Origin of the sequence: Nocardioides sp., from assembly GCF_044226765.1 — a bacterium.
Lineage (GTDB): Bacteria > Actinomycetota > Actinomycetes > Propionibacteriales > Nocardioidaceae > Nocardioides.
The window spans coordinates 169,173-225,202 of record NZ_JBGAGJ010000002.1; the positions used below are offsets into that span (position 1 = coordinate 169,173).

Here is a 56,030-nt window from a genome sequence, read left to right on the forward strand (position 1 = left end):
CTGCTCGCGACCGCCGTCCGCACCGCGTCGGCCCGGCTCGGCGAGCTCGGGCTGGTGACCTCGGGCCTGGTGCCCGGAGCGCCGGTGGCGGTCGTCACCGAGGCCTCCCGCGGCGCCGACCTCGTCGTCGTCGGTCGCTGCCCCGAGTCGCGGCGCACCCACCCCTACGTCCGCTCGGTCACCGGCGGCATCGGCGCACGCGTGGACACGCCCGTCGTCTCGGTCCCCGAGGGCTGGCAGGCCCCCGCGGGCGGCCAGGCCACCGTCGTCGCGGGCGTCGACGAGCCCGAGAAGCGGACCGACGTGCTCGAGGCCGCGTTCGCCGCGGCCCGCGACCGCCAGGCCCGGCTGCTGGTGCTGTGCACCTCGTGGCACCCGCCGCAGACCCACGTGACCGACCCCTCCTGGGCCCAGCGGGTCGAGGAGGACCTCCAGCGTGTGCTCGAGCAGGTCGGTGCGGCGTACCAGGACGTCGCCGTGGAGGTGCACGTCCGCAACGCCCAGGCGGGGGAGGCCCTGATCGACGCCTCGCACCGAGCCGACCTCGTCGTCGTCGGGCGGCACAACAGCCTGCTGCCCTCGGGGTCCCACCTGGGCCCGATCGCCCGTGCCGTGCTGCGCGAGGCGGACTGCCCGGTGCTGCTGGCCACCCCGCGGTCCCTCCACCGCGTACGGGTCACCGCGGCTCGGAGGCTCTCCTCCGCGCCCTGAGCCGATCGGGCACGATGTCCCGCGTGAGACGTCGGGTGGTGGTGCTGGACGGCGGCCTGTCGACCGCGCTCGAGGAGCAGGGTGCGGACCTGTCCGGGTCGCTGTGGACCGCCCGCCTGCTGGCCGACGAGCCGGAGCGGGTGGTGGCCGCCCACCGCGCCTTCTACCGCGCCGGTGCTCAGGTCGCCACGACCGCGAGCTACCAGGCCAGCGTGGAGGGCTTCACGGCGGCCGGCATCGACCCCGCCGACGCCGCCCGACTCGTGGCGCGCAGCGTCTCGCTGGCCCGGCAGGCCCGTGACGAGGTGTCGGGCGAGGTGTCGGGCGAGGTGGTGGGCGAGGTGGCCGACGAGCGGCCCGGCCTGCGGGTGGCGGCCTCGGTGGGGCCGTACGGCGCCTTCCTGGCCGACGGGTCGGAGTACCGCGGCCGCTACGGGGTGCCGGCCCGCAGGTTGCGCGACTTCCACCGCCGCCGCCTGGAGCTGCTCGCCGCGGCCGGCCCCGACCTGCTGGCGGTCGAGACGATCCCGGACCTCGACGAGGCGGCGGTCCTGGTGCCGCTGCTGGAGGAGGTCGGCCTGCCGGCGTGGTTCAGCTACTCGGTGCGGGGGAGCGCCACGTGCGCGGGCCAGCCGGTCGCCGAGGCCTACGCGGTGCTCGGCGGCTGCCGGGTGCTGGTCGCGGCGGGCGTCAACTGCTCGGCGCAGGAGGACGTGCTCGGTGCGGTCCGGTCGGCGGTCGCCGCGACCGGGCTGCCGGCCGTGGCCTACCCGAACCGGGGCGGTCACTGGGACGCGTCCGCGAAGCGGTGGGAGTACGCCGACGCCGTGGACCTCGCGCTCGTGGACGAGTGGGTCTCGGCGGGCGCCGAGCTCGTCGGCGGGTGCTGCGGCACGGGCCCCGCCGACATCGCGGCGCTGGCCCGGCGGGTGGCCGGCCCCCGCTAACGGCGCGTGGCGGTCGCTGCGGGTCCCCTCACTCCACCCGCACCTCGACGACGCCGGGGACCGTGCGGGCGACGACGTGGGCCAGGGAGTGCTCCGCCGGGCCGCTCGGCCCGGAGACGGACACGACGCCGTCGTCGACCTCGACCAGCCAGTCGGTGTGCCCGAGGGAGGCGAGGACCTCGTCGATGTCGGCGGCGATGACCTCGTCCGCGCGGGCGAGGGCCTGCACGACGTCGCTGCGGCTGAGCACCCCGACCAGCCGACCACGGACGTCGACGACCGGGAGGCTCTTGGCCGACAGGGCGGTCATCGTCTCCACGGCGGTCGCCACGTCGTCGTCGATGCGCACCGAGGCCGCCGACCGGGTGTAGACCTCGTCCACGGTGTGCGGCGCGTAGAGGGGCTCGACCTCGACCGGGCGCTCCTGCGCCCGGGGGTCGCGCGCGACGAGGTCGCGGATCAGGTCGGCCTCGCTGACGATCCCGCACAGGTGGTGGTGCTCGTCGACGACCGGCATCGAGGTGATGCCCAGGCGCGCCAGCTGCGAGAGGGCCTCCTTCACGGTGGCCTCCGCGGTGACGGTCACCGGGTCGGGCGTCATCAGGTCACGGACGAGCATCACGAACCTCCAGCGGTCGGGCGGTCGGGCGGTCGGACAGGGCAGGGGTCGACGCGTCGGTCGTGCCGGAGCCCCACAGCCGCCGACCGGTCAGCCGCTCCGCGTCGACCCGCACGAACACGCTGTCGGTGCCGGCCGGCCACACGGTCATCTCGACGAGCATGTCGGGCGCGTCGAGGACGTCGACGAGCTCAGCGGTGCCGCGGACGACGACGCTCCACCCGTCCCGGGTGACGGGGTCGACCTGGTCGACCTCGACGACGACCGGGCGCCCCGCGGTGCCTCGGGCCAGCGCGGTCCCCGGATCGGTCCGGAACCACAGACCGCCGTCGGCGACCGTGTAGTTGACGGGCACGAGCTGGATCTCGTCACCGGCCTGCCACGCGACGCGCGCGATGTCGGCCCCCTCGAGGAGCGCCCAGCAGTCGTACGCCACCAGGGTGGCGACCTTGTCGGTGCTCATGTCCACACCGTGTCCTGCGGCCCCGGAGCCGCACAGAGAGTCAGGTCCTCCCCGGCCGTGACCAAGGTCCCGGGTCCCGCGGGCGGGCGGCCCTGACGGGGGTGACACCCCGGTCCGAGCATGGAGGTGGAGGAAGGAGCTCACCATGACAACACGTCCCCACGAGTCCGACCTCGTCGTCCTCGGCGTCGACGGATCCGCGGCCAACCTGGGTGCCCTGCGCTTCGCGGTGGCCGAGGCCCGGCGCCTCGGCACCGGGCTGAAGCTGGTCCATGTCGTCCCCGACTACCTCAGCATCGCCCCGATGGTCCCGCTCACCGCGGCCGAGTTCACCGAGACCGGCACCGAGATCCTGCGGTCCGCCGAGGCCATCGCCCGGGAGCTCGCCCCCGACCTGGAGGTCGACGGCTGGCTGCACCACGGCAACCGCCCGGCCGAGCTGCTCCGCGCCGCACAGGGTGCCCGCGTGCTCGTGGTCGGCCGGGACGGCCGGCCGCTGCCGCAGCGCCTCCTGCACGGCGACACCGCCGCCGGCGTGGCCGCCCGCGCGCAGCTTCCCGTCGTCGAGGTCCCCGCGGAGTGGCAGCCGCGTCCTGACGACGCCGAACCGGTCGTCGTGGTCGGTGTGAAGGCGTCGGCGCACGCGTCGGAGCTGCTCGACGACGCGTTCGCCGTCGCGGCCGAGCGGCAGGCCGCGCTGGTCGTGCTGCACGCCTGGAAGCTGCCGACCGCCTACGACGACATCGTCGAGTCCCGGGTGGCGGTCGACCAGTGGCGCCAGGAGGCCACCGTCGAGATGGAGGGCCTGCTGCGTCCGCACCGGGAGGCACACCCCGACGTCAAGGTCGAGGTGCGGATCGTCCACGACCGTCCCGGCCACGCGCTCGCCGAGGCCTCCCACGAGGCGGACCTCGTCGTGGTGGTGCGCCGCGCCCACGGCGTACCGCCCTCGATCCACCTCGGCAGCACCGCGCGCACCGTCCTGCGCACGGCGGCGTGCCCGGTGCGGGTGGTCGCGCCCGTGACGGCCCCGCGCGAGAAGCATCCGGCGACGCCGACCGAGGGGGAGTGACGACATGACCGACACCGAGTACGGCGTCCTCGTCGCGGTCGGTCCGGACGGGGCACACGACGGCGCTCTCGACCTCGCCGCCTGCGAGGCGGTCCGCCGGCGCACCGGCGTCCTGCTCCTGCACGTGGTGCACTCGATCCGCTCCGCGCCGTCGGCCGTGCAGCAGGTCGACTCCCTGGACCGGACCCTGACCCGGGTCGGGACCGACGTGCTGCGAGACGCCGCCGAGCGGCTGCGGACCCGGCTGGACGGCCGGGCGCCGATGACCACGGAGCTCGCCACCGGCCCGGTGGCCGGCACCATCGCCGTCCGGGCCGCGGACTGCGAGCTGCTGATCATGGAGCGGCGCGACACCGGCTGGGCCGAGCGGCTGCTGACCATGTCGGTGACGACGAGGGTGGCCACGCACACCGCGACGCCGGTCATCGTCGTGCCGGAGGGCTGGCGGCACAAGTACGACGAGGCGGCGCTCCCGGTCACCGTCGGCGTGGACCGTCCGCTCGACGCGCAGGACCAGGTCGAGACGGCGCTGGTCTACGCCCGCGACGCCGGCCGGCGGCTGGTCGTCCTGCACGCCGCGTGGCTCGCGGAGCAGTACCAGGACCTGGGCTTCAGCAACAGCACCCGCGACCACTGGCGTCACGAGGCGCAGCGCGAGCTCGAGCTCGCCCTCTCCAAGGTCCCGGATCTCTACACGGTGGACGTGACGGTGGACGTGCCGTGGCGCCGGCCGGCCGACGCGCTCGTCGGTGCGACCAAGACGTCGTACCTGCTGGTGCTCAACCGTCGCGACGAGCACCCGCTCGGCGCCCATCTCGGACCGATGACCCGAGCCGTCCTCCGCCACGCGGAGGGCCCGGTCATGATCGTCGGCCGCACCTGAGGAGGATGAAGTGACCGAAGACCAGCTGACCGAGTGGCCCGACGCCGACCGACCGGTCGTCGAGCTGTCCGACGAGGAGTGCTGGGCGCGGCTCGGCGAGGAGCGCGTCGGTCGGCTCGGCTACCAGCTGGTCGACGAGATCCACGTGATCCCGATCAACTACGCCGTGGTCGAGGGCAGCCTGGTCTTCCGCACGGCCGCCGGCGGGAAGCTGCTGGCCGCCGAGCTGCACTCCGAGGTCGCGCTCGAGATCGACCGCTTCAACGAGACCGACGCCTGGTCGGTGCTCGTGCGCGGCCGGCTGCGCCACCTCGAGGAGGACGAGGCCGAGCGGCTGGCCGACGTCGGCGACTGGACCTGGGTCCCGACGCTCAAGTACGACCTCATCGAGGTCGTGCCGACGGCGGTGACGGGGCGCCACTTCTTCCTCCGGGGGGACCGTCCAGCCTGACGGCCCCGTCGGCGCCCCGGGTGACCAGCTCCGGCACCGGCCGGAGCTGGTCGTCGCGCAACCAGCCCTGGTGCGCCTCGACCTCGTGGTGGCCGCCGCCGGACGCCCAGACCACCCACGCCAGCCACTGGGCGCCGTCGACCGCCGGCACGCCCCACCAGAAGAGCAGCAGCCCCGGGTGGACGTCGAGCGAGTCGGGGCCCAGCCGGACCAGCACGTGCCGCGGGCCCGGGGGGCGGGCGGCGGGCCGCCGGGGGTGAGGTGCTCCGCGCGGGTCCAGCCCTCGCGCACCCGGAGGGTGCCGCTGGGTCGTTCGACCGTCGCCGACACCGTCCACGACTCGCGCCGCGACCCCCGCGGCCCCGGGACCTCACGTGTGGTGAGCTCCAGCCCCGGCTGTGCCCACCGTGGGTCGGACGTCACGTTGACCCACACGTGCCGCGGCGTGCCGGGGGTCCACCTCACCCCACCAGGTTAGAACACCTGTTCGATTGGTGTCCCTCCGACCGGAAGGCCGTCACTCCTCGACGGGGTGCAGCGGCGGCATCGTCCAGCGCCCGTCCCGGATCTCCGGTCGTGGCCGGTAGAAGCGCAGCAGGTAGTTCCAGCCCTCGGGGGTCGGCAGCCGGTTGGGCAGGTCCGGCGGGCCGCCGAACCGCACGGTCACCGCGCCGTCGTCGTCGCGCTGTGCGGTGATGTTGTTGACGCTCACCCGGTCGCCGGCGTCGGTCGGGAAGTAGCCGTCGGCGTCGTAGAGGGAGATCGACCAGAACCCGTCGACGGGGACGTCGGCCGGGACGGTGAGCTCGTAGGCGCCCGGGGGCAGGCCGGGCGAGACGTTGAGGTAGTAGGCCTCGTCCTCGGGGAGACCGCCCCAGCCGGCCGCGGTCGCGACCAGGTGGCGGACCGGGTCCACGTCCTCACGCCGGCCGAAGGAGCGGCTGAAGCCGGAGAGTCCGGACGCGAGGGTCAGCAGGGCGGTGCGGGTGCGCTGGTGGCTCTCCAGGTCGTGGTCCGGTGCGACGAACGGTGTCGCCGACCCCGCCTCGAGACCGACCGCGTCCTGCAGCCGGGTGACCGCGGCGACGTCGTCGGGGTCGTCGGGGTCGACCAGGATCCGCAGGGCGACGCACACGTACGGCGTCTGGTGCTCGGCCACCGTCAGCCGGTGCTCCCCGGGCTCGTGGAGCACCGCGTTGATGTAGTGGTCCTGGTTGACCACCATCGCGGACAGGTAGCGGCCACCGCTGTCGGGCAGGGTCAGGGTGGCGCCGCCGGTCAGGTCGACCACCGCGGTGCTGTAGAGGGTGTCCCGGTTCTGCCGGATGACCGGCTGGTCGTCCAGCGGGGTCGGCTGCCGGTTGTGCGTCCACCGGTTGACGCCTCCGGCCCGGGCGACCAGCGCCGCCAGCATGGTGTCGGTCTCGGCGCGGACGAAGTTCTCCACGTTCACCTGCGTGCTCATGGCGTCAGCCTGCCGTGTCCCGTGCCGCCGCGCCCACCCCACCCTCCAGATTCGCTCAAGGGGGCCGCGCGACCCTCGGTTCGGGCCCGCCACCGGGCTAGAGTCGACCTCGACCCCGGTGGTGACCCGAGACGCCACCGGGGTCACCCATGTCCGGACCTGCTCGCGAGGGTGCCCGTCGAGGCGCCGGCTCTGCCAGAATCCCGGCGTGGACGACCAGGGCGTGGACGAGCTGCGGGTGGGCGTGTCGGGGCACCGGCTGCTGGCCGACCCCGCGGCCGTCGCCGCGGCCGTCGACCTGGTGCTGGACCGACTGTGCTCCGGCGGACCGACGCCGGTCGCGGTGTCCAGCCTGGCCGAGGGCGCCGACCGGATCGTGGCGTCTCGGGTGCTGGCGCGCGGCGGCCGGCTCGAGGCGGTCCTGCCGCTGCCTGCGGACGACTACGCGACCGACTTCCGCGACCCGGGGTCCCGCGCCGAGTTCGCCGCCCTGCTCGCGGCCGCGGACCCGGTGACCGTGGTGCCGGGCGACGCCACCGACCCGTCGCGCGAGGCGTCGTACGCCCGCGCGGGCTCTGCCGTGCTGGACCGGTGCGACGTCCTGCTCGCGCTCTGGGACGGAGCACCGGCACGGGGGCGGGGCGGCACCGCCGAGGTGGTCGCCGCGGCGCGGGCCGCCGGCCGGCGGGTCGAGGTCGTCACGGTGGAGCGGGCCTCGTGATCGCGTTCCTGCGCACCCAGCGCGGCCGGTGGTTCGTCCTCGCCGGGCTCTGGGTCGTGGTGATCGTCCTGGGGATCGGCGGGTTCCTCCAGCAGGCTCGGGAGTCCGGTGAGCCGCGGTCCACCCTCGACACCGTCTACCTCACCCTGCAGCTCGCGACCCTCGACTACAGCGGCAGCTCCGGCGACATGAACTGGCGGCTCCAGGTCGGCCGCTTCGTCGTGCCGCTGATGGCCTTCAGCACGGTGCTCATCACCGCCTCGGTCGTCTTCGCCGGTGAGCTCAACCGGCTGCGGATCGGCCGGTCGTCGGGCCACACCGTCGTCGCCGGCCTCGATGACGTCGGCAAGCGGCTGGCGATCGCGTTCGCGGACGCGGGGGAGCGGGTGGTGGTCGTCGACCCCGACCAGTCCCTGGTCTCCGCGGCGACCAGCGCCGACGGCCGGCTGCACGGCCTGGTCGGCGACCCGACGGACCCAGGCACGCTGGCCCGCGTGCGGGTCGACCGGGCGCGCCGTCTGGTGGTGGCCGGGCCCGAGGACGCCCGCAACGTGCGGGTCGCCTCCGCCGCGGCGTCCGTGGCGGCGGCCCCGACCCGCGGCCGTCCGGCGCTGCGCTGCGCCGCGCAGCTCACCGACTCCGAGCTGGCCGCCCTCATGCGGGCCACCGACCTCGACGCCGCGGGAGGGATGCGGCTGAGCTACTTCAGCCTCCACGAGCGCGCGGCCCGGTCGCTGCTCTCGGAGCACCCGCCCTTCACCGGCGTCGACGACCACGTCATGGTCATCGGGCTCGGCCGCCTCGGACGGAGCCTCGTCGTCGCTCTCGGGCAGCAGTGGGCGCACCTGCACCGTCACCGGCGGGCCGCGCTCACCCTGGTCGACGCGCACGCCGACGGCCGCTGGGCGGAGCTGACCCGGCGGCACCCGGCCGTCGCCGACGTGTTCGACACGGAGGTGGTCGACGTCGACCTCGCCCACCCCTCGGCGGCCGGGGTCGAGACGCTCGCCGGCCTGCTCGCCGAGCGCCCGCCGACCTGGGTGGCCATCGTCGTCGACGACGAGCCGCTGGCCCTGGCCAACGCGGTCTTCCTGCAGCAGTGGCTCCCGCCGGGACAGGCGCGGGTCGTCGTCCGGATGGGCTCGGCCGCAGGCCTGGGCACGCTGCTGGAGTCAGTCGGGGGCGGGACGGCCCGGGCGTTCCCGGGGGTCTCGGTCTTCCCCTTCCTCGACCGCACCTGCACCGTCGAATCCGTGGACGGTGGCATCCGCGAGCAGCTCGCCGAGGCGGTGCACGAGGACTACCTGGCCGGGCTGCCGGACGGCGGCTCCGGCACCGGCCTGCAGCGGCCCTGGGCCGACCTGGGCGACGACGAGCGCGACCTGAGCCGGCGGCGGGTCGACGGCATCGTCGGCGACCTGGCCGCCCTCGGCTGCGAGCTCGCCCCGTTGCGCCGCTGGGGCGTGCCGGCGGTCACCCTGTCCGACGCCGAGGTCGCGCAGCTGGCCGAGCGCGAGCACCGGCGGTGGTACGACGACCGCACCGCGGCCGGCTGGACGTACGCCGAGACCCGCGACGACGCCGCGCGGACGAACCCGCTGCTCGTGGCGTGGTCCGACCTCCCGCAGGCGGCGCGGGAGGCCAACCTCGACGCCGCCGGGGCGCTGCAGCCGATGCTGGCCCGCGCCGGCTACGAGGTCGTGCGGACGGTCGCGGCGAGCAGCTAGCCGAGCCGGGCGCGGAGAGCGGCGATCATCTGGTCGAGCTGCTGGACCATCGGGGCGAGGCCCCACTGGGCCGCCATCGCCCGCGCCTCGCCGAGGGCGTCGAGGCCCTCCTGGACCCGACCGAGGTTGCCGAGCACCTCCCCGCGGTTGGCGGTGGCGACCAGCACGCCCTGCGCGTTGTTGCTCGCCCGGGCCAGCGCGAGCTGCTCGTCGAGCCGGGCGAGCGCCCCGGCGAGGTCGCCTCGCTGCTGGAGCACGATGGCCTGGTTGCCGACGCAGGCGGCCAGCCCGACCTGGTCACCGGTGCGCCGGCAGATCTCCTCCTGGGCGGCCAGCAGCCGGGCTGCCTCGTCCCGGTCGCCCCGCGCCAGCACGAGCATCGCCCGCTCGCCGAGGGCCCGCTGCAGGCCGGCGTCGTCCTCGACGCGCGCGCACGCCTCGGCCAGCGCGGTCCACACGGGCTCCGTCTCCGCCTGCCGACCGGTCTGGTACATCAGCTCGACCGCCTTGGTCAGCACCTGGACCCGCTGCTGGTCGGCGCCCGAGACGGCGCACTGGGCGCCGCAGTCCACGAGGTCCGCGATCGCCGCCGCGTGGTCCCCGAGGACGGAGTGGACCTGCCAGCGGTTGTTGAGCAGGGGGACCAGCGCCATGGCCAGCCCCCGGGCGCGGAGCACGGGCTCCGCCTCGGCGTACTTCTGCAGGGCCGCCTGGAGGTCGTTGCCCGCGATGTCGACCGCGGCGAGGTTGACCAGCGCGGTGGCGGCCGCGGCCTCGTCGCCGGCTCGCCGGGCGACCGCCAGCTCCTCGGTGTGGGCGTCCCGGGAGCCGGCCAGGTCGCCGAGCTCACGCAGCGCCATGCCGAGCGACCCGAGCGCGAACCCGAGCGGTGCCCGCACCGCGCCGGAGCGCGCGGTGAGGACGGCCTCGGACGCCAGCCGGCGCGCGTCCTCCCACCGGCCCTCGTCGATCGCGGCGCGCGCTCGCACATCCAGCACGCGGGCCAGGAGCTCCTCGTCGGAGAGCCGTCGCGCGATCGCCTCGGCGGCCTCCGCGCGCTGGGCAGACTCGGGGAACCGACCGAGCTGGCGCAGGGTGCTGGACTCGCTCACCAGCGCCTCGACCTGACCGGTGAGGTCGCCCCGCTCCTCGGCCGTCGCGCGCCACGCCTCGAGGTCGGCCAGCGCCGCGAGCGGGTCGCCGAGGTCGGCGTGCACGCTGGCCTTGCCGGCCCGGGCCAGACCGGTCCCGACCGCGTCGCCGACCGAGCGGCACAGCTCCTCCTGCTCCTCGAGCAGCGCGAGCGCGCCGGCACTGTCGCCGGCCGACCGCCGGGCGCCGGCCAGGTTGCCCAGCGCGGCGGCGAGATCGCTGGCGTCCCCCGACGCCCGGGCCAGCGCCAGCGCCTCCTCGCCCAGCGGCAGCGCACCGGCCAGGTCGCCGAGAGCGATGCGGACCCGGGCGAGGTTGCCGACGGCGTACTGCAGGACCCGCTCGTCGCCCGCGGCCCGGCTCAGGGTCACCGCCTCCTCGAGGGCCGCCGCCGCGTCCTGCAGCTCGCCCTGGCCCTGGAGGGCCGCGCCCAGGTTGAGCAGCGCGCCCCGCAGCCGCGGAGCGGGACCGGCCCGGTAGACCTCGACCAGGTGGCGGTGGATGCCGAGGGCCTCGGTCGGGTGGCCCGCGTCGGTCACCAGCCGGGCCACCGCCCAGGCCTGGTCGGGGTGGGAGGCGGGGTCGTCGAGCACGGCGCGATAGCCGTCGGCGGCGGAGAAGCCGCGCTCCTCCGCGCGGGCCCAGAGCTGCCGCAGGTCCGCCGGCGCCTGCGGGTAGGCGACCTCGAGGTAGCCCAGGTCGGAGATCGTCGCGACCAGCCCCTCCACGTCGTCGGCGCCGAGCTGCTGCCAGGCCAGCTCCTCGACCACCCGGGGGCCGAGCGGCTGGCGGGAGAAGTACGCCGCCAGCGCGGCGTGGGCGGCACGGCGCTCCTCCGGGGTCGCGAGGTAGCGGTCCTCCACGGCCTTGCGGTGCGCGTCGGTCGCGAAGTCGAGCAGGCCCGAGCGGGTCACCAGCCCGGCCTCGGCGGCGAGCACCAGCGGCGACCAGACCGCGTGCGACAGCGGCTCGGCCCCGCCGAGGAGGTCGAGCAGCTCCGGCTCGGTGAGGCCCCGCCGGGCGGCCCAGATGGCTCGGAACGCGTCTCCGACCAGGCCGGGCCGGTCGGTCTCGAAGTCCCGCTCGTAGCGGGCGAGGACCTGCTCGAGCAGGTCGTCCAGCGTCGCGGCGCCCAGGTACCCGGCGATCACGTCGCCGAGGGTGAAGTGGTCGCCGTGCTGGCGGAGCTCGTCGAGGACCGTGCGCAGGTAGAGCGCGTCGCCGGTGTGCGGCGACGCGGCGAGGGTGTCGACGTGCACCGGGTCCAGCGCCTTCGACCAGCGCCCGAGGAAGGTGGCGACGTACGCCGCCCGCTCGGCCGCGTCCAGCGGCGGCACCTCGACCACCGGCCAGCCGTGCCGCAGGGCCGCGTCCACCGGACGGGGACCGGCGGTGGTGACGACGACCCGCACGGCGGGCGGCAGCTCCGGCGGCAGCCAGGTGAGGTCGGGTGCGCCGTCGACGTCGGTCAGGAGGTCGGCGCCGTCGACCAGGACCACGGTGGGTCGGTCGGCGCGCGCCAGGGCGGCGAAGAGCGCGGCGCGCAGGGGTGCGGCGCCCGTGGGCAGGGGCGGCCCGTCGTGGTCCTGCCGGCCGCGCAGGGCGGTGACGAGCCGGGCGGCCAGGTCCTTCCAGTCCGCCGAGTCGGTGGTGGCGCCGACGTGGTGCTCGACGACGAGGTGGTCGGGGTGCTCGGTGCGCCAGCGCTCCAGCCAGGTCGCGACGAGGGGAGTCAGGTCGGCACCCGCGCCACCGGACACGACCAGGGGCGGCTCGGAGCCGGACGCGAACGCGTCGAGCCGCGTGAGGAGCGCCGGCCGCTCGATGCTGCCGGCCGCCCGGGCCAGGCCGAACGCCCGGTGGGCAGCCGCCTCCCGGTCCACGGCGTCCGGCACCTCGTCCGCCGGGAACAGGCGCTCCACCAGCGCGGTGAGCTCGGCCAGCACCTGGCGGCCGAGGTCGGCCGGGTCGGCGTACGACGCGCACGGGTGCCCCGAGTCCTGGACGCGCCGCCGGAGCTCGGCCAGCCGCTGCCGGCGTACGGCGGCAGCGGCCTCGGCGTCCGCGGACCCGAGCGCGGCCACCTCGTCCGCGGAGGGATGCTCGCCGAGGATCAGCTGCTCGTCCGGCGGCCGGGTGTCGACCCAGGCGGGGTCCCGCAGGTGGAAGAACGCGTGGCCCTGCGACTCGGGGTCGTTGAGCACCCCGTGCAGGAACTCCAGCTCGGTGACCGACGTGCCGGGCAGCGTGCCGAGCCAGGGGAGCTGGTCGGTCAGGTGCTCCGGCAGCTCCTCGGGCACCCAGCCGTAGCGCTGGCCGAGCAGGCCCAGGAAGTAGGGCCGGCTCCGGTCGATCTCGGCCAGGCAGATCGGCAGGACCGCGCCCTCGGCCTTCTGCTCGTCGGTGACGCCCCAGCGCAGGTCGACCTCCGACCACGCCACTCCGCGTTCCTCGCACAGCCGGCGGACCTGGGGGAAGACCCGCTTGACGAGCTCCTCCCGCTCGGCCTGCATGTCGCGGAACGTGGACGAGACGAACACCCGGATCGCGCGGTCGGGACCGGCACCGGTCGGTGCGACTCCAGCCATCCGCGCATCATGGCAGCACCTGGCGGTGCGGAACGTGATAGTTGTCTGATCCACCACCCGGCCGGACCGACCGGCCGGTGCTCACTCGTCGGGAGACCCATGCCTGCCGGACCCGGACCATCGCCTCGACGCGGCCTCTCCGAGCGCGCCCGCCGACAGCTCGGCCGGGTCGCCCGCCGCGTCGGCGTGCAGCGCATCCCACCCGCAGAGCCGGCGCCGGTCGTGCGGACCGGCATGGTCGAGCGGTTCAAGTCGCCCTGGGTCGAGGGCTGGGTGGCGGTCGCCCAGGGTGCACCCGCGGTGCCGGTCACGCTGCGGGTCAACAGGACCGACGTGCTCACGACCCTGGTGGCGGACCCGGCCGACCGCCGCGTGCCGGGTGCCGAGGCCCGACGGTTCCGGTTCGTCGTCAACGACCTGTGGGACTACGTGGGCACCCGCGACCGGATCACGGTCGTCGCCGACGGACGGCCGTTGCCGATCTCCGGGCACGGCATGGTCTACCGACCCACCCAGGACGGTCCCCACGGGCTGGCCGACCTGTCCGAGAAGCTCGCCGCCGGCTGGGTGTTCTCCCGCACCGGCTGGCTCCAGCTCTCCAAGAGCCTCGACACCGACTGGCAGCGGCGCACCATGACGCAGGCGGGCCGGGTGCGTGAGTTCGTGTCCACGCGGTTCGGCTACGACGCCTTCCTGATCTACGGGACCCTGCTCGGCGCGGTCCGCGAGGGCGGGGTGATCGGCCACGACTCGGACATCGACCTGTCCTACGTGTCCACGCACACCGAGGGCCCCCAGGTCGCCCGCGAGCTCCGCGAGATCGCCTTCGCGCTGATCGAGGGTGGGTTCCGGGTGCGGGCCTACGCCACGCACCTGCGGATCCACAACGAGATCGAGGGTGACCCCGACGCCCACGTCGACCTGTTCCCGACGTTCTTCGACGACCAGGACGTCCTGCGGTTCCCGTACGGCGTGGCCGGCGTCGTCGACGTGACCCGCGCCGACTGGACGGGGCTGCACGAGATCGACTTCGCCGGCAGCAGGGCGCTGCTGCCGGACTGCGCGGAGCTGGTGGCCGAGGCGCTGTACGGGACGGGGTGGCGAGAGCCGCAGCCGGGGTTCAGCTGGCAGCGGGACCGCCGCACCCGGGCCGCCGACGCGCACCTGCCGCAGGCGTGGACCCAGGAGGTCTACTGGGCCGACTTCTACGAGCACACCGAGTACACCAGCGGCTCCACCTTCTTCGACCACGTCGACGCCCGCGCGGACCTGCCGCGGACCGTCGTCGACCTCGGCTGCGGCGAGGGGCGCGACTCCTTCGCGCACGCCACCGCCGGCCGCCGCGTCTTCGGGATCGACCGCTCCATCGTGGGCGTGGCGCACGCCGAGGCGAAGGCGGCGAAGCTCGGGCTCGAGGGCCAGGTCACCTTCCACGAGTGCGACGTCTCCGACGCCGCCGCGCTGACCGAGACGCTCGGCACGGTGCGTGCCGAGGCCGGCGCGGACCCCGTCCTGCTCTACCTGCGCTTCTTCCTGCACTCGATCGACGAGCAGACCCAGGACACGCTGCTCGCGGTCATCGACGAGTGGGCGCGGCCCGGTGACGTGCTCGCGGCCGAGTTCCGCAGCGAGCAGGACCGCCAGATGGAGAAGGTGCACCGCGGCCACTACCGCCGCTACCAGGACGGCCCCGCGTTCGGCGCGATGCTGGCCCACCGGTTCGGCTTCGAGGTCCTCGAGGAGCAGGAGGGCACCGGGCTGTCGCCGTACCAGGGGGAGGACCCGCACCTCTACCGGGTCGTGGCCCGCCGCCGCTGACCACGCGGGCCCCGCCGTTTCACCCTGACGGGTGAGGGGAAGAACACCACGGTGATGGGGGATCCGAGGGGGGACTTCGCCCGCGTCGTCGAGGAGCTCGAGACGCTGGTCGACGAGGGCGCCGACGACGCCGCGGTCGAGGCGAAGATGCGCGAGGCGTCCGCGGCGCTCCAGCGGTTCGTCGCCGACGACCAGGCTGCCTTGCAGGTCCCCGAGCCGCGGCAGGGCGACTGAGATCGCGCGTCAGCAGCGGCAGGCGGCCGTCTCTGCGCGGACCTGCCGCGCTGCGGGTGGCCGCGGGACGTCATGCGACGTGGCAGTTCCGGCGGCCGGACCGGATGACGTCCCGCGCAACGTCATCAGCAGTGGTCGTGCTGACGACCGAGGCGTATGACGCTCGGTGGGCCCTCTGCGCAGCAGGGTGCAGAAAGGCCCCGACCTGCGTCGCCGCGGGCCGGGGCCTGGTGCTGCTGGTGGGCGATACTGGGTTTGAATTGTTGAGAGACGGGTCTTTGCGGCTCTCGCTGATGACGCCTGATCTAGCGTAAACTCGCAGTTCAAAGGCGGTTTTCGGGGTCTGACAGACGTGGTCAGACGGGGTCGTGTTTGGACGTCGATATTCCCCGAGATCCCCCTCTTGTTCCCCGAAAGGCGATACTGGGAGGACACAAGATGTCTCGGGCGAAGGTGCGCACCCGGCGAGGTTTCGGGCGCATCGAGAGGCGTGACAACGGCCGCTACCGGGCGGCCTACACGGGTCCCGACGGGCGCCTCTATCGAGCACCGGTGACCTTCGACGCGAAGGACGACGCCGTCGCCTGGCTGTCTGCCCGGCGGGCCGAGATCCAGATGGAGGTCTGGGCACCTGAGGTCGCGGCGCGGGGCGCCCGGAAGCGTGACGTGCCGACATTCCGTGCCTACGCCGATCTCTGGCTCGAGACCCGCAAGACCAAAGGCCGCGAGCTGCGACCGACGACTCGTCGGCAGTACCGCATGCTCCTCGACAAGTTCATCCTGCCGACCTTCGGCGACGAACCCATCGACCGGATCTCGAACGAAGCGGTCAACGCCTAGTACGACGGCCTCGCGCCGGGCCGCGAGACCATCCGAGCCCAGTCCTACAGCCTGCTGCGCACCATCTTCGCCAGCGCGGCCTCGGAGCGGCCGCACCCGTGGATCCCGTACAACCCGGCGCACATCCGCGGCGCCGGGAGCACGAAGCGCGCCCACCAGGTGCAGCCGGCGAGTCTGGACGAGCTCAGGGTCATCGTCGAGGAGTTGCCGGACCGCTACAAGCTGATGGCGCTACTGGCGGCCTGGTGCGCGATGCGGTTCGGCGAGCTGGCCGAGCTGCGCCGCGGTGACATCGACCTGCGGACCAGCCGCGTGAAGATCCGCAGGGGAGTGGTGCGCGTCGACGGCAAGTTCATCGTCGGGCCGCCGAAGAGCGACGCGGGGAGCCGCGACGTGGCGATCCCGCCGCACCTGGTGCCGCTGGTCAAGGACCACCTGAAGACATTCACCGCACCCGGCCGGGACGCGTTGCTCTTCCCGGCGTCTGCGGACGAGAACCTGCACATGGCTCCCTCGACGCTCTACAAGGTCTACTACCCGGCCCGGAAGGCCGCCGGCCGCGAGGACCTCCGCTGGCACGACCTCCGCCACACCGGCGCCGTCCTCGCCGCCCAGACAGGCGCAACGCTGGCCGAGCTGATGGGTCGGCTCGGGCACTCGACCCCGGGCGCGGCGATGCGCTACCAGCACGCGGCCGCCGACCGGGATGCCGAGATCGCCCGGCGGCTCTCCGCGTTGGTGTCGGAGGCTCCAGACAGGATTGAGGACAAATGAGCCCCGACCCACGCGATCGCAGGAAGCGCACGAAGCCGCAGCCGAAGCCTCCTGCTGTGCGCACTGGTCCTTCGCCGGACGATCCGCATGAGGTGGTGTTCTTCAAGCGACACTCCTCGGACGACGCCGCCGAAACGGAGCCTGGACGCTTGGCTCTCAACTCCTATCCGGCCAAAGTGCGGGCAACGATGCGGGCGGCGCTGGTCGCTGTGGCGTCCGCGCCTCCGAAGCGCTTCGCTGGTGGTGGCTACTGGGAAGCGATGAAGGGCGACATGACAGGGTGGTTCGAGCTTCGGGTCGACGGGCCTGGTCGCCACCACTACAGGCTGTTCTGTCTACTCGACTACGAGGCGGAGGGCGTTGACAAGCCACTGCTGGTCGTTATCGATGGCCGGGACAAGCCGTTCAGGACGACTTTGTCGGAGGCGGACTATGCCGCCGTCCGTCGGCTGGGTGACGAGTACCGAGGTCGAAACCCACGTTCACTGACCTGACGTCAGGCCAGAACCTTCGCCTTGGAGGTTCGCATCTTGTCCAGATGCCGGGCGAGCTTCTTCGGATCTGCCGCGCGGCCCTCAAGCAGGGGCTGAGTGATCTGCCCGCGCTCTGCCTTCGGGATCGGTTCGACGGTGATCCGCAGGCCGAGGGCTGCTGCGACCTCCGCCAAGGTGCCGAGTGTCGGGTTGGAGTTGTCGGACGACAGAAGTCGTCGGATCGTGGCCGGCTCCTTCTGGATCGCCCGAGCCAGCTCGGCCTTCGAGAGTCCCGCAGCCTCGCGGGCGTCGTCGATGGCGTTCACGACCTGGTCGATCGTGGCGATGCGCATGGACTCGACGACGTACTCGCGCAGGAACTCGGGATCCTCGAGGTCACGGGCCAGGTCGTCCCAGAACGCAGTCTGCTTCGTCATCAGTCTTCAACTCCTCGCCGAGAGCGTAGCATAAATGTTACGCGTCTGGGAGCGCCGCGATGGCGAGTTGAGGCAGTGGCCTTGTTTCCGGGTTGCCGGATGGGCTGCGTGGGACGAGTCGGCTCTGGTCGGGCGAGCGCCGGCCAACACCGCCCGACGCCGCCCGACGCCGCCCGTCATATCCGCAGGTCTGGTCGGGCTCTGTCGCCAGAGGCCCTGACTAGACAAGATCCTGGCGCCCCGGCACCGACGCGCGTAGATTTCACAAGTAGATTTGACTTTGTACCCGACGGGGGTTCGCATGCCGACTATCAGGTATCGCTGCAAGTGCCAGGACTGCAAGCACGAGTGGACGAGCCATCGAGACACTGGCACGCCGAACTACTGCCCTCAGTGCCGTTCGAAGATGATCTCGATGTCGCCACTCGTCGGCAGCAAGTAGTCCAGAAAGGGGACGTGCGGTGTTCGGTGAACTCTTTGAGGACGTCAAGGCGATGGATCAGGTTTCTAGGTCGCTCGCACTTGCGGATCCTCAGACCATCGGGGAGGTCGCCGCGATGGAGCGCGGACGCAGGGAGCATCCGGACGGCGTCGTCGAGGAGTACCAGAGGCTAGAGTTCCGGCCCAAGGGCTAGCGGCGACGTTTCGGACTTCGCCGCATCGCGCGATGCTCCGTCGGTTGAGACGGTGATTCTGGAGCGTGGGCGAGTGCGGGGGACGTGTGCGTGCTGACGACTCACGACGCGATTATTCCGGGGGTTTAGATGAGCGCAGCGCTCTCCTTGGTGACATTCGAGGAGCTGGTTGAGAAGATCACCGAGTTCCATGACAGGGCACGCGCAGGCGAGTCGCGCGACGGGTGGAAGAAGCTCCTTGACGTAGCCATCGGCCTCGCGGGCGGCACCAGCGTGGAGGATGATCCGTCGGCTAGCGGCGCTTGGTACCTGACACGGATTCGAGTCAAGGGTTATCAGGGTATTGGCGACGGCCCGTTCCTAGAGATCGAGCTTGATCCGGCACCGGGAATCACCGTCATCCACGGTGCGAACGGTTCAGGTAAGTCCAGCATCGCGGACGCGATCGAGACTGCGCTGCAAGGCCGGATACGGGAGCCAGCCCTGGACGGCCGCGGCGGCAATGAACCTATATGGGAGCGCGAGCACTGTGGCCGAGATGCGCAAGAAGCGATCGTCGAACTGACCCTGCGGTCGGGGACTGAAACCCTCGAAATCCAGTGCCGCCTTGATCAGTCGGGACAGACAACCCGGTGGACGGCCCGGCGGATCGCTGGCGGCAGGGAACTGGACGTTGACCTTTCAGAAACTGGGTGGATGTCCGCTGTAAGCGGATACCGGCCCGTCTTCTCCTATGCCGTGGTGGAGCGCGAGGTGCAGTTGGCCCGCAATCTGCAGCAGTTTCTCGAGAGGCTGCTTGCTTTCGGGTCTTGTTTAGACGCGTTGAGCCAGGAGATCGAGCAGAGGAGCAAGTCGGCCGTCGAAGCGCGCGAGCGATGGGACTCGGCATTACGCTCTGCGAAGGTCCACGTCGAGCAGGTCGATGGAGGTCGGGCACGGGAGGGTCGAACTCAACTCCCGGCGGTGGACTGGCCGGCGGTCTCCGAGGACCCCGACGACTGGCTGCGTCGGTCGGACTTAACAGAAACGGGCGTCACGCTTCCAGAAGTAAGCACATCGGCTCTCGATGAACTCCGCGAGTTCGCCGCCGCGGCCGACCGCGAACTGGCCCAGTTGCGTGAGTCGGAGACCTCTCTTCACGCCCAGCTTGCCGGGCCATTGAAGGATCTCCACGCTGAGGCTGCCGTACTCGACGACGCCGGCGAAGTCTGTCCGGTCTGCGCTACCGCAGACGTCGCGTGGCTTGAGCGCCTCACCGATTCAGTGAATGACCTCGTGGAGATCCAGGCGATTCAAGACCGTTGCAGGGGTGCGATCGGCAATCTCCGTACCTCGGCGAACAATCTATTGGGAAATGTTGCCGGCGTGCTCGCCGCGCGACATGACGAGAAGGACTTGCCTGATTGGTGGCAAACGACAATTGTCCGCTTCCTCGACGAGGCAGAACAGGCGGGCGGGCGGATCACCGCGGACCTGCGATCCTCCGTCAGCGCGGCGTCAACATGGATCGTGTCTTCGGATTGTGAGCAGGCCGTCCGGGCCGCTGCTGCCGAGAGCGACCACCTTCGTCAGTGGCGCCATGCACGACGAGATGCCATCAATGACTTCATCTCTGAGTGGCGATCGACCGCCGCTGAAGCTTCTCAGGCGTCGACGTGGTCTTCTGCGAACTCTCAGCTCGTGAAGCTGCGAAATCGCCTGCGAACGGAGCGCGCGAACGTGCTGGGTGCGCAGACCAATTTGAAGGTTCAGTCCCTGCTTGCCGACGTGGGCATCACCCTGAAATCGATCAGGGTTCAGGGTCGGCAAGCATCTCTGAGGGTGGTCGACCAGCAGGACAGGGATCTCGAACTATCGATGCTGAGCGCCGGACAACGCAATGCTCTCCTTCTCGCTCCGATGCTCGCAGTGTCCGACGGTGGGCCATTCAGATTCCTTGTGCTCGACGACCCGGTCCACGCCTTCGACCAAGTTCGGGTCGATCGCCTAGCTGCGACCATTTCGGAAGTGGCGCAATCTCGCCGCGTTGTCGTACTGACTCACGATGAACGCCTCAAAGAACATCTCATTGCGCGGGATCCTCATTGCGATGTGCGGGGCGTTGCGAGGGATGCGAGTACTGGTGCAGTGACCTCGGTTGTACAGGGTGAGATGTGGGAGGTGCTGCTCGAGGACGCGTTGGGTGTGCTTGACACCGTCGAGACGCAGCCCAAGGGCGTGACCAGACTGCCGCACGACATCGTCCGAGGACTTTGCCGCCAAGCGTTCGACAACGCGCTGCGTTCATTAGTCCTCCGCTCGGCAGTGCGCCAGTCTCGAGACCCTGATCAAGACCTGCGCGAGCTGGATAACGAGGACCGCACACGGGCTCGCATCGAGCGTGCTCGTCAGCTTGTTGCGCCGATCCCGTCTGCCAGCACCGCGCTGGACGATGCTGAGCAGCTCATAGCGAGCTTCCTAGCTGGCTGGAACCGCGCGTCCCATGGGAATCCACCAGTCGGCGCCCACGACATCCATTCGCTACGAGCCGAGATTCGAGCGGCCCGTCAGGCGTGCGAGAGGATTACAGCGATCTGACATGACGCTGGCACTTGGCTCGCAGCTGCGAATAGAGATCATGGAGCTCCGGATCCGCCTCGAGCTCTTGGGGGCACGTGCATTCGACGAGGTCTGTCGGCCGAGCGTGCGCGGTAGGCAGTCGCGTGCGAAGCATCGATTGCTTTTTCTCCTTGACGCTGTGTCCGACGACGAGAGCGTAGAGGCGTACAAGCTCCTTCGACTGGGCGCGTACGTGATGGATCAGAGCTCGAACATCCTCCACGGACGTAGCGGGCTTGTCGATCTTCCGCGTGTGATCGTCGAGGAGTGGCGAAGCATCGTCGAACGGCTTGAGGTGTTCGCCCCGGTCTCGCAGCCTGAGGAAGAGGCGTCCGGAGCACTTCGGTCGACGGATGACATCGACCGCTGACTTCGGCGATCGCGTCTGCGTTTCCAGCTCACAGCATCTCGACCAAGGTTGACGTCCGCGTATGCGGTGTGCCCGTAATGCCGATCGTCGGTTGCCGCCGGGCGGTACGGTCTCGGTGTGGGCCTGGCACTCGAGAACCTGGATGACACGACGCGACGGTGCATGCTCGATGAGTTCGAACGAGATGTGGCGGACGAGTGCTTGTACTACAGCAAATGGTTCACCGAACGGGGTAAGCGGGAGTATCCCGAGCTTTGCCGCAGCGCGATCACGACTGGGTCAGACGATTCGCTGGCCGCGGGGCTGGGGGCGCCCGGGCTTTTCGTAGACCGATACGAGAAGAAGACCCCGCGTGGCGGCATCACTGTCGCCGCCGTGCCTCACACCGCACCGAATACGTTTGCTGAAGGCGAGTTCAACCGGTACTACCTCCGAGGCCTCTGTGCCCGACTCATTGCCGAAGGCAGCGGACAGATCGAGATCTATCGGGCACGAAGCTCAGCGCAAGCAAGGACTGCGTCCGAGGCAATGATTGGCGCGATCCTTGACCCTGCAGCACTCTTGGCGGATCTGCGGGCCAACATGGGCGTAGACACGGCTCTGGGCCTTCCACCTGGTCCAAACTCCGGGCTGAGCGGACGAATCGCCTCAGGCCCACGGCCGTGAAACTCGCCCGACCGCTGATCGTCGGTGCGGAGCTGGAAACAGCGCCGAAGAGGGCCAACGCGTCCGCCATGGCGTGACGACACGGCGAGTCTTCAAACGTGGGCGCACGCATCTGGTCGCGTCGCAGTCCCATCTCTCAGCTGGCCGGACGGACGCCACGAGCCAACGACGATGACTCTAGCTTTGCTCTCGATGGCGAAGCGTGCGCCTGATTTCGTCAACCGTGAGTCCCCGGCTGGCCATCTGGCGGATGGCGCGTTCTCGGGCACGACCGCCGACCGACCTGCTGTGCTTGTTCTGTCTTTCCGCTCGCGCGTCGGCGAGCCAGCCCATGCCGGCGGTGAGCACTAGGGGCTGCCATTCGTTGCGTAGCTCCGCGGGGAGCCGTGGGGCGAGGTCGGGCCAGGCGTCGACGAGGAGGGCGCCGTCGAGATGGTTGAAGAGCTGCTCCCCGTCGCCGTGGGTGAGCAGCCACGCGTAAGCATCGATGCGGCCATCGCGGTTCAGCAGGTCGGACGTGCGCAGGCTTCGATCGGCGTCGCGCACGTCGATCGGGGCGAAGCAGGCGGGTGGGTCGACGCGCCAGAGTTGGTCGGGCACGAGGTAGGTCCCGCCGCGTCCGCCGTGGACCTCGCGGAAGGTCACCCGCGGCTGGAGGCCGAGGTCGAATCCGAGGGAGTGGAGGATGCGCTCGGCCACGGCGAGCGTCGGTGACTTCGTGCCTCGCTCATACGCCGAGAGCGTGGGCTGGGACGTCCCGGACCGGCGCGCGACGGCCTCCTGGGTCAGCCCGCGGGCGACACGGGCGGCCTCCAGCAGCGAGCGGCGGTCCACGACCAGAAGATATCCAAAAGGATCTGGCACGCCCATAAGGCGACGATGGCCCGCACACCTGTCCTCCAAAGGCACCAGCTGACCTGAAGGAGTGCGAGATGAGCGTGGCTGACTACTTCGGACTCGACGACCCGGAGTCCCTACTGATGAACGACGCGCGGGCCGGGTGGCTCCGGTGGTGCGCCGAGGACCCCGACCTCGCGGTCGTCGACGACCTGACCGACCTCCGGGCCTGGACCTGGCGAGCGGAGAGCGAGGCGAAGGGGCGCGTCTTCGGTCGCCTGGCCGAGGTCGCGCAGACCGAGGACGCAGCGCGAGCTGCGCTGGTCTGGCTGCTCCTGCCCGGCGCGATCAACCTGGCCGACGGATTGCGCGACCTGACCGCGGACATCGACGGGCTGGTCGCCGGCCAGCTCTGGATTGAGGTTGCCCGCAGCCACCTGCACTCGCCGTACGGGCTGGCGAAGGCCGTCCTCAACAGCACCCGACGTGCGGTGCTGGCCGAGCTGGGAGTCGGCAGCCATGGAAGGCAACGTGATCGGGCGTGGAGCCAGACAGTCCTGCTGGACCGGTTCGAGGATCAGGCGGTGCAGCTCGAGCCCGAGCGCGTCGACCCGTACGACGAGCTGGTCGAGGTGCTCGACGCCGCGCTGCGCGACAACGCCGTCGGGTGCATCGACATCTGGCTCCTGCACGAGCTGGCGGTCGCGGCACAGGACGCGGACGCGCCGATGCGCAGAGGCCGGTGCGGGCTCACGTCGCCGGCTTTGGTCGACCAGATCGCCCGCCGGCGTCCGGAGGCCGCGCGCACGCTGCGGCGTTGGCTCGGCAGCGCGGTCGACCAGCTCGCGGCGTACGTCGACTGCTGGCAGGACGACGCCCGGCTCGGCCAGTGGCGCGCCGACCATCCGCACCGGCTGCCCACCGAGAAGGAGCTGCTCGAGACCGAGCGGGTCTACGACGAGTTGCTCACAAGTCGTGGCCAGGGCCCTGGCTGGGAGCCGATCGGGACGGACGGGGTTCCGCTGGTGCTGCGCGCCTCGGCGTGAGCTGGGTGCGGATCCGGTACGCCAACGCGGCTGTCGGGTGGTCGTCGGGCAGCGGCTTGCGGGAGGCGGCGCGGGCAAGCAGCCGCTCGGCGTCGTGCCCGGTCCGCTGCAGGCGGTCGAGCTCGCGCGCCAGCTGCAGGGTCTGGTCGTCGCTGCGGCCGACGTACCCGACGATCTTCGCCTCCCAGGCGCGGACGATGTCGGTGTAGCGCTGGTCGATCCGGGTGGTGAGGGTGCGGTGGTACGCCGCAGCCGCGTCTGCGTCCGGTGGCGGGCCGGCGAGTCGGCGGTCGTCGTCCGGGACGCCCTGAGCCGCCCGCCACAGAGCGACCTCGCCGTAGAGCGGGCCGTCGAGGACGTCGGCATACCGCTCGGCCCACGTCGGCAGCGTGTCCCGCGGCTGGGGGCGGACACCGTCGACCAGGGTGCGCACCCGCTGGGCACGGGCCTCGAGGTACGGGCCCCAGGTCTCGTGACGCGTGAGGTCGGCCGGGATGCCGGGTAGCCAGGGGAGTGGGCCGGCGCCCGCGGCATCCAGCTCGACCTCCCAGCCCGAGCCGAGCACGCGCCGGGCGCCAAGGGCGACCGCGTCGGCGTACCGGACGACCGCCTCGTGCAGCTGTGCCTCCACACGTGCGGCCGAGGCGGCCCTGGTGGTGGCGGAGACGGCGGCGCCGTCGCGGGCGAGGATGCCTTCGAGCATCTCGGTGGCAGTGAGCTGGTCGCCCAGGCCGGGCAGGGCGAGCTGGTGCGGGTCGGTGGGGGCGGCGAGCACGACGTGGGCGTGGTTCTCGCTGCGGCCGCGGGTGAGCATCGTGTAGAGCAGCTGCCGGGACTCCTCGCCAGTGACGATGCCGTGCATCGCGTCCGCGGTGAGGCCCTGGGCGGTGTGCACGGTGCTGGAGTAGCCGAGGTCGACGTGCGCGGCGACGTACTCCGCGGGCAGGATCGTCGTCAGCCCGGAGCCGGTGTGCCGCACCGTCAGGGCGCCGGCGCGAAGGCTGGTGACGTTCCAGCGGTCTCCGTTCTTGACCCAGTCGGTGCCGCTGACGCCGAGGCGGCGGTCGTTGTGGCGGGTGATGATCGTGTCGCCGACCGACGCGTGGTTGCCGTCGCGTAGCGGCACCTCGGTGTGTGGGTTCGCCCCGTTGAGGCGTACGGCGCGGGCGCGTGCGTTGAGCTCGGCGACGAGCTCGCGGGTGGGGGCGAGCATCAGGCAGTCGCGGCCGTCGGCGGTCTCGCGGATCCAGGAGTCGAAGACGGCCGCGACGCAGGTCTCGGTGTCGCCGACGTGGACGCGGTCATGGTCGAGGTAGTACCCGAGCGCGGCGGGGTCGCCCTCGCGCAGGTCGAGGGAGGCGGCTGCCTCGGCGGGATCGGCGAACCGGACGACCTCGTCGAGCCGGTCGGCGCCGTGCCGGTGGGCGATGTCGCGGAGGACGCCGCCGGCGCGGATCGCGGCGAGCTGCTGGTCGTCGCCGATCAGCCGGACGGTGGCGCCGCGACCCAGGCAGAAGCCGACGACCCGGTCGAGGGTGAGGGTGTCGGCCATGCCGGCCTCGTCGATGACGATCAGGCTCTGCGGCCCGATGTCGGCGGCCCAGCTCTCGAACCGGCCGGTGCTGATCTGGTGGTCGAGCTTGGCCAGGGTCTCGCTGAAGATCTCGGCGGCGTCGGTGAGCACGGCGGCCGCAGCGGCCGAGGGGGTGAGCCCGATCGCGTCGTACCCGCGGTCGGTCCACACCTGCGTCAGCACTTTCATCGCGGTGGTCTTGCCCGACCCCGCGGGCGCGAGCGCGAGCCGGACCTGGCGGTCGCTGCTAGCCATCGCCAGCACCAGGTCACGCTGGCCGCTGTTGAGCCGGTCACCGGCGACCGCGGCGGCGCGGATGGTGATCTCGACCTCCTCGGGGTCGAACGAGAACGCGCCGTTCATCCCCGCTGCCGCGACCAGTCGCTCCTCGGCGTCGAGGACGTGGGCGCTGGTGAAGGGGTCCCGGCCGGTGTGGCGGTAGACGCTGGTGCCGTCCGAGCGCCGCAGCGCATCGGGCTCGGCGATCGGGTCGCGGTCGGGGGTCAGGTTGACGAACAGCTGCTCGGTGGCGTCGACGACCCACTGCACGACCTCGCTAACGCGATCGGCAGGTACGGCGACGTCGCGCACCTGGCGCTGCGCCTCGGCGTACACGTGCCAGGACTGCCAGGTCGCCTGATGCGACTCGAGCTCACTCAGCACGCGTTGCGCCGTCGCGTTCACCCAGTCCGCCGACACCTGCTGCGGCTCGGGAGCGCTCGGGTGCAGCGCGGTGCGAATCATCGCGTCGAGCCTCGCCGAGCCGAGGAGGTCCCTGGCCTGCCGCAGCCACGCGTCGCGCTGCTCGGTCTCCGATCGGGGCTCGTGCTTGGCCTGGCGAGTCTCCAGGTTCGCCTGTTGCGCCAGCGCGACGGCCTCGACCGGCGTCGGTGGCCGCCCCTGCGCGCGGGTGAAGTCGCGTGCCAGCTCGCGCTGGCGCTTGGTGATGTCGGATCGACGTGTCGACCAGAGCCGACACAGGCTCGGGTCGACCCCGACGATCTCGCGCACCGGCCGCTTGCCGCCCGGCAGGGCCGGTCGAGCGTCGAAGCGGACGCCGAGGAGCGCGTGCAGGTGGTGCTCCAGCGCGGTGTTGTAGGTCTCCGAGGCGGCTACGACGTGCTGGTGGAGCACCCGGCCGTAGATCGAGAGCCACTTGCCCTCGCGGGTCTGCACCTTGTTGGCGACGGCGACGTGGGTGTGCAGGTCGGGGTCGCCGGCGCGGGAGTCGCGGTGGGTGAAGGCGGTCGCGATCAGCCCGCGGGTCTCGACCTGCCGAGCGCCGTTCGCGCCCTCGCGGGTGAAGATGACCTCGCGCTCGAGGTAGGCGAGGGCGTCGGCGACCGCAGCGCCGTGAGCCTGCTCGATCAGCTTGGCGACCTCGGGCGGGGCGACCGCCCAGAGCGTCGAGACCGACTTCACCGGGCTGAACGTCAGGTCGTACCCGGCGACCGCGGTCTGCCGTGGCCGTGAGTAGCGAGCCAGCGCAGCCGACAGCTCCCGCTCCGAGGCCGGCTCGCGATCGTGCTCCCGGACGAACCACTCCCGTGCGACCTCCGACCTGATCCGGGCGACGAGGTCGTCAGGCGGACGACCGGCCGCGGAGGTTGACCTTCTCGAAACCCGCCGCTGCACCTCGGCGTTGAACCCGTCGACGCCCTCGGTCCCGTAGACCTTGTACGCCGACCCGAGCGGCTCACCCGTCAGCGGATGCGAACCGGAGCCGAACAGGTGCTTCATCTGCTCGGCTGTGACTCCGTCCCCGGCCTCGAGTCCGTTGACCCCTTCGAACCCCGAGCCGACCCAGCGACCTGGCGCCTCGCCCCCCGCTGCGTAGTAGTCGGCCAGGGGAGTGGCGCCCTTCTCCGTCGAGTCGAGCGCCGCGACCTGGTCGGTCAGGTACTCGTAGCCCGACCCGGCCGACAGCTTGTGCAGCGTCATCACATGCCCCAGGGCCACCAGCACGCCGTGAGTGGCCAGGACGGACGGACCAATGAAAGAGGTGTGTGGGAGAAGGGGAGAGGGAGGGAGAAGAAGGAGGGGCGAGAGAAGGGAAGGGACAGGAATGGAAGGAGGGGGCAGGCGACGGATGCGGGGAACGGGGGAGGAGACTCGGCGAAGCGGGTCAGTTCCTGTTGCTGTCGTCCCTGAGCTTTCGGCCGACGTGACCCACGACAAGCTTCCGGCTCTCGTCGTCCTTGTACCAGTAGATCCGGAGGATCGTCGGCGGTGCCCCGACTCCGCGCCGCAGATGGGGGCCGAGCATGGCCTTCTGGCCTTTGTACGTGATGGCGTAGTCGGACTCGTAGGTTGAAAGGGCCGTTTGGGAGACACCGGGTCGGTACGTCACCGGACGCGAATCGAACTCCGCCCTGAAGTCCCCTGTCATCGAATCGGTTGCCCAACGATGCGCAACCTCCTGAAGGACGCGGAGGTCAGCGAGAACTTGCTCGGGACTGCTGTAGAGGCTCTCGCTTGCACTCTCATAGGCCGACTGCGTGAAGAACAGGTCAGGGCAGCTGGGCGCCGCGATCTCGACTGCCTCGCGAACTGTGGTCGGGATCCGGTCCTCAGCTGCTGCGACGACTACCTCGTCCGAGTGATCCTGAGCGAGCGCTGCCCACGCCTTACGCTGGGCAACGTTTGCCTCCCGCTCCTCTTCGAGCTCCCGTTCAAGCTCGATCATGCGGTCGTCGGCGATGCGCTTTGCCTCCGCGAGCTCGTCAAACTCCTTACTGAATGCCTCGAACTCGTCGGCGGTGAGGCCGCCGCGAGCCTCCTTCGCAGCGGATTGCTGTGCCTCTCGGCGTGCGCGTGCCTCGGCGGCTACGCGGACGGCGGCCTCGCGACGGAGGGCGGTCTCCAACTTAGGAGGTCCGAAGGCGGATCCAGCTGCTTTCCCAAGGCGCACAGACAGGTTGTCGACGAATGCTTCGATTCCGCCGCGTTGGCCGGGATACATGAACAATGGGTGACGGTAGGGATGCGCGTCGCGGTTGAAGCCCGGCCAGTACAACCTGATGGCACCGCCAAACACGCTCCTGGTCGGGGTGATCAGGTCCGACACGTCGTAGGTCGTCGGAGGCTCGACAGCGACGACGTGTGCGATCCCGGAGAGGCGACGTGCGAGGATCTGCGGAACGATGGGTGGGTTCCCTCCGCTCGGTCGCGTAACCGCGACAACCGGCAGATGGCGCGTCGACGACTCCAAGAAGTCCACGTAGCGTGCGGCTTCTACGGGTGACACCGTCCAGACTTGCTCGACTGGATGACCGTCGACCTCCATCCGGTAGTGGTCCGCGAGGCTGTTGAGAAATCGGGGCGCCCCGACGCTCACGCTCGGGTCGATCACGACACCCTCATCCCGAGGCTCGAGACCGATTCGGAGTCGAATCCAAGCGCCGTCATCGTCCCGCCCAATCCAGATGGTCGTCTGCCAAGACCATGGGCCCGACGGGTCTTGCTGTGTCACCGCAAGTCGTGAGAGTCGACCATGGTCTCCAGCGATCGTCGCCCATCGTGCCGTTGTGGCGCCGAGCAGATCCGAGCCGTCACTCCAGTCGCTGATGCCAATGCCTACGCGTTCCTTTGCCCACGTGGCGATGATCTTCTTCACGCCTTCTTCAGGGGGCATCGGCGACGGCACCAGAGGGTGGAGTGGCACGTGCGTTGCGTAGACGTACTGCATGGCGCTCTGTCTATGCCTACTCGGCCGTGTGCTCGGTCCAGGCTTGCCCGTCCCAATACCGAAGTCGGGCGACGCCGTGGGGATCTGCATACCAATCGGCGGGAGGCAAGGGCGGAGGTGCCGCGGGTGATGCGTCCTCCGCTTGGGCGGACGCGCCGCCGTCGTCGGCGGCTTCTGGCGAAGGTCTACCGGTGGTTTGCGGCAGGGAATCGAACCATGCCTGGTCTAGCTCGTGAGCGCGCTTTGTGTAGAGCACGACCTCTGCCTTCAGTTGGTTACCTTTGACGATCGCTCGCACAGCGCACGCGTGGCCTCGTTCGCGGAGGAATCGGATGGCCGGCTCTAGATCGCCCGACATCTTGGGCGTGAGCCGACCCACCGTCTGGTCATCGATCTTGACCTCGACAAATGGCTTGGGCGTTCTTCCGGATTCGTCGACGGCTTCGTGCAGCGTCGCGTGCACCCAGCACTCGCCGTGGGGGGTCAAGTATCTCGACGTTGCTTCGCGGTAGTTCTCTTCGCCCGTGACTTGGATCGCTGATCCCATTGGGAGAAGCTGGTGAGGAACGTCCGGCGCCTGGTTGACGGGTCGAAGAAGATGAGGCTCCGGGAGATCGATCCGCACCGAGCCGAAGAACTTCTTTCCGCGAGAGTCCCAGTCCTCGCGATTCATGCCCCACACGCGGGCCATGGTCGCGGCATTCAAGCCCTCCGCTTGGATCGCGTCGAGGGCCGGAGCGTAGCGCTTCGCGTCTTCACGGGCAAGGAAGCCGATCACTCCGCTCGACGCTCGAATCTCGACCGCGTTCGAGTCGTGCTTGTTCGAGGGGTCGTGAACGACAGTCACCGGCACCAGCGCCTCTGCCCCGTCAGGAGGGAGGGGGTTTGGCAGGAGCGCCTGAAGCTCCCGGGTGTAGTGGGACTCTCCGACGACGTCGACACCGGCCCAACCTCGTTGACCCCAAACCTCCAAGGTCGACCCTGCGCTCGTACGCCGCGCGTTGAAGAGACCCATCCCGAAATTCCCCGCATGTTGTTCCTGCACTCAGGGATGTCACGCTAGTCGGTTCTCCGGTTTGAGTCGGGGGGTTCGCCTAGATTGCCTTGCATGGCTGATATCGACTCCATGGAGCAAGGCGGCGTCGGACGGGTTCTCGGGACGCAGCCGGCCTCCCCGCTCACGTTCTGGACGGCGCTGCTGCCTGATAAATGGCTCCAGCTCGACGACGTCGTCGTTACTCGGCGCGAGGTACCTGGGCGTGGCGAGGTGACGACATCGGGGGTCGTAACGCAAGTGCAGGCCCGACACGAAGGTGCGAGCTTCGAGTCCGATGTGCACCTAATTGCTGAAGGCGCCCTACCGGGCGAGGTTGTGGAGTCCGCTGAAGTGACTGTGACCCGGGTCGAGCCGGAAGTCTTCGTACCGCCGACGCCGGGCGCGTCCGTTCGGCGCGCCGATGGCAAGGAGCGTGACGTCGCTCTCTACTTCGACTCCATGGAACGACGCCTCCCGATAGGCATCGGCCGGGACGGCCTCCCCCTCTACGCGAACTTCGACTTCGTAGACGGCACTAAGGGCGCGCACGTCTCGATCTCCGGCATCTCCGGTGTTGCCACAAAGACCAGCTACGCGCTCTTCCTGCTGCACTCGGTCTTCACATCCAAGGTCCTCGGCGCTAAGGCCGTCAACACCAAGGCGCTGGTCTATTGCGTCAAGGGTGAGGACCTCCTCTATCTCGACTATCCGAACACCATGCTCACGTCGGAAGCGGCCGCAAAGTACGCCGACTTGGGGCTTCCTGCGGAGCCATTCAGATCCGTCCACGTCTTCGCTCCTCCGCGGCCAGGTGACCCAGCCGGAACTCCCAACGTCAGCGGACGTGCGGGAGGAGCAGTGTCAGCGATGTTCTGGACACTGCAGGAGTTCTGTCGTGATGAGTTGCTGCCGTTCTGCTTTGCCGACGCCGAAGACGACCGGGCGCAGTACACCCTCCTAATCGGGCAGGTGGCGGCACGCCTGAGGCGTGACGCTGCCTCGGTGGGTGACTCGGGTGCGGTGAGCATCGACGGCACCATCGTGCGCGACTGGGCCGCATTGGTGGATCTGCTCGACACTGAGCTCACAGACGACGTTGCACGGGTCAATTGGGTGCCCGCGTCGACGGCACTCGGCTCGGTCAACGCATTCCTCCGACGTCTGCACTCTTCGGTGCGCCCATTGGGTCCACTAATCCGGGGAGATCTGGACCTCCGCGGTCGCACTCAGGTGACAACGTCAGAGGCCCAGGTGACTGTTGTGGACCTGCACGCATTGCCTGACCGGGCCCAGAGGTTCGTCGTCGGAACTACGCTCCGGCGCGAGTTGTCGTCGAAAGAGGCGAGTGGGTCAGCTGATCCACTGACCTTCATCGTGCTGGACGAGCTGAACAAGTACGCGCCGAGAGAGGGCTCACACCCGATCAAGGAGATCCTGCTTGACGTGGCCGAGCGTGGACGCTCGCTCGGGGTGATCCTCATCGGCGCGCAGCAGACCGCCTCCGAGGTCGAGCGTCGGATCGTGTCCAACTGCGCACTACGAGTAGCAGGGCGTCTCGACTCCGCTGAGGCGGGTCGCCCAGAGTATGGCTTCTTGCCCACGGCCTTCCGTCAGCGTGCCGTCCTTGCGAAGCCAGGCTCGATGTTCGTGTCTCAGCCCGACATTCCGGTTCCGTTGAGCGTGGAGTTCCCGTTTCCTGCTTGGGCTACTCGCGTGGCCGAGGCGGGCGAGCCTCCATCCGTCGGGAGGGCCGTATCCGCCGATCCGTTCGCCCGGGTTGCCGCTCCAAGTCCCGACGACGAGCCAGCTCCGTTCTGAGCATGCGAGGGGACTCCGATGCGTATCCTCCACACCGCTGACTGGCACGTGGGCAAGGTCCTCAAGGGCCGCCCGCGCCTTGAAGAGCACGATGCAGTGCTACGCGACCTCATCCGTGTCGCTCGTGAGGAGGACGTCGACCTCGTCGTCGTGGCCGGTGACGTCTTCGACACATCGACCCCGACCCCAGACGCGCAGACCCTCGTGATCCGCACTCTTCTCGGCATGCGGGAGGACGGCCGGCACGTCATCGTTGAAGCCGGCAACCATGACAATCCCCGTCAGCTCGACGTCTTCCGGCCGATCCTCGGCGAGCTCGGCATCACCGTTGTCGGTCAGCCGCGCCGACCGTCGGACGGCGGCCGACTGGAGCTTACGACTCGTTCGGGCGAACGGGCGCGCGTGGCGGTGCTCCCGTTCATTTCGCAACGCAACGCGATCAGCGCGAGCCAGACGATGACGCAGACCGAGGCGGACAACAACCGTGTCTACGCCGACAACCTGAAGGCGATGATCGACGCCCTCACGGAAGGCTTCGACGCAGCCGGTGCCGTCAACCTGTTGATGACGCACGCCACCCTCGTTGGAGGCGCCCGTGGTGGCGGAGAGCGCGAGTCGCAGACCGTGTTCGAGTACGCCCTCCCGGCGACCCTCTTTCCCAGCCACCTTCACTACGCCGCTCTTGGCCACCTACACCGTCGCCAGACAATCCCCGGGCCGGCCCCGCTGCACTACTCCGGTTCGCCGCTGCAGATCGACTTCGGCGAAGGCGACAACCTCTCCCTCGTCGTGATCGTCGACGTCACCGCGGATACACCGGCCCGAACGCGGGACGTCGCGGTCACCGGAGGACGCCGGCTCCGGACCGTATGGGGCACGCTCGACGACCTTGCGACGCTCGACGTCTCGCCTGAGGACTGGCTGCGCGTGGTCGTGAGCGAGAAGCCGCGGGCCGGTTTGGCGGACGACGTACGCGACCTGCTCCCAGGCACGCTCGAGGTCCGGATCGACCCGGAGTTCGACCGACCAACGGCAACGACGACGATGACCCGGACCGCCGGTCGCAGCCCGGTCGAGCTCTTCGGTGATTACCTCACCTCCCAGAATCGAGGCGACACGGAAGTGCTCACGAAGCGGTTCGCGGAGCTCCTCGATGAGGTCCAAGGGGTGAGTACCTGATGCGCCCGCTGCGTCTCGACATCGAGGGCTTCGGCACGTTCCGTGATCCGGTGACCCTCGACTTTTCCGACACCGACTTCTTCGCTCTGGTCGGTCCTACCGGCTCTGGGAAGACCACCGTCATCGACGCGATCTGCTTTGCGCTCTACGGCTCCGCTCCGCGCTGGCCACGCAAGAACCAGGTTTCACTCGCCCTCGCGCCATCCACGAGCCATGCCCGCGTTGCGCTGGTCTTTGTGGTCGCCGGGAAGACGTACGCCGCGGTGCGCGTCCTCGCTCGCGCTGCTCGCGGCCAGGTGTCGACCAAGCAGAGCCGACTCATCTCGCTCCCGGCCGACATCTCCCTCGAGGGGAACCTGGGCGACCTCCTCAGCGAGGAGCTCGAGTCCTTTGCCGACTCCCCGGCGACAATGGACGAGGCGGTCGCGAGAATCCTCGGACTGACCTTCGAGCACTTCACACAGAGCGTCGTTCTCCCGCAGGGCGGCTTCGCGAAGTTTCTGCACGCGGAGAAGCGGGAGCGGCAGGACATGCTCGTTTCGCTGCTCGGCCTCAGTGTCTACGAGAAGGTCGCGCAACGCGCCAACCAGCTCGCTAAGGACGCAGGCATCCGAGCCGGCACCCTGACCGAGGAACTCCGGACGTACGCCGACGCGACCGAGGCCGCTGAGCAGGCGGCCGCCGACAGGCATAGGGAGCTCACGACGCTGGAGGAGGGGCTCGAAGCCATGCTGAAGCCGTGGCACGACGCCGACGCTTCCCGAGCCAAGACCAAGGAGGCGGCGGCGGCCCACGAAGCGAGCCTGACGGCACTGAGCACGGTAGTGGCTCCTGCCGGGCTCACCGCCCTTGCCGACGACCGGGCCGCTGCCACCGCGGGTCTCACCTCTGCCGAGAAGGCCGAGAGCGTGGCCGACGCCAGCGTCGAGGCGGCCGAGGCGACAGCAGCTGAGGCAGGGGACGTGGGGACCTGGAAGCAACTCATTGACGCTCACGCCCAGTTCGGGGACCTGACGGCGAGGGAGGCTGGGGCCGCCGGCGAGGCCGCGGCTACGGCCTCGGCCCTCGAGCAGGCGCGCTCGACCGCGCAGGCGGCCGACGGAGACCTCGAGGCGGCTCGTGCTCTCCGGGAGAAGGTGCGCATCGCCCATCAGGCGGATGACCTCGCCGCGACTCTCGTCCCCGGGGAGCCGTGCCCGGTGTGCCTGCAGACCGTCGCGACCCTGCCTGACCGGTTCGCCCACGAGGGCCTTGCCGAGGCAGATGTGAGAGTCGCCGCGACCGAGACAGCCCGGAAAGTGGCACACACTGCGCTGAGCGACGCCCAGCTCGCCAACCAACGCGCGTTGGACGCGTTGGCGCACCTCGGCGACGACCTCGCCGCGCTCGGCCCTACTCTGGACGGTCAGCCAGATGCGGCGGCGGCCCAGACCTCGTACGCCGCGGCGGTCGAGGCCACTGGCGCGCTCACGACCGCCACGCAGGTCGCCCGCACAGCGCGCGAGGCGGCACGGAAGGCACGAGAGGCGCTCAAAGCGCTCGATGACAGGTGGGCCGACGCCGGGCGCCTGCTTGGCCAGACCCGCGACCGGGTGGCCCAGCTCGCCCCGCCAGAAGCCACGGGCGACCACATTGCCGACTGGGAGACCTTGACCACCTGGGCGCGGGCCAAGGCTGACGAGGTGGCCGTTCTGAGCGCCGAGCTCGACAAGCAGCGACTGCTCGCCGAGCAGGAGGAGGCGCGGCAGCGAGCCTCCGTCCTCAAGGTGCTGCAGCGCGCGGGAGTGGATGCACCGGAACGCTTCACCGAAGTGACCGTCCATTCGGCCGTGGCGAAGGCCGTCTCCGACGCCGCCGCCGCGGTGACCCGGGTCAAGGAGCGACGGGCGGGTGCGAAACGCCTGGAGAAGGAGATCGAGAAGCAGCGGGCCTCGGAGGTTCTCCACAAGGAGCTTGGCAACCTACTCAACGCCCGCAACTTCGAGCGCTGGATGGTCGAAGAGGCGCTTCAGGCGATGATGGTCGAGGCATCTGCCAACCTCAGCCAGCTCTCCGGCGGACAGTTCGAGCTGGTCATTGACGACAAGCAGGACATCCTGGTTGTCGACCACAACGACGCGAGCAGCCTGCGCCCCGTGCAGACTCTGTCCGGTGGTGAGACGTTTCAGGCCTCGCTCGCTCTCGCGCTTGCGCTTAGCTCGCAGATCGCTGCCCTCTCGCCCCACACCGGCCAGCTCGACACGATCCTGCTCGACGAGGGTTTCGGCACCCTCGACCCCTCGACACTCGACGTCGTTGCCAGCACCCTTGAGCAGCTGGCAGGTGGCGGCGAGCGCACGGTTGGCCTCGTTACCCATGTCGCGGCGCTTGCCGAGCGAGTTCCGGTGCAGTTCAAGGTCAAACGCGAAGGCTCTCGCTCCAGTATCGAAAAGGTCTGGGCGTGACCATTCGCGTTGCTGTAGATCCGTGGGATCCGTCATACGGTTCTGCCTTGAGCGAGTCGGCGCTTGATGACTCGACGGCGACGCTGACACTCGACTTGGAGACACCTCCGGAGTCGTGGGCGCCGGTCTCGGTGGCGAGCGGCGTCTGGCGCCCAACAGAGGTGCTGATTGTTGACGGCGTGCGCCGCATCGATGCGCGAGTGTGGTTCACCCCTCCGGGCGAACCGGTGCCCGTGATGGGCATCGCAGCGAGCTATGCCGCTGGCGTGGTGCGCATCGATGGCCGCGCACGCGTTGAGGCGATTACCCAGTCGCGCGGGGTCTACACGAGTTGCCCCCAGGCGGAAGACCTTGTATCGCCACTCGCGACCTACCCAGTAAGGCACACAGCCGGAGGTGAGTACGACGACCTCATCCTCGCGGTGCAAGGCCACATGCGCGACCTCGAGCTGCAGGCGGCACTGTCGACCCGCACCAGCGAGGATGACCTTCTCGTTGTCGACGGTCCTCTTCGCGGCCGCACGACCATCCCGCGGACGATCGGCTACATCAAGACCCACCAAGCCGCGTACCTGCCGGTGGAGCTGAATGCCGTGGTCGCGGCTCTAGCGCCTGGTGAACGAACCCCAGCGTTCTCAATTGGTACGACTTGGTCCCGGCACACCTGGTATCTCAAACTCCCGGTCGCGTCAGCTTGTCCGTGGGCCGGCATTGTCCGATGCGAGGTATCGGACTCGTTGACAAGAGCCGAGGTGGTCGCTCTCGCCGATGCGTCGACCCAGGTGCTGCCGCCACTCGCCTCGCAAGCGCATAAGGACCCGCGCGCCCCGCAGAACCTCATTCCTATCGGGGGCTTGGAGAAGACGCTCCGCCATCGACTGGGCGACGCCGTGAAGCTCCATCGTTGTCTGAGCCAATATGCCGCGACGACCTGAGTGCGTAGACCAGATCAGGTCCGCGGGCGTGGATGAGGTCAAGGTGGGCGCATGATCGTCCACGGAGCTCCGGAGTCGGATCGAGCGATCGGTTGACCGCCATCTCCGAACTCGACCGCCAGAGGTTCTCGCACACGGTCAACTTGGTCGCATCTGTCGCGCCGAGTCCGACGCGCCAGGCCGAGACAGCCGGGCGGGCGGAGTGGCCACTGGGGGCCAGATCCTGACCTTGGGGTATGCAGGCGGCCACCGGGGCCGCCCACCTACCGAGGGGATATTCATGCCTGCCACGATCACTCGACGCCTCGTCTCACTCGCCGACGCGGCCGATGCGCTCGCCGTGTCGACGCGGACGGTCCGCCGTTACATCGCAGACGGGCAGCTCGACGCCGTACGGCTCGGCCGCAAGACGCTGCGTATCAAGGTCGACTCGATCGAGAGGTTCATCGACGCCAGGCCGGTCGGCAACTGGCGCTGATCAGCGATTCCGCTCCTTGCGGGGGACTGGCTCGCTACGGTCGAACGACTTGAGTGAGAGGGCATGAATGGAGCCGGCTGAGACTACGAACGAGAGGCGGATGAAACTCTGCTATCCGGGCGTCTGTCGTATTTGCGGTGCTGAGCTGGTCGCACGCCAGGAGGCCATCTACGAGCGCGCCTCCAAGACGGTCCGGTGCGCGGAGTGCCCGACCGAGCCTGAAGTCGCAGAGGAGGCGCTGGGCGAGCTCGGGGTAGAGCCGAAGTCGGCCTCCCAGGAGAGTGGGGCTGCCGGCGCCTCGGCGCTGCGAGAGTACGAGCGGCGCAAGACGAGGCGCGAAGAGCAGATCCGGACCAAACATCCGAGGCTCGGAGGTCTGATTCTTGCGGTGTCCGACGATCCGCAGAGCACGAAGGCGTGGGCGTCGGGCGCCAAGGGAGAGGCCGCGCTGGGCGCAAGGCTCGACAAGCACACGTTGGACTCGATCGCAGTCCTGCACGATCGGTGCATCCCTAGGACGAGGGCCAACATCGACCATATCGTCGTGACGCGTGCCGGGGTGTTTGTGGTCGACGCGAAGCGCTACGTCGACAAGCGACCTGAGTCGCGAGTCGAGGGCGGCATCCTGCGGCCGCGAGTGGAGAAACTGACGGTCGGGGGGAGAGATCGCACCACGCTGGTCGACGGTGTGCTCGGCCAGGTCGAGCACGTGCGTGCCGCGCTTGCCGACGAGACCATCGATGTGTCTGGCGTGCTCTGCTTCATCGATGCGGACTGGCCCCTGGTCGGGGGAGCATTCTCCGTCCGCGGCGTACGGGTCGTCTGGCCCAAGAGGCTGAGCAAGATCCTCGACGAAGCGACCGGAGAGGTCGACGTCACCGCCGTCCGCGACCGGATTGCTGCGGCCTTCCCACCGGCCTGACTGTCGTGTTTCGAGGCTCGCTTCTCTCGCACCTCAACCACCAGGGAGCGGTCAGACCCGGTCAGAAGGGCCGGTTCGTTGTTCCCCGAATGTTCCCCGAATTGGAAAGAGACCCTCGAAAGGGCCTCTGACCTGCGGTTATCTGGTGGGCGATACTGGGTTTGAACCAGTACGCCAGTGATCCGGCGAAACTGGGTTTGACCAGCCGAAATGGCTCTCTACCTGCGCTTTCGTCGCACAGTAGCGTGTTGGATAGGTGGACACAAGCGACCACGCCTAGACTTTCATCCGACACGTAGACGACACGACAGGCGGACGCGCGGCATGGCGAAGGCCCCAGGACGACGCAGCTTCGGGCAGATCACGAAACTTCCGAGCGGGCGATTCCGGGCGCGCTACACCGGGCCCGATGGGGATCTGCACAACGGTCCGACGACGTTCGAGACCCGGCAGGACGCCGAGGCGTGGCTGACCGACGAACGGCGCTTGATCTCGGCCGGCTCCTGGTCGCCGCCCCTGGCGCGGCGCGACGCGGGCCGCAACCGACTGACTTTCGGCACCTATGCCGAGGCGTGGCTTCGAGACCGTGATCTTCGGCCGCGGACGCGGGAGCACTACCGCAGTCTGCTCGATCGGATCCTCTATCCGACCTTCGAGGCCGTGCCCCTGGTCGACATCACGCCGGAGGGCGTACGCGCCTGGCACGCGCTGACCGGACCGTCGAAGCCGACCCTTCGGGCGCACGCCTACGGGCTTCTGCGGACGATCCTAGGAACGGCCACGGACGACGGTCTGATCCCGAGCAACCCCTGCCACATACGCGCCGGGGGTTCGGCCAAGCGGGTGCACAAGGTCAAACCGCTGACCCTCGACGAGTTAGCGACCCTCGTCTCTGCGATGCCCGAGCGTCACCGCATGATGACCCTGCTCGCGGCATGGTGCGCCCTGCGCTTCGGGGAGCTCGCCGAGCTGCGGCGCCGGGACGTCGACCTCAGGTCCGGCGTTATCCACGTCCGCCGTGGTGTCGCTCGAGTCGACGGCGGCACGATCGTCGGGAAGCCGAAGACCGACGCCGGGATTCGCGACGTCGCCATCCCGCCCCACCTGATCGCCCCGCTCAAAGCGCACATCGCCGATCACGTCGAGTTCGGCAAAGAGGCGCTCCTCTTCCCAGGGATCGATGGGGGACACCTCGCACCCTCGACGCTCTACGGCAAGGCACCGACCAAGACCCGCGCCGGATATGGGTTCTACGCCGCCAGGGTCGTCGCGGGCCGGCCGGACCTGAGGTGGCACGACCTCAGGCACACCGGGGCAGTTCTGGCAGCCCAGACCGGCGCCACGCTTGCGGAGCTCATGGGCCGGCTGGGTCATTCCACACCGGGCGCCGCCATGCGGTATCAGCACGCTGCGCAGGAACGTGACCGCGAGATCGCCAGGCGTCTCTCTGAGCTTGTCGAGCCGTCGCTTGAGGTGTGACTACGCTCCGGTCGGAGCCGTGATCTTCTTCCCGCCGAGATCGATGAACTTGTGCTGTACCAACGCAAGGCTGATGCTGATGGCGGGGCCCGTTTCTGGTTCGTCGCCGGCAGGAGAGATCCATGCGGCCTGGAGCCGCTCGATGATCCGATCGAGATCCAAGACCTCGTCGTTGTCCCATGACTCACGGATCCTGCTGGCCGCGTAGCCGGCCACGAATCTGCCTTCAGTGGGCTCGCGTCGGTTCTGCCAGCGAACAATCTCGCGGTAGGTGACCACCTCCACTGAAGGAGGATCGCCGAGCGCTCGCGCACCCGCAGGCACCGGCCAGCCCTGCCACCAACTTGACCGCCGCCGGAAACGCTTCCCGGCCACACCGACCGAGGCGCGAAGGCGCTTCGGCTTACCGGCGCCGTGTGGGCCCTCAGATTGGATAGCCGGTTCCGCATCAAGGATGAATGTCCTGAAGTCGAACGGGTCGATTCGAACTGTCGACTCAAGTTCGGAGTCCTTGAACTTGAGCGCAATCGGTGCCACCGTCCAGCGTCCGAACCGCATGCGTTTCCAGTTCCACCGACCCCCTAGGTCGAAGGATGGGTCGAACACGGTCACCGCTGTTCGCCCGAGGTTTTCGACTCTGACAACGCCCACCTCGAGGTGCTTGGGTGACGGCACGCGCAGGCCCTTCGAAGGACCGTTCTTGCTAAGGCGATACGGGGTACTGAACAGCGCCACGTCATCCAGATAGCCGCGCTCTAGTCGGACGCGAACGCGACCGCCGTCCAGCACGTACTTGAGCACGTTCCAACCTGCGACCGCAGCCGAGACGGTCAGAGCGATGATCGACACGATCAACGAGGCAGTGAATGGGCTTGAACCGCCCGCGGCCCCTGCGTCAGCCAGCATGCACGACACCGTATGGGTGCACACTCCTAACTGTGGACAACACCGACCCTGGAGGAAGGCCAACTGCGTGCCCCGCTGCCTCTCGCGCGACGGCCGACACGCCGACCCGACTTTGATCCTGAGTCCCCGTCGGTCCGGCTATAGTCACTCTTGACCAACAAGCTGAAGAACTCCGACGCTAGCCAGAGAACCGCGAAGACTGCGCTACGGATCCGGTGGCGGTCTATCTAGACCGACCTGACAAAGGGCACCGCCAGATCGACGGCGAACGGCAGGAACCGACAAGGCCCGCCGAGCACGCGATTGCACCTCCCGACCGAGGTGTTACGCGCTGCTCGGCGTTCGTGTTCCTGAGGGAGTTCACGTATGGCCGTCACAAGCAGTCGCCGCCGGCTGTCGACCATCGCGGCTGCGGCCGAGTACGCCTCCTGCTCGCCAAAGACGATCCGACGGCGGATCTCCGATGGCAGCCTGACTGGCTACCGCATGGGCTCGCGACTCATCCGCATCGACCTCGACGAGCTTGACCAGTTGCTGCGCCCGATCCCGACGGGGGGTGCCGCCGGTGGAAGGGGCTGCTGACAAGTATCGGTGGCCGCGCGATGGCTTCCGGTCGGCAGTCTGGGAAAGCGAGCTTCGCCCGCTCGAGCGGCTCATCGCTCTGGCGTACGCCGAGCATGCCGCTGACCGTGACTACGCGTGGGTGACTTATCCGCGGCTTCAGGACTGCACTGGCCTCTCGCGGGACGCGATCGCGCGTGCGATCGACGGGCTGAGGTCCGCTGGCTGGCTCGAGCTCAAGGAAGCGACTCGGCAGCAGCGGTCGCCGAGGTATTGGCTGCGCATCCCGACCGCACAGCAGTCCGTGTCGCGGACGGCTGAGAGTGTTCTGCCCCCCGGGAGGCAGGGGGCAGGTTATCCACATCCGTCCGTCTCGCAGACTGCTGAGGCACTCAGCCCCCTGTCTGCCGGACTGCAGGGCGAGGTCAGCAGTCCGTCTCCCGACACCAGCCCCCTGCCTCCCGACACCAGCAGTCCGCGAGGCAGGGCAGATCAGTCCTCTCATCCCTCAACAGATCAGTCGACCCGCGCGAGCGTTCTGCCGGCCGACCAGCAGCGGGCAGTCTTCGAGCTCGCGGCACGCGGGATCGACGAGTCCGCAGCCGCGCAGTGTGTGGCAGTTGTTGCCGCGACGAAGCATCCCGACGACCTATCGCGCTACGTATCTCGCTTCACCGTTGAGGACGTCGACCGCTGGGCCGGGCGGCGCGAGGCTCGCAGGCTGACGAAGCCTAAGCGTCGGCGTTGCGATCACGGCGTCTTGATCGCCAGCGACGGGACGTGCTGTGAGGCATGCGCCGCTGGCACGGGGGAGGCGACGGCGTGAGGGAGTTCGTTCACAACGATGCAGCCGAGGAAGACCTCTGGATCCCGCCGGAGACGTTCCGCGATGGTCTCGCTGATGCTGAGCGCGTTGCCTCACTCCTCGTTGCGACGCTCGCCGACGAGGGAGCCTTACTGATCCCCGTCGAGCGCGTGCAGTTCCTCGCGCGCCGCCTATACCGACTGACCGCCGACGCGCATGCGGCCCTGCCGCCGAACGTGGGGTGACACCAGTGCGAACAATCCCAACCGACTCGACCGACGCCCGCGAGCTGCGTGAGGCCGAGGCTGCACACGCAGAAGCGGAGGCAGCCGCGGCCGCCCGACGCGCCCAGGTCGCCGCCGCTGCTGACCGCGCTCACGTCGACAGTTGCCGCAGCGGCTGGCTGGGGCTGGACCGTGATGAACGACCGATCCCTTGCCCGCGCTGCCGGCCGCACCTGGTTCACGTCGCGTGCCGCACCTGCAGCGCCCCCTGGCAGTCCTGCGCCCAGCTAACCGCGATCAACCGCGGTCCCTGCTGCGAAGCGTGCGACCACAACCCACCGACCTCCCGAGACGGCGACGGAACCGCGGCGACGACAAGCCAGCCGACACCCCGACGTCTCGGGAGCACCACCGAAGGGACCGCCTGACCCATGCCACGACGAAACAACCGCCGAGTTCGGCAGGCAGCGGCGTTCACAGCTCGTGCACCGTCGACGAGCGTCGACGAATTCGAGGAGTACGCCCGAGCGCTCGTGATCGCTGGCATCCGGTCCAGCATCATCCTGGACCGGCCGCTCCGGGATGGGCGGGGGACGCGATGACTGAGGTTCTGCCTACTCGCATCCCCGGTATCGAGAGGCTCGACCGCCGCGACTGGCTGGTGCTCGTCACTGATCCCGACGTGGGCTGCATCGCTGTGCGCTGGTGCCCGGAGCGCCCCGCGCGCTGGCGCTGCAAGGCGTGCGGACCGATGGACACCACCGACTGCCTGCACACGTTCGCCGCCGGCGTGCGGCTCGCCGAGCACTTGTTCGGGCTCACCACGACCTGCACCACGACTGAAACGACCGCGACATGAGCGGGACCCCGCGACCACGAACGGAGCCGACCATGACCACATTCGCCGAGCGCTACCCGCGCGGCGTCGACGCCACGATCCGCGAGACCACACCGGGCTACCGGGACGCCTGCCGTGCGGTCGAGAGGCTAGCCGGGCTACAGCCTCCGGATGTCGGGTTCACCGCACAGCACGCCGAGCTCGAGCTGGCGAACCGGCTGGTCGAACGCGCGATGATCGGAGCCGTCAGTCCCGAAGAGACGCTAGACCTCGCTCGGGAAGTGCAGACGGACCTAGCTGCGTTCACCGTGGCCGCGAACGGCATCCGTCACGCGCAGAGCCGAGCAAAGCAACAGCGCGACAGTCTCATCAGCGACACGACGTTCATCGAGGGATACGCCGAGGCGCTGAATCTGCTCCTCACCGAGGTGCAAGACCTAGAGCCGCTCCACGAGCTCTCCGACGCTGCATCGGCGCTCAGTTCGAAGCGAGCCGACGATTACGAGCACTTCGGTGCTCTCGCATCCGCGTACCAACAGATGCGACGCCGACACTTCAAGATGCTCCGCGACAGCACCAATCACATCCAGTTCAGTGAAGCTGCCGTGTTCGCTGACCCGGTCAACGAGTTCTTCGAAGACTGGCCCGCCTGGCGCAGTCACGGCTATCTGGTCGACCGCCGCACCGGTCTGAACTCGCGCCCGATCCGGCCGCCGTGGCCGTCCAACTCCGATCGGGACTCGCGCCAGGAGTTCGAACAGGTGGCCGGCTCGGCTGAGTTCCTCGCGTGGGCCGTCAGCACTGGTGTACGGCTGTGGATGCCGACCGCAGCCGAGTTCGAGAAGGCGCAAGCGAGACTTCGAGCGGCGCGCGCTCTCGAGCAGCGGCCGAACGACGGGCGGAGCGAGTGGATGGATCCTCACGTTCGGAGCGCCAACCTCAGGCCCCGAAGCCGCGCGGCCGCTGAGGGGCTCGAGTGAGTGGGAAGCGCCGCACGGTGGCGGCAACCATCGCAGCGCGACAGACCGCACGAGACGACGCGCGCACCGGTGGCCGTGGCCTGTACGCCGCGGCTACCGAGATGCAACGCGTCAGGCTGCGTCAGATGGCCGCTCGCGGGGATGAGAAGGCGGCGGCGGCGCTGCGCGCGGCTGCCGATGCGAACGGCCGGGAGAGCGAGTCGTGACGGCTCCAGCTGCCTCCCCGCGGGTGGGGGACCACCCCCCTCCCGGGGTCCAAGACCATGACCGATGGACGCTGCAAAAACAGTTCTGTACGGTTCCCCCACTTTCGCCCAGGGCGCCGCGCAGGCCCTCCGCCTCCGCCCCGACCATCCCCTCGAGGGCGAGGCCGGCACCTCCCCGGCCAGCCTCAGCGCGAAAGGACCACAGCCATGCCCACTAAGTCCGTCCTGGTCCGTCTCCGAGGTGACAACGGCGACCTGAACCGGGCCCTCCTCGGGTCCGCGGCCGCGGCCAAGACGCTCGGGCACAACCTCGACGACGCCGACGACTCGTCCCGTCGGCTGTCGTCGTCGCTCGAGACGAGCAACGACCGGACCACCATGCTGATCCAGTCGGCGCTCGCGATTGGGCCGGCGCTCGTGCCGCTCGGCGCGCAGGCGATCCCCGTGGTGGCCGGCCTCACCGCCGAGCTCGGTGCCGCCGCGGCCGCCGCTGGCGTCACCGCGCTCGCGTTCTGGGGGGTCGGGGACGCCGTCAAGGCCGTCCGCGACTACCAGCTGCAGCCCACCGAGGCGCACCTGCAGAAGATGCAGGAGACGCTCGACGCGCTCGGCCCGGCCGGCCGGGACTTCGTGCACTACATCTCCGAGTTGCGCCCCCAGCTTCAAGGGCTGCAGGACGTCGCCCAGGCCGGGATGCTGCCCGGGGTCGAGGACGGCATCAACATGATGCTGACCCGGCTCCCCGATGTGGAGCGGGTCATCGCGACGATCTCGTCGACCCTGGGGCAGCTGTCCCGGGAAGCCGGCCAGTCGCTCGGCGGGCCCGAGTGGGACGCGTTCTTCTCCTACATCGAGTCCGACGCGCGGCCGCTGCTGCTCGACCTGTCGCGGACCATGGGCAACGTCGTTCTCGGGATCGCGAACATGATGCAGGCGTTCGGGCCCATGTCGCTCGGGTTCTCCGACGGGCTGCTTGCGATGAGCCGCGACTTCGCCGCCTGGTCGGCCACCCTCGAGTCGAGCCAGGGGTTCCAGCACTTCGCGGCCTACGTGGAGGAGACCGGCCCGAAGGTGTGGGACACCCTCGGTGCGCTCGCCCAGGCGATGCTTGCCATCGTGGAGGCAGCCGCCCCCGTCGGTGAGGTCAGCCTCCCCATCATCACGGCGCTCGCGAACGTGATCGCTGCGATCGCTTCGTCACCGATCGGGCCGGTGCTGATCGGAGCCGCTGCCGGGTTCTCCGCCATCGCCCGCGCGGTCGCTCTGTTCGAGGCCGCGAACGGGTCGGCGCTGCTGTCCTTCATGCGCGGCGCCGACGGGGGCCCGCTCGCCAAGGTCGGGTCGACCGCGAAGCGCAGCGCCGGCGGGGTCCGGCAGCTCACCGCCGACTTGAGCATCATGGCGACCACCGCGACGACCGCTGGTGCCCGCACCGAGCGGGAGCTCGCGCGGACTGCGGCCGCCGGGGAGCGGGTCAAGGCGACCCTTGCGCCCATCGGGAAGGGCGCCGCCGTCGTCGGCGGTCTCGCGCTCGCCACCTCTGGACTCAGCGACCAGATGGGACTAGCGAACACCACATCGCTCGCCCTCATGGGCACCCTCGCCGGGCCATGGGGCGCCGCAGTCGGCGCAGGCGTCGGCCTCACCATGGATCTCGCGGCCGCGAACAACAACCTCGAGGACGCCGTCGCCGGCGCAAACCGGGCCATGGGGTCGACCAACGTCGACCAGATGCGAGCCCAGCTCGACGCCCTCGACACCCAGATCGCGGCTACGAAGGACAAGCTCACCGTTCACTTCTCGGCCAACCCTTTCAGCAACTTCGCGGAGAACTCATCCGCGCTGATTGCTGGCACCAACGAACTCGCCACCGGCTCGCTCAGCAAGGCCGAGGCCGCCCGCGCCGCACTGGCGAAGCAGATCGACTCCACCACCATGGCGGCCGCCCGCGCGGTCGATACCTATACAGGAGCGGTCGGCCGAGCCGGGATCGCGGCCGGGCTCACCACCTCCGAGGTCAACGGGCTCGTCGCCGCGATGAACGAACAGCGAGACGCCGCCCTCTCTGCCTTCGATGCCGAGACGCGATACCGCAGCGCGCTCAAGTCCGCACGGGCGCAGGCAGGCAAGAACGATGCCGGAATCCGTGGTAGCAGCGACGCAGCCATCCAGAACAGGCAGGCCCTCTCCGAGCTCGCAGCGGCGTGGAACAACCAGTCGGCAGCAGTGCAGAACAACACCGCGAAGTTCCGGGCCGCCCGCTCCGCCTATATCGACACCGCGGTCGCCATGGGCGTACCGATCGACCGAGCTCGCGAACTGGCCCACTCGATCTACGACATCCCGCGCCAACGCGTTGTGCAGATCGCGATGACCGGAGGAGACGCCGCTCTCGCGGAGCTGAAGCGGATCAAGCAGGAGGTCACCTCCATCCCACGGCAGTGGTCGACCACGTACTACGTCACCCAGGTCAACCGGATCAGCAAGCCAGCCGCGCTCCCTGGCAACCCCGATGGGCAGGGCGCCGACGGCACGTTCGTGCCGAAAACCGGCCTCCCGTACGCCGACCGCTGGCACTACCTCCTCGCCGACGGCGAGGGCGTCACAACGAACCGGCACGGTGAGACCGACATGTTCCGCGACGTCATCGCCGCCATCAACGCCGGCTACGACCGGGCCGCCGTGAAGGGAATGCTCGCCAACGGCGGGTTCGCCGGCCACCCCCGCTACGTCCCTCCCCCGCAGCCCAGTACGTCGCACGGATCGGTCACGGTCGACATCGACGCGCTCCGCATCACCGGAACGCTCAAGACGAGCTTCGGGCCCGCAGACGTCGAAGGCATCGCCACCGTTGCAGCAAGGAACGAGATCGCCGCCGATCGCAGGTTCCAGCGAGTCCGCCACGGTCGTTAGCCAAGATCGGTTCCCTACGGTTCCTCAACTTGGGGCCCCTACGGTTCCCCGATTTCAGATCACCGACAGGCACACTGGCTTGACGGCGATGCAACGCTCAGAACATGAGCAACCACCCACTGCGAGACCTAGCCACCGCTCTCCGCCAGCTGGACCACCTGGTGACTCAGGGAGCTGAGGAGCCGATGATCCGAGCCAAGGAGGCGGAAGCAGCGGACGCTTTCCGCCGTGCCTTGAGCACTCGTGGGGAACCGGCCGGAGGCGGCAACGGACCCACGCTGCTCACGTAGCGTCCGCTACACGAAACGCGCGGGCGGCGCGGCCAACTGCACGATGTCGCGCCGCCGAAACCTCTCGCCTCCCTTGACCACTAGGACCTCGAGTTCACCCACTAGCCGGGCTCGGGGGAGAGGGGCCACCCCTCGCCCTGGGGGGCTGGGCGGACATAGGAGCGCACACTTGCGGCCTTCGCCGCGCACGGTTCCCCCCTGCGCGGGAGAGGTCAGGCCTTGATGGCGCGCAGCAGGGTCCCCCCGTGGCCTTGGACCTCGGGGCCAAGCACGCCGGTCATCCAAGCGCGCGCGTGCAGGTTCCACCAACGACGGAAGCTGTCGCCGATGAGTTCGTTCACCTTCGCGCGTGTCTCGTCGTACGCGGCCGGGTCGCCGAGCCGGCGGAGTAGCTCGGGTGCATCGCTGAGGACGTCGGTCTCCATCTCGTCCCACAGCGCCTGCGGAGACTCCTCCGGCTGGGGACTGCCGGCGAGCTCGTCCAGGCGATGGAACCTGGCCTGTAACCCCCAGGCGGTCAGGATCTCGAGCAAGGCCCTGAGGGTGCGATCGTCGGCGCACTGGTCGAGCAGCTCGCGGATGTACCCGGGCGCGGTGCTGCGGTCGATCTGCCGCTCGTATCGCGCCCGGGCAAGGCCGTCGAGCTCCCCGATGTTGTGGCCCCAACGCTTCATCTGGGCCGTGGCGGGCCACGGGTGCCCATCGTCCAGCTCGGCGAGACCCAGCGCCATCTTGAGCATCTTCTCGGAGCCGATCGACAGGAGCGTGAGAACCGCGGCTGCCTCCTCTGAGACATGGTGCAGGTCCCGGAGGTTGCGTAGCCCGACCGACGTGATCGCCGTCGCCTCGTCGAGCTCGAGGAGCAGCACCACGCTTCGGAGATGGTTAAGTCCCGAGATCGCCATAGCCAGGCAACCTAGCGGGCGGAACCCTCGGCTCGGGTTCGGCGGCGCCACCATCGCGCGCGGGACGGCTCCGACACGAGGCGCAGGCGTCCATCCGAGTCGCGCTCCCACCGCTGATCATGTAGGTCCGTGAATCTCACGTGGGTAGTCGTCGTCCAGTCCGGCGCTGCAGTGGAACCCACCGGTTCGCCGACGAGGTTGAACGTGTGATGGAACGACTCATGATGATCTGCACCGATCAGGGGCCACGACTCGGTCACGGAGGACTGCTCCCCGTCCGCGAGCACCGCGTGAGCGTTGATCTTGACGGCATGGGTCATATCGACGTCGAAGATCGGTTCATCCGAACCGTTCTCCACCACCCACCGCTCATGCACGAGGACGCCCTCGCGGAAGGCCCCAGCGACTCGTACCTCGCTCACCTCGTGGTGCCATCGGAGCCGCACACGGCGAGCCTGCTCACGCTGAGCCGCTCGATCCCGCCGCCTCCGGTCGCCGGTCTCTCGCCAGAGGACCATGACGGCCACCGCCAGCGTGCCAACGGTTCCAACGGCAGCGAACCAGTCAGGCCAGGTCCCGGCCCCAACGTCGTCGAACCAGTCAGGCATGACCTGCAACGTACGCGAGTCTGAGAGTGTGAGCAGTGTGACCAGCGCGATCTCGCTTGCCGCCGCCGTGGCCGCAGTGGTGTCTGCCCTCTTCGTGCTACTCCAGGTCCGCGAGATGAAGCGCCAGACGGACCTGCAGCGCGAGATCGCAGAGGCGGCCGCTCAGCCCTACGTGTGGGCCGGTGTCCGCGTACAGCCGGGCGGTGGGCTCATCCTCGAGCTCGTCATCGGCAACGCGGGCCCGACGGTCGCCACCAATGTCAGAGTCACGGTCGATCCACCGCTCGTCGATCCGCGCGACATCATGCGTATCGGGCCGGCTCAACGGCGACTCCGTGACGGTCTCGCGTCGATCGCACCCGGGCACGAGCTGCGCTGGGAGATCGGCGTTGGCCCTGCACTCATCGAAGCCGAGAGCGAGCCTCACCACGTTCGGATTGAGTGCGATGGGCCTCACGGCCCTGTGCGGCCAAACGAGTACGAGATCGATCTCCGAAACCTCGAGGAGGTCGCAATCCGGGAGCGTGGCTCACTCAGCGACGTGGCCAGGGAGCTCGGGAACGTGACCCGAGCGATCACCGCCGGACGTCGCCCGGGCCGGTTGGCGGGGCCGTAACGGCGCGGTGCGCCTCGACACCCTGGGCGAGGGTCGCCCAGCCGCAGTCTGACAACCACGGCGGCCGGACAACGCGCAGGGCGTCGCCCTCGTCGAGCAAGTGCTAGTTGGCTCCCCGCGCCTCTTTCACGGCCGCGAGGATGGCGTGGGCAAGCTGCTCGGCCTCAGTGAGCGTCAGGTCCTTCGTCCATCCATCGCAATACACCTGCCCGGGCTCAGGGCCGGGGGAGCCATCGGTATAGGTCATGCTCGAGTGCTCGACTCCTCCGCTCGAGGAGCTCCAATGGATGGCGTACCCCTCCAGGTTCGCGAGTTCTGCGATGTGGTCTTCGGTCGAGACAGTGCACCATGACGGGCAGACGATCTCGGGCCGCACGTTCCTTGGAAGGATGACTGTGGTCACGGTCGGTTCCTCTCGGTAGAGGGAGCCGTCCGACACGTAGCCGACACGCGACGCCAAAACCAAACGGCCCCTGACTTGCGTTTCCGCAGGTGAGGGGCCGTTTTCGATCTGGTGGGCGATACTGGGTTTGAACCAGTGACCTCTTCCGTGTCAAGGAAGCGCGCTACCACTGCGCCAATCGCCCGGGTCTGGAGTTAGGTGGAGAGCTGGTTGGAGGTGGGTACGGGATTTGAACCCGTGTACACGGATTTGCAGTCCGTTGCCTCGCCTCTCGGCCAACCCACCGCGGAGGCACTCCCCGAAGGAAGTTTCGGCATGGAGACCTCTCCGAGCGGACGACGAGGCTCGAACTCGCGACCTCAACCTTGGCAAGGTTGCGCTCTACCAACTGAGCTACGTCCGCTTGCGCTCCGACCGGTCTCCCGGGCGGCGTGCGTGAGAACAGTAGCCGATGCCCCAGGGCGCGCAAAATCCGCCTCTGCCTGGCGTGTTGGTGCCCTCCTGCCCGCCTGCTGAGGTGCACCACGGCCCTAGGGTGAGGCCCATGCGTGCGTGGATCGACGGTGCCCTGCTGGCCGACGCCGGCGCCCCCGCGGTGCCCGTCAGCGACCACGGGCTGACCGTCGGTGACGGCGTCTTCGAGGCCGTCAAGATCGTCGACGGGCTCCCGTTCGCGCTGGACCGCCACCTGGAGCGGCTGCAGCGATCCGCTCAGGGGCTGGGCCTCCCGGCGGTCGACGAGGCAGCGGTGCGACGCGGCATCACCGCCGTGCTCGACGGGCAGGACCTGCCGCTGGGCCGGCTGCGGATCACCGTCACCGGCGGCCCTGCCCCCCTGGGCTCGGGCCGGGGCGACGCCGGCCCGACGCTGATCGTCGTGGCCGACGCGATGACCCCGTGGCCGGACACGACGACCGTCGCCACCGTGCCGTGGCCGCGCAACGAGCGCGGGGCGCTGGCCGGCCTGAAGACCACGTCGTACGCCGAGAACGTCGTGGCGCTCGCCCGGGCCCGGGAGCACGGGGCCACCGAGGCGGTCTTCGCCAACCTGGCCGGGCACCTGTGCGAGGGCACCGGGTCGAACGTCTTCTACGTCGTCGACGGCGAGCTGCGCACCCCGACGCTGGCCAGCGGCTGCCTGGCCGGCGTGACGCGCGCGCTGATCCTGGAGTGGTACGGCGGTCGCGAGGTCGACGAGCCGATCGAGGTTGTCCACGAGGCGAGCGAGGTGTTCCTGGCCTCCACGACCCGCGACGCCCAGGCGGTGTCCCGCTGGGACGACCGCGAGCTCGAAGCCCCGGGGCCCGTGACGACGGCGGTCCGCGAGATGTGGATCCGGCGCGAGAAGGAGCTGCTCGGCTGGTAGGCCGTCAGGCGTCGGTCCCGCCGACGAGTGCGTCGACCAGCAGGTCGAGGTCCATCACCTCGGCGCCCAGGGGCACCAGGGCGATCGAGCGCGCCAGGAAGCGGTAGAGGTCGGCCGACCGCAGCTGCGTGACCAGCCGGCCGCCCGGAGAGGACAGCTCCATCACCACCGCCGCCCGGCAGGCCTCGTCGACGCTGGGGAACAGCTGGACGTCACCCTCGCCGGCCGGCTCCGTGAGGCCTCGCAGCAGCAGGTCGCGGCCGACGGTCCACACCACCGGCTCGCCGGCACCGGAGGAGCTGAACGTCACGGTGACCGCCCACGGGTCGGCCGCGTCGTAGGCGAGCCGCGTCGGCAGGTCCACGGCGCGTCCCCAGGCGTCGAGCACCTGGAGGGCCACGTCCTGGGACACCACCCGGGAGGCTGGCTGCTGGCTCACGCCGAGGAGACGGTGCCGGCCGGCCCCCATGACGCCGACTCGTTTGTGAAACCGCCCGGTCGTTAGGCTAGGGTCTGCGACGCACCTGGGCGATTGGCGCAGTGGTAGCGCGCTTCGTTCACACCGAAGAGGTCACTGGTTCGAACCCAGTATCGCCCACCCAGAAGTGCAGTCGAGGGTCGTACGCCGAGCGTGCGGCCCTCAGTCGTTCCCCTCCACATCCTCCGCGTCGTCGTCGACGTGCGGGGTCGTCAGGTCCACCACCACGTCGAGCCGGTTGATCCCCGCCGGGGTGGTGGTGGTGCGGCCGAGGCGGCGCAGCATCGCCAGCGACGCCTCGTTGTCCGCGGTGATGGTCGTGGCCAGCTCGGTCACACCGAGTGGCCGCTGCCGCATCAGCTCGTCGAGCACGGCGGTGGCCACTCCGCGGCCGTGCCACTCGTCGAGCACCGTGACCGCGACGTCGGCGGACGTGGGCCGGTCGCGGTAGCGGATCGTCCGCGCGACGCCGACCGGGACGCCCAGGTGGTCCTCGTCGATCACCACGAGCGCCAGCGCCACGTGGTCGACCCCGTCGACCTCGCCCACCAGATGGTCCAGGAAGGTGTCGCTCAGGTGCGGCACGTTGGCGAGGAACCGGTGGTAGCGAGCGTCGGGGGAGAGGTGCTCGAACCCCTCGCGCACCGCCTCGCGGTCCTGCGGGCCCAGCGGCCAGATCAGCGCGGGGGTGCCGTCGGAGAGCCGCGCCTCGGCGATCACCGCCCACCTCCCACGGCGTCCAGCCGTCCTGCCGGGCCGGACGGCCGGGCACCGGCGATCCTCCCACGCCTTCCGGGCACACCGCCCCCGGAATGGACCCGCCGGTCCGGCCGTTGGCCCGGACATGACCACCATCGGACTCATCGGAAGCGGCCACATCGGCAGCACCGTCGCCCGGCTCGCGGTAGCTGCGGGCCACGACGTCGTCCTCAGCAACAGCAGGGGCCCCGAGACCCTCGCCGGCCTCGTCGCGGAGCTCGGCGACCACGCCCGGGCCGCGACGGCGGAGGAGGCGGCGGCCGCCGGCGACCTGGTCGTCGTGACGATCCCACTGAGGAACGTCGAGGACGTCCCGGTCGCGCCGCTGCGCGGCAAGGTCGTCATCGACACCTGCAACTACTACCCCCAGCGCGACGGGACGATCCAGGCTCTGGAGGACGAGACGACCACCACGTCCGAGCTGGTCGCCGCCCACTTGCCGCAGTCGCACGTGGTGAAGGCCTTCAACAACATCTACTTCCAGTTCCTGCTCGACCTGGCCCGTCCGGCCGGCGACCCGGAGCGCAGCGTCCTGGCGATCGCCGGTGACGACGCCGGCGCCAAGGCCACGGTCGCGTCGTTCCTCGACGAGATCGGCTACGACGCCTACGACGTGGGCCCGCTCGCCGAGGGCTGGCGCTTCCAGCGCGACACCGCTGCGTACGCCGGCCTCTACGTCGACGGTGACGCCGGGACCTGGCCCCCCGAGCGCGCGCGCCGGGTGGACGCCGGGCTGCTGCGGGAGAAGCTCGACCAGGCGAAGCGCTACCGCGACATGTGACGCCCGAGGGGCAGCACCCCAGGGCTGACCCTGCCCTGTTCGGGCCATCTCGGGGTGCTCGCGGGTCTACGCTGAGCCGCACCCGACACGTCCCAGAACCGGTGGTCGCCATGCGTCGTCTCCTCGCCTGCCTCTCCGTCCTCGCGCTGGCCGCGGGGCTCACCACGCTCGCCGGCGGCCCGGCCGCCCAGGCGATCTCGCCGGTGACCGGCAAGATCGTTGACATCACCGGGGCGAAGCCGCCGGTGGTGGGAGCGACCGTCCGCCTGCGTGCCCTGACCGACTCCGGCGGACCGGGCGCGATCGTCGCGTCCGACACCACCGACTCCAGCGGCAAGTTCGCGCTCGACGCCGGGCCGTCGCCGGACGACGAGTACTACGTCCAGGTCGTGGCCGGCGAGTACCAGGGTGGCTTCGTCGGCGGTGACCCGCTCTTCGTGCAGCCGTCGGTCGGCTACGCCGCGACCTACGGGCCACACGCGAGCCTCGGCAAGATCTGGGCCAACCCGGCCTTCATCCGCGGCACGATCGTCGACTCGGTGACGAAGAAGCCGCTGCGTGGCATCAAGGTGGCCGCGCGCAGCTACAACGACGGCTGGCAGACCGAGGGCGTCGACTACACCAACCGGGCGGGTGCCTTCTCGATCAACGGCATCGAGTGCGAGGACGACTGCTACCTGCGGGTCGACGGGTCCGCCAAGGGCTACGAGGTCGGCTACCGCGGCTGCTACGGCGGCGTCGTCCCCACCTGGGGTGACGCGTGCGCCTCGCCGATCGGGCGGATCGGCAAGGTCCGGCTCGACAAGGACTAGGCGCACCGAAACCGGGGCGCGGGGCCGGACGGCCCCTCGATACGATCGACGGGTCCGTCCACCGCACCACCCGAGGAGACGCTGTGTCCGACCTGAAGATCGCCGTTGCCCGCGCCGATGCGCGTGAGGAGCGGACGGTCACGGTGGGCACCAAGGCGTGGGAGCTGTTCGCCGACGACCCGTCGGTGATCGCCGCCCGCGTCGACGGTCAGCTCAAGGATCTCGCCTACGAGCTCGGCGACGGTGACGAGGTCGAGGGCGTGGCGATCGACAGCAAGGACGGCCGCGACATCCTGCGCCATTCCACCGCGCACGTGATGGCCCAGGCGGTCCAGCAGATCTGGCCGGAGGCGAAGCTCGGCATCGGTCCCCCGGTCGAGAACGGCTTCTACTACGACTTCGACGTCGAGACGCCGTTCGTCCCAGACGACCTCGCCAAGATCGAGACCGTGATGCGCAAGATCATCAAGGAGGGCCAGCGCTTCGAGCGCCGGGTCACCACCGACGCCGACGCGATCGCCGAGCTGGCGGACGAGCCCTACAAGATCGAGCTGATCGGCCTCAAGGGCTCCGGGAAGTCTGACGACGCCGCCGAAGGGGCCAGCGTCGAGGTCGGCGCCGGTGAGCTCACCATCTACGACAACGTCCGCCGCAACGGCGACGTCGCGTGGAGCGACCTGTGCCGCGGCCCGCACCTGCCCACGACCAAGCGGATCCCGGCCTTCAAGCTGATGCGGTCGGCCGCGGCGTACTGGCGCGGCGACGAGAAGAACAAGCAGCTCCAGCGCATCTACGGCACCGCGTGGGAGTCCAAGGAGGCGCTCGAGGACCACCTGCACCGCCTCGAGGAGGCCGAACGGCGCGACCACCGCAAGCTCGGCCGCGACCTCGACCTCTTCAGCTTCCCCGACGAGATCGGCTCGGGCCTGGTGGTCTTCCACCCCAAGGGCGGGGTCGTCAAGCGCGAGATGGAGGACTACGTCCGCCAGCGCCACATCGAGGAGGGCTTCCAGTACGTCGGCACGCCCCACATCAGCAAGGAGGGGCTGTTCCACACCTCCGGTCACCTGCCGTACTACGCCGACACCATGTTCCCGCCGATGGAGTTCGAGGGCGCGAACTACTACCTCAAGGCGATGAACTGCCCGATGCACAACCTGATCTTCAGGTCGCGCGGGCGGTCCTACCGCGAGCTGCCGCTGCGGCTCTTCGAGTTCGGCTCGGTCTACCGCTACGAGAAGTCCGGCGTCGTGCACGGCCTGACCCGGGTGCGAGGTCTCACCCAGGACGACTCCCACTCCTACGTCACCCCCGAGCAGGCGCCCGCCGAGATCAAGCACCTGCTGGGCTTCGTGCTGAGCCTGCTGCGCGACTTCGGGCTCGACGACTACTACCTCGAGCTGTCCACCCGGGACGACTCCAAGCCGGACAAGTTCGTGGGCACCGACGAGGACTGGGCGGTCGCCACCCAGGTCCTCGAGGACGTCGCGAAGGAGACCGGCCTGGAGCTGGTGGCCGACCCCGGCGGTGCCGCGTTCTACGGGCCGAAGATCTCCGTCCAGGCGCGCGACGCGATCGGCCGCACCTGGCAGATGTCGACGATCCAGTACGACTTCAACCAGCCGAAGGGCTTCGGCCTGGAGTTCCAGGCCGCCGACGGCACGCGGCAGCAGCCGGTGATGATCCACTCGGCGAAGTTCGGCTCGATCGAGCGCTTCTTCGGCGTGCTGGTGGAGCACTACGCCGGCGCCTTCCCTCCGTGGCTCGCCCCGGTGCAGGTGCAAGCCATCCCGATCGCCGAGCGGCACAACGACTACCTCGCCGGCGTCGCGCAGCAGATGCGCGCGCAGGGCCTGCGGGTCGAGGTCGACGACTCCGACGACCGGATGCAGAAGAAGATCCGCAACGCCCAGCTGCAGAAGGTGCCGTTCATGGTCATCGCCGGCGACGACGACATGGCCGCGGGCGCGGTGTCCTTCCGCTACCGCGACGGCCGGCAGGACAACGGCGTGCCGGTCGAGGAGGCGATCGCCCGCGTCGCCGACGCGGTCGCCGGCCGCGTGCAGGTCTGAGGGTGCGCCGGCGGGCGGGGATCCTCACGCTCCTCGCCGCCGGAGTGCTCGCGGCGTGCTCCTCGCCAGACGCGCCGGGAGCGGACCCGACCCCGTCCGGGGCGCCGACGCCGCGTCCCACGACGGTCGTCGAGCCCACCCAGGACCCGGAGACCGCGCGCCTGGCGGCGCTCGCCCGGCTGGCCGAGCAGGCGGCGGCCGACGTGCCGCAGCGCCGCGCCGCTCGGCCGCGGTCGGGCGAGGTCCTCGGCGCGGACGTCAGCTGGCCCCAGTGCCCGCCCGGGATGGGCATCCCGGAGCGGCGGACGTTGGGCCGGCCGATGCCGTTGCCGGAGGCCGAGTTCGTGGTGCTCGGGCTGACGAACGGCCCAGGACACACGGCCAACCCGTGCCTCGCCGACCAGGTGCGCTGGGTCCGTGACCGGCAC

52 protein-coding genes and 4 tRNA genes (2 of these 56 cut by a window edge) are annotated in these 56,030 nt (G+C 69.8%); 37 read left to right on the forward strand and 19 right to left on the reverse strand.

Annotation, left to right across the window (positions count from 1 at the left end; translation table 11 throughout):
• Together ACILRH_RS05625 and mmuM are read left to right on the forward strand one after the other, a co-directional pair.
• Positions 1-711, forward strand: the 3' portion of a protein-coding gene (locus ACILRH_RS05625; protein WP_395691458.1) for a universal stress protein. 162 nt of this gene lie to the left of the window's left edge; the window shows 711 of its 873 coding nt (coding positions 163-873); the start codon falls outside the window, past its left edge; the stop codon is at positions 709-711.
• A 23-nt stretch (positions 712-734) separates the two neighbouring features.
• Positions 735-1,658 (forward strand): homocysteine S-methyltransferase, encoded by a 924-nt coding sequence (gene mmuM, locus ACILRH_RS05630; RefSeq protein ID WP_395691459.1) that lies wholly within the window; start codon positions 735-737, stop codon positions 1,656-1,658.
• Between the two features lie 28 nt (positions 1,659-1,686).
• Here mmuM and ACILRH_RS05635 read toward each other — a convergent pair whose 3' ends face one another.
• Together ACILRH_RS05635 and ACILRH_RS05640 are read right to left on the reverse strand one after the other, a co-directional pair.
• On the reverse strand, positions 1,687-2,277 hold the full coding sequence (locus ACILRH_RS05635; protein WP_395691460.1) for an HPP family protein: 591 nt from the start codon (positions 2,275-2,277) through the stop codon (positions 1,687-1,689).
• Positions 2,264-2,740, reverse strand: coding sequence for a pyridoxamine 5'-phosphate oxidase family protein (locus ACILRH_RS05640; protein ID WP_395691461.1), 477 nt, complete (start codon positions 2,738-2,740; stop codon positions 2,264-2,266). The genes ACILRH_RS05635 and ACILRH_RS05640 overlap by 14 nt, the downstream gene beginning before the upstream one ends.
• Before the next feature lie 145 nt (positions 2,741-2,885).
• Here ACILRH_RS05640 and ACILRH_RS05645 point away from each other — a divergent pair, with 145 nt between their 5' ends.
• The 3 genes from ACILRH_RS05645 to ACILRH_RS05655 are packed head-to-tail and all read left to right on the forward strand — an operon-like array spanning position 2,886 to position 5,146.
• A complete protein-coding gene (locus ACILRH_RS05645; RefSeq protein ID WP_395691463.1) occupies positions 2,886-3,812 on the forward strand; it encodes a universal stress protein in 927 nt (308 codons plus the stop codon).
• A gap of 4 nt (positions 3,813-3,816) precedes the next feature.
• Positions 3,817-4,695 carry a universal stress protein gene (locus ACILRH_RS05650; protein WP_395691465.1) on the forward strand — a complete coding sequence of 293 codons (879 nt, stop codon included), beginning with the start codon at positions 3,817-3,819 and terminating at the stop codon, positions 4,693-4,695.
• A gap of 10 nt (positions 4,696-4,705) precedes the next feature.
• On the forward strand, positions 4,706-5,146 hold the full coding sequence (locus ACILRH_RS05655) for a pyridoxamine 5'-phosphate oxidase family protein (protein WP_395691467.1): 441 nt from the start codon (positions 4,706-4,708) through the stop codon (positions 5,144-5,146).
• A 517-nt stretch (positions 5,147-5,663) separates the two neighbouring features.
• On the opposite strand, the gene ACILRH_RS05660 is transcribed toward ACILRH_RS05655, so the two are convergent.
• Positions 5,664-6,611: a DUF1214 domain-containing protein gene (locus ACILRH_RS05660; protein WP_395691469.1), complete on the reverse strand. Its 948-nt coding sequence runs from the start codon at positions 6,609-6,611 to the stop codon at positions 5,664-5,666.
• Positions 6,612-6,819: 208 nt separating this feature from the next.
• On the opposite strand from ACILRH_RS05660, the gene ACILRH_RS05665 reads away from it, so the two are divergent.
• Both ACILRH_RS05665 and ACILRH_RS05670 read left to right on the forward strand, forming a co-directional pair.
• A complete protein-coding gene (locus ACILRH_RS05665; protein WP_395691470.1) occupies positions 6,820-7,332 on the forward strand; it encodes a hypothetical protein in 513 nt (170 codons plus the stop codon).
• Positions 7,329-9,059, forward strand: coding sequence for an NAD-binding protein (locus tag ACILRH_RS05670; protein ID WP_395691472.1), 1,731 nt, complete (start codon positions 7,329-7,331; stop codon positions 9,057-9,059). Before ACILRH_RS05665 ends, ACILRH_RS05670 begins: the two co-directional genes overlap by 4 nt.
• Here ACILRH_RS05670 and ACILRH_RS05675 read toward each other — a convergent pair.
• Positions 9,056-12,799 carry a tetratricopeptide repeat protein gene (locus tag ACILRH_RS05675; protein ID WP_395691474.1) on the reverse strand — a complete coding sequence of 1,248 codons (3,744 nt, stop codon included), beginning with the start codon at positions 12,797-12,799 and terminating at the stop codon, positions 9,056-9,058. The two genes, ACILRH_RS05670 and ACILRH_RS05675, sit on opposite strands and share 4 nt — an antisense overlap.
• A gap of 99 nt (positions 12,800-12,898) precedes the next feature.
• Here ACILRH_RS05675 and ACILRH_RS05680 point away from each other — a divergent pair, with 99 nt between their 5' ends.
• The 3 genes from ACILRH_RS05680 to ACILRH_RS05690 all read left to right on the forward strand — a co-directional run bounded on the left by ACILRH_RS05680 (position 12,899) and on the right by ACILRH_RS05690 (position 15,691).
• Positions 12,899-14,617: a methyltransferase domain-containing protein gene (locus ACILRH_RS05680; RefSeq protein ID WP_395691476.1), complete on the forward strand. Its 1,719-nt coding sequence runs from the start codon at positions 12,899-12,901 to the stop codon at positions 14,615-14,617.
• Positions 14,618-14,671: 54 nt separating this feature from the next.
• The gene (locus ACILRH_RS05685) at positions 14,672-14,851 is read left to right on the forward strand and encodes a hypothetical protein (protein ID WP_395691477.1); all 180 of its coding nucleotides are present in this window, start codon (positions 14,672-14,674) and stop codon (positions 14,849-14,851) included.
• 552 nt (positions 14,852-15,403) lie between these two features.
• Positions 15,404-15,691, forward strand: a complete 288-nt coding sequence (locus ACILRH_RS05690; protein ID WP_395691478.1) for a hypothetical protein — start codon at positions 15,404-15,406, stop codon at positions 15,689-15,691.
• Between the two features lie 44 nt (positions 15,692-15,735).
• On the opposite strand, the gene ACILRH_RS05695 is transcribed toward ACILRH_RS05690, so the two are convergent.
• Positions 15,736-15,885, reverse strand: a complete 150-nt coding sequence (locus ACILRH_RS05695) for a hypothetical protein (RefSeq protein WP_395691480.1) — start codon at positions 15,883-15,885, stop codon at positions 15,736-15,738.
• A gap of 10 nt (positions 15,886-15,895) precedes the next feature.
• Here ACILRH_RS05695 and ACILRH_RS05700 point away from each other — a divergent pair, with 10 nt between their 5' ends.
• Together ACILRH_RS05700 and ACILRH_RS05705 are read left to right on the forward strand one after the other, a co-directional pair.
• Positions 15,896-16,465: a tyrosine-type recombinase/integrase gene (locus tag ACILRH_RS05700; RefSeq protein ID WP_395691481.1), complete on the forward strand. Its 570-nt coding sequence runs from the start codon at positions 15,896-15,898 to the stop codon at positions 16,463-16,465.
• Between the two features lie 92 nt (positions 16,466-16,557).
• The gene (locus tag ACILRH_RS05705) at positions 16,558-16,959 is read left to right on the forward strand and encodes a hypothetical protein (protein ID WP_395691483.1); all 402 of its coding nucleotides are present in this window, start codon (positions 16,558-16,560) and stop codon (positions 16,957-16,959) included.
• A gap of 2 nt (positions 16,960-16,961) precedes the next feature.
• On the opposite strand, the gene ACILRH_RS05710 is transcribed toward ACILRH_RS05705, so the two are convergent.
• Complete coding sequence (locus ACILRH_RS05710) at positions 16,962-17,375, reverse strand: DNA-binding protein (RefSeq protein WP_395691485.1); 414 nt, start codon at positions 17,373-17,375, stop codon at positions 16,962-16,964.
• A 461-nt stretch (positions 17,376-17,836) separates the two neighbouring features.
• Here ACILRH_RS05710 and ACILRH_RS05715 point away from each other — a divergent pair, with 461 nt between their 5' ends.
• The 4 genes from ACILRH_RS05715 (at position 17,837) to ACILRH_RS05730 (ending at position 21,644) form a co-directional block, all read left to right on the forward strand.
• The gene (locus tag ACILRH_RS05715) at positions 17,837-18,010 is read left to right on the forward strand and encodes a hypothetical protein (RefSeq protein ID WP_395691486.1); all 174 of its coding nucleotides are present in this window, start codon (positions 17,837-17,839) and stop codon (positions 18,008-18,010) included.
• 129 nt (positions 18,011-18,139) lie between these two features.
• Positions 18,140-20,587: an AAA family ATPase gene (locus ACILRH_RS05720; RefSeq protein ID WP_395691488.1), complete on the forward strand. Its 2,448-nt coding sequence runs from the start codon at positions 18,140-18,142 to the stop codon at positions 20,585-20,587.
• A 1-nt stretch (position 20,588) separates the two neighbouring features.
• Positions 20,589-20,978 carry a hypothetical protein gene (locus ACILRH_RS05725; RefSeq protein WP_395691490.1) on the forward strand — a complete coding sequence of 130 codons (390 nt, stop codon included), beginning with the start codon at positions 20,589-20,591 and terminating at the stop codon, positions 20,976-20,978.
• Positions 20,979-21,095: 117 nt separating this feature from the next.
• Positions 21,096-21,644, forward strand: a complete 549-nt coding sequence (locus tag ACILRH_RS05730; protein ID WP_395691492.1) for a hypothetical protein — start codon at positions 21,096-21,098, stop codon at positions 21,642-21,644.
• Between the two features lie 177 nt (positions 21,645-21,821).
• On the opposite strand, the gene ACILRH_RS05735 is transcribed toward ACILRH_RS05730, so the two are convergent.
• Positions 21,822-22,478, reverse strand: a complete 657-nt coding sequence (locus tag ACILRH_RS05735) for a helix-turn-helix domain-containing protein (protein WP_395691494.1) — start codon at positions 22,476-22,478, stop codon at positions 21,822-21,824.
• 98 nt (positions 22,479-22,576) lie between these two features.
• Here ACILRH_RS05735 and ACILRH_RS05740 point away from each other — a divergent pair, with 98 nt between their 5' ends.
• On the forward strand, positions 22,577-23,527 hold the full coding sequence (locus tag ACILRH_RS05740; RefSeq protein WP_395691495.1) for a hypothetical protein: 951 nt from the start codon (positions 22,577-22,579) through the stop codon (positions 23,525-23,527).
• On the opposite strand, the gene mobF is transcribed toward ACILRH_RS05740, so the two are convergent.
• The 3 genes from mobF to ACILRH_RS05755 form a co-directional block, all read right to left on the reverse strand.
• The gene (gene mobF / locus ACILRH_RS05745; protein ID WP_395691497.1) at positions 23,448-27,041 is read right to left on the reverse strand and encodes a MobF family relaxase; all 3,594 of its coding nucleotides are present in this window, start codon (positions 27,039-27,041) and stop codon (positions 23,448-23,450) included. The genes ACILRH_RS05740 and mobF overlap by 80 nt on opposite strands.
• A gap of 184 nt (positions 27,042-27,225) precedes the next feature.
• Positions 27,226-28,788, reverse strand: coding sequence for a hypothetical protein (locus tag ACILRH_RS05750; protein WP_395691498.1), 1,563 nt, complete (start codon positions 28,786-28,788; stop codon positions 27,226-27,228).
• A 16-nt stretch (positions 28,789-28,804) separates the two neighbouring features.
• Entirely contained in the window at positions 28,805-29,803 is a 999-nt protein-coding gene (locus ACILRH_RS05755) for a DUF2510 domain-containing protein (RefSeq protein ID WP_395691499.1), read from the reverse strand.
• A gap of 93 nt (positions 29,804-29,896) precedes the next feature.
• Here ACILRH_RS05755 and ACILRH_RS05760 point away from each other — a divergent pair, with 93 nt between their 5' ends.
• The 7 genes from ACILRH_RS05760 to ACILRH_RS05790 all read left to right on the forward strand — a co-directional run bounded on the left by ACILRH_RS05760 (position 29,897) and on the right by ACILRH_RS05790 (position 39,079).
• Entirely contained in the window at positions 29,897-31,642 is a 1,746-nt protein-coding gene (locus ACILRH_RS05760) for an ATP-binding protein (protein WP_395691501.1), read from the forward strand.
• Between the two features lie 18 nt (positions 31,643-31,660).
• Positions 31,661-32,821, forward strand: coding sequence for an exonuclease SbcCD subunit D (locus tag ACILRH_RS05765; protein WP_395691502.1), 1,161 nt, complete (start codon positions 31,661-31,663; stop codon positions 32,819-32,821).
• Positions 32,821-35,265, forward strand: a complete 2,445-nt coding sequence (locus tag ACILRH_RS05770) for an AAA family ATPase (RefSeq protein WP_395691504.1) — start codon at positions 32,821-32,823, stop codon at positions 35,263-35,265. The genes ACILRH_RS05765 and ACILRH_RS05770 overlap by 1 nt, the downstream gene beginning before the upstream one ends.
• A gap of 47 nt (positions 35,266-35,312) precedes the next feature.
• Positions 35,313-36,200: a DNA double-strand break repair nuclease NurA gene (locus ACILRH_RS05775; RefSeq protein WP_395691506.1), complete on the forward strand. Its 888-nt coding sequence runs from the start codon at positions 35,313-35,315 to the stop codon at positions 36,198-36,200.
• Between the two features lie 280 nt (positions 36,201-36,480).
• A complete protein-coding gene (locus ACILRH_RS05780; RefSeq protein WP_395691508.1) occupies positions 36,481-36,678 on the forward strand; it encodes a helix-turn-helix domain-containing protein in 198 nt (65 codons plus the stop codon).
• A gap of 67 nt (positions 36,679-36,745) precedes the next feature.
• Positions 36,746-37,600, forward strand: a complete 855-nt coding sequence (locus tag ACILRH_RS05785; RefSeq protein ID WP_395691509.1) for a nuclease-related domain-containing protein — start codon at positions 36,746-36,748, stop codon at positions 37,598-37,600.
• A gap of 324 nt (positions 37,601-37,924) precedes the next feature.
• On the forward strand, positions 37,925-39,079 hold the full coding sequence (locus tag ACILRH_RS05790; RefSeq protein WP_395691510.1) for a tyrosine-type recombinase/integrase: 1,155 nt from the start codon (positions 37,925-37,927) through the stop codon (positions 39,077-39,079).
• On the opposite strand, the gene ACILRH_RS05795 is transcribed toward ACILRH_RS05790, so the two are convergent.
• Positions 39,080-39,985: a hypothetical protein gene (locus ACILRH_RS05795; protein ID WP_395691511.1), complete on the reverse strand. Its 906-nt coding sequence runs from the start codon at positions 39,983-39,985 to the stop codon at positions 39,080-39,082.
• Between the two features lie 366 nt (positions 39,986-40,351).
• Here ACILRH_RS05795 and ACILRH_RS05800 point away from each other — a divergent pair, with 366 nt between their 5' ends.
• From ACILRH_RS05800 to ACILRH_RS05825, 6 genes are all read left to right on the forward strand, one after another.
• Entirely contained in the window at positions 40,352-40,567 is a 216-nt protein-coding gene (locus tag ACILRH_RS05800; RefSeq protein ID WP_395691512.1) for an excisionase family DNA-binding protein, read from the forward strand.
• Complete coding sequence (locus ACILRH_RS05805) at positions 40,551-41,372, forward strand: helix-turn-helix domain-containing protein (RefSeq protein WP_395691513.1); 822 nt, start codon at positions 40,551-40,553, stop codon at positions 41,370-41,372. The genes ACILRH_RS05800 and ACILRH_RS05805 overlap by 17 nt, the downstream gene beginning before the upstream one ends.
• A complete protein-coding gene (locus ACILRH_RS05810) occupies positions 41,369-41,596 on the forward strand; it encodes a hypothetical protein (RefSeq protein ID WP_395691515.1) in 228 nt (75 codons plus the stop codon). The genes ACILRH_RS05805 and ACILRH_RS05810 overlap by 4 nt, the downstream gene beginning before the upstream one ends.
• 577 nt (positions 41,597-42,173) lie before the next feature.
• Complete coding sequence (locus ACILRH_RS05815; protein WP_395691517.1) at positions 42,174-42,434, forward strand: hypothetical protein; 261 nt, start codon at positions 42,174-42,176, stop codon at positions 42,432-42,434.
• A 32-nt stretch (positions 42,435-42,466) separates the two neighbouring features.
• Entirely contained in the window at positions 42,467-43,393 is a 927-nt protein-coding gene (locus tag ACILRH_RS05820; RefSeq protein ID WP_395691518.1) for a hypothetical protein, read from the forward strand.
• 584 nt (positions 43,394-43,977) lie between these two features.
• Positions 43,978-46,512, forward strand: a complete 2,535-nt coding sequence (locus tag ACILRH_RS05825) for a hypothetical protein (protein ID WP_395691520.1) — start codon at positions 43,978-43,980, stop codon at positions 46,510-46,512.
• Between the two features lie 502 nt (positions 46,513-47,014).
• Here the strand turns inward: ACILRH_RS05825 and ACILRH_RS05830 are convergent.
• Positions 47,015-47,707, reverse strand: coding sequence for a hypothetical protein (locus ACILRH_RS05830; protein ID WP_395691521.1), 693 nt, complete (start codon positions 47,705-47,707; stop codon positions 47,015-47,017).
• 11 nt (positions 47,708-47,718) lie between these two features.
• Positions 47,719-48,315, reverse strand: coding sequence for a hypothetical protein (locus tag ACILRH_RS05835; protein WP_395691523.1), 597 nt, complete (start codon positions 48,313-48,315; stop codon positions 47,719-47,721).
• 28 nt (positions 48,316-48,343) lie between these two features.
• Here ACILRH_RS05835 and ACILRH_RS05840 point away from each other — a divergent pair, with 28 nt between their 5' ends.
• Positions 48,344-48,931 (forward strand): hypothetical protein, encoded by a 588-nt coding sequence (locus ACILRH_RS05840; protein ID WP_395691525.1) that lies wholly within the window; start codon positions 48,344-48,346, stop codon positions 48,929-48,931.
• A 103-nt stretch (positions 48,932-49,034) separates the two neighbouring features.
• Here the strand turns inward: ACILRH_RS05840 and ACILRH_RS05845 are convergent, their stop codons facing one another.
• The 4 genes from ACILRH_RS05845 to ACILRH_RS05860 form a co-directional block, all read right to left on the reverse strand.
• Positions 49,035-49,334 carry a hypothetical protein gene (locus ACILRH_RS05845; RefSeq protein ID WP_395691527.1) on the reverse strand — a complete coding sequence of 100 codons (300 nt, stop codon included), beginning with the start codon at positions 49,332-49,334 and terminating at the stop codon, positions 49,035-49,037.
• A 109-nt stretch (positions 49,335-49,443) separates the two neighbouring features.
• Positions 49,444-49,518, reverse strand: a tRNA-Val gene (locus ACILRH_RS05850).
• Between the two features lie 27 nt (positions 49,519-49,545).
• Positions 49,546-49,619: transfer RNA gene (locus ACILRH_RS05855), tRNA-Cys, on the reverse strand.
• Between the two features lie 45 nt (positions 49,620-49,664).
• A tRNA-Gly gene (locus ACILRH_RS05860) sits at positions 49,665-49,737 on the reverse strand.
• Positions 49,738-49,878: 141 nt separating this feature from the next.
• Between ACILRH_RS05860 and ACILRH_RS05865 the strand changes: the two genes are divergently transcribed.
• Positions 49,879-50,700 carry an aminotransferase class IV gene (locus tag ACILRH_RS05865; protein WP_395691528.1) on the forward strand — a complete coding sequence of 274 codons (822 nt, stop codon included), beginning with the start codon at positions 49,879-49,881 and terminating at the stop codon, positions 50,698-50,700.
• A gap of 4 nt (positions 50,701-50,704) precedes the next feature.
• Here the strand turns inward: ACILRH_RS05865 and ACILRH_RS05870 are convergent, their stop codons facing one another.
• On the reverse strand, positions 50,705-51,139 hold the full coding sequence (locus ACILRH_RS05870) for an SsgA family sporulation/cell division regulator (protein WP_395691529.1): 435 nt from the start codon (positions 51,137-51,139) through the stop codon (positions 50,705-50,707).
• 87 nt (positions 51,140-51,226) lie between these two features.
• Here ACILRH_RS05870 and ACILRH_RS05875 point away from each other — a divergent pair.
• Positions 51,227-51,298: transfer RNA gene (locus tag ACILRH_RS05875), tRNA-Val, on the forward strand.
• A gap of 42 nt (positions 51,299-51,340) precedes the next feature.
• Here ACILRH_RS05875 and ACILRH_RS05880 read toward each other — a convergent pair.
• Complete coding sequence (locus ACILRH_RS05880; RefSeq protein WP_395691530.1) at positions 51,341-51,898, reverse strand: GNAT family N-acetyltransferase; 558 nt, start codon at positions 51,896-51,898, stop codon at positions 51,341-51,343.
• Positions 51,899-52,022: 124 nt separating this feature from the next.
• On the opposite strand from ACILRH_RS05880, the gene ACILRH_RS05885 reads away from it, so the two are divergent.
• The 4 genes from ACILRH_RS05885 to ACILRH_RS05900 all read left to right on the forward strand — a co-directional run.
• Positions 52,023-52,718: an NADPH-dependent F420 reductase gene (locus ACILRH_RS05885; RefSeq protein ID WP_395691532.1), complete on the forward strand. Its 696-nt coding sequence runs from the start codon at positions 52,023-52,025 to the stop codon at positions 52,716-52,718.
• 110 nt (positions 52,719-52,828) lie between these two features.
• Positions 52,829-53,530, forward strand: a complete 702-nt coding sequence (locus ACILRH_RS05890; protein WP_395691534.1) for a carboxypeptidase-like regulatory domain-containing protein — start codon at positions 52,829-52,831, stop codon at positions 53,528-53,530.
• Positions 53,531-53,613: 83 nt separating this feature from the next.
• Positions 53,614-55,602, forward strand: coding sequence for a threonine--tRNA ligase (thrS, locus tag ACILRH_RS05895; protein WP_395691536.1), 1,989 nt, complete (start codon positions 53,614-53,616; stop codon positions 55,600-55,602).
• 2 nt (positions 55,603-55,604) lie between these two features.
• Positions 55,605-56,030: the start of a hypothetical protein gene (locus ACILRH_RS05900; RefSeq protein ID WP_395691537.1), read on the forward strand. Its footprint extends 531 nt past the window's final position; only the first 426 of its 957 coding nucleotides appear in the window; the start codon lies at positions 55,605-55,607; its stop codon lies off the right edge, out of view.

What these genes read in the sequence shown, in the direction of transcription:
- ACILRH_RS05790 (WP_395691510.1), top strand. Translation starts at nt 37,925, where the DNA reads ATGGCGAAGGCCCCAGGACGACGCAGCTTCGGGCAGATCACGAAACTT.
- ACILRH_RS05795 (WP_395691511.1), bottom strand. Translation starts at nt 39,985, where the DNA reads ATGCTGGCTGACGCAGGGGCCGCGGGCGGTTCAAGCCCATTCACTGCC.
- ACILRH_RS05815 (WP_395691517.1), top strand. Translation starts at nt 42,174, where the DNA reads ATGACTGAGGTTCTGCCTACTCGCATCCCCGGTATCGAGAGGCTCGAC.
- ACILRH_RS05635 (WP_395691460.1), bottom strand. Translation starts at nt 2,277, where the DNA reads ATGCTCGTCCGTGACCTGATGACGCCCGACCCGGTGACCGTCACCGCG.
- ACILRH_RS05640 (WP_395691461.1), bottom strand. Translation starts at nt 2,740, where the DNA reads ATGAGCACCGACAAGGTCGCCACCCTGGTGGCGTACGACTGCTGGGCG.
- ACILRH_RS05780 (WP_395691508.1), top strand. Translation starts at nt 36,481, where the DNA reads ATGCCTGCCACGATCACTCGACGCCTCGTCTCACTCGCCGACGCGGCC.
- ACILRH_RS05885 (WP_395691532.1), top strand. Translation starts at nt 52,023, where the DNA reads ATGACCACCATCGGACTCATCGGAAGCGGCCACATCGGCAGCACCGTC.
- ACILRH_RS05890 (WP_395691534.1), top strand. Translation starts at nt 52,829, where the DNA reads ATGCGTCGTCTCCTCGCCTGCCTCTCCGTCCTCGCGCTGGCCGCGGGG.
- ACILRH_RS05660 (WP_395691469.1), bottom strand. Translation starts at nt 6,611, where the DNA reads ATGAGCACGCAGGTGAACGTGGAGAACTTCGTCCGCGCCGAGACCGAC.
- ACILRH_RS05750 (WP_395691498.1), bottom strand. Translation starts at nt 28,788, where the DNA reads ATGCAGTACGTCTACGCAACGCACGTGCCACTCCACCCTCTGGTGCCG.
- ACILRH_RS05650 (WP_395691465.1), top strand. Translation starts at nt 3,817, where the DNA reads ATGACCGACACCGAGTACGGCGTCCTCGTCGCGGTCGGTCCGGACGGG.
- ACILRH_RS05680 (WP_395691476.1), top strand. Translation starts at nt 12,899, where the DNA reads ATGCCTGCCGGACCCGGACCATCGCCTCGACGCGGCCTCTCCGAGCGC.
- ACILRH_RS05835 (WP_395691523.1), bottom strand. Translation starts at nt 48,315, where the DNA reads ATGCCTGACTGGTTCGACGACGTTGGGGCCGGGACCTGGCCTGACTGG.
- ACILRH_RS05785 (WP_395691509.1), top strand. Translation starts at nt 36,746, where the DNA reads ATGGAGCCGGCTGAGACTACGAACGAGAGGCGGATGAAACTCTGCTAT.
- ACILRH_RS05695 (WP_395691480.1), bottom strand. Translation starts at nt 15,885, where the DNA reads ATGACCCTGAGCTCGTCCAGACTCGCCGGCTGCACCTGGTGGGCGCGC.
- ACILRH_RS05825 (WP_395691520.1), top strand. Translation starts at nt 43,978, where the DNA reads ATGCTGATCCAGTCGGCGCTCGCGATTGGGCCGGCGCTCGTGCCGCTC.
- mobF (WP_395691497.1), bottom strand. Translation starts at nt 27,041, where the DNA reads ATGACGCTGCACAAGCTGTCGGCCGGGTCGGGCTACGAGTACCTGACC.
- ACILRH_RS05770 (WP_395691504.1), top strand. Translation starts at nt 32,821, where the DNA reads ATGCGCCCGCTGCGTCTCGACATCGAGGGCTTCGGCACGTTCCGTGAT.
- ACILRH_RS05685 (WP_395691477.1), top strand. Translation starts at nt 14,672, where the DNA reads ATGGGGGATCCGAGGGGGGACTTCGCCCGCGTCGTCGAGGAGCTCGAG.
- ACILRH_RS05710 (WP_395691485.1), bottom strand. Translation starts at nt 17,375, where the DNA reads ATGACGAAGCAGACTGCGTTCTGGGACGACCTGGCCCGTGACCTCGAG.
- ACILRH_RS05865 (WP_395691528.1), top strand. Translation starts at nt 49,879, where the DNA reads ATGCGTGCGTGGATCGACGGTGCCCTGCTGGCCGACGCCGGCGCCCCC.
- ACILRH_RS05725 (WP_395691490.1), top strand. Translation starts at nt 20,589, where the DNA reads ATGACGCTGGCACTTGGCTCGCAGCTGCGAATAGAGATCATGGAGCTC.
- ACILRH_RS05760 (WP_395691501.1), top strand. Translation starts at nt 29,897, where the DNA reads ATGGCTGATATCGACTCCATGGAGCAAGGCGGCGTCGGACGGGTTCTC.
- ACILRH_RS05740 (WP_395691495.1), top strand. Translation starts at nt 22,577, where the DNA reads ATGAGCGTGGCTGACTACTTCGGACTCGACGACCCGGAGTCCCTACTG.
- ACILRH_RS05830 (WP_395691521.1), bottom strand. Translation starts at nt 47,707, where the DNA reads ATGGCGATCTCGGGACTTAACCATCTCCGAAGCGTGGTGCTGCTCCTC.
- ACILRH_RS05765 (WP_395691502.1), top strand. Translation starts at nt 31,661, where the DNA reads ATGCGTATCCTCCACACCGCTGACTGGCACGTGGGCAAGGTCCTCAAG.
- ACILRH_RS05675 (WP_395691474.1), bottom strand. Translation starts at nt 12,799, where the DNA reads ATGGCTGGAGTCGCACCGACCGGTGCCGGTCCCGACCGCGCGATCCGG.
- ACILRH_RS05820 (WP_395691518.1), top strand. Translation starts at nt 42,467, where the DNA reads ATGACCACATTCGCCGAGCGCTACCCGCGCGGCGTCGACGCCACGATC.
- ACILRH_RS05755 (WP_395691499.1), bottom strand. Translation starts at nt 29,803, where the DNA reads ATGGGTCTCTTCAACGCGCGGCGTACGAGCGCAGGGTCGACCTTGGAG.
- ACILRH_RS05720 (WP_395691488.1), top strand. Translation starts at nt 18,140, where the DNA reads ATGAGCGCAGCGCTCTCCTTGGTGACATTCGAGGAGCTGGTTGAGAAG.
- ACILRH_RS05800 (WP_395691512.1), top strand. Translation starts at nt 40,352, where the DNA reads ATGGCCGTCACAAGCAGTCGCCGCCGGCTGTCGACCATCGCGGCTGCG.
- ACILRH_RS05645 (WP_395691463.1), top strand. Translation starts at nt 2,886, where the DNA reads ATGACAACACGTCCCCACGAGTCCGACCTCGTCGTCCTCGGCGTCGAC.